At 67.7% G+C, this 51,553-nt stretch carries 35 protein-coding genes; 20 read left to right on the forward strand and 15 right to left on the reverse strand.

Features of this window, described 5'->3' with window-relative positions:
• Window positions 1-2,182, reverse strand: a 2,182-nt coding sequence (locus tag KJ554_08770) for a right-handed parallel beta-helix repeat-containing protein (protein ID MBU0742424.1), incomplete at its 3' end; no start/stop codon positions are given.
• Between the two features lie 196 nt (window positions 2,183-2,378).
• Between KJ554_08770 and KJ554_08775 the strand changes: the two genes are divergently transcribed.
• The 3 genes from KJ554_08775 to KJ554_08785 are packed head-to-tail and all read left to right on the forward strand — an operon-like array spanning window position 2,379 to window position 3,446.
• Window positions 2,379-2,942 carry a hypothetical protein gene (locus KJ554_08775; GenBank protein MBU0742425.1) on the forward strand — a complete coding sequence of 188 codons (564 nt, stop codon included), beginning with the start codon at window positions 2,379-2,381 and terminating at the stop codon, window positions 2,940-2,942.
• A 39-nt stretch (window positions 2,943-2,981) separates the two neighbouring features.
• Window positions 2,982-3,227, forward strand: a complete 246-nt coding sequence (locus KJ554_08780) for a hypothetical protein (GenBank protein MBU0742426.1) — start codon at window positions 2,982-2,984, stop codon at window positions 3,225-3,227.
• A gap of 39 nt (window positions 3,228-3,266) precedes the next feature.
• A complete protein-coding gene (locus tag KJ554_08785; GenBank protein ID MBU0742427.1) occupies window positions 3,267-3,446 on the forward strand; it encodes a hypothetical protein in 180 nt (59 codons plus the stop codon).
• Window positions 3,447-3,453: 7 nt separating this feature from the next.
• Here KJ554_08785 and KJ554_08790 read toward each other — a convergent pair whose 3' ends face one another.
• On the reverse strand, window positions 3,454-4,860 hold the full coding sequence (locus KJ554_08790; protein ID MBU0742428.1) for an MBL fold metallo-hydrolase: 1,407 nt from the start codon (window positions 4,858-4,860) through the stop codon (window positions 3,454-3,456).
• Between the two features lie 158 nt (window positions 4,861-5,018).
• On the opposite strand from KJ554_08790, the gene KJ554_08795 reads away from it, so the two are divergent.
• The 4 genes from KJ554_08795 to KJ554_08810 all read left to right on the forward strand — a co-directional run bounded on the left by KJ554_08795 (window position 5,019) and on the right by KJ554_08810 (window position 10,406).
• Window positions 5,019-6,035: a hypothetical protein gene (locus KJ554_08795; protein MBU0742429.1), complete on the forward strand. Its 1,017-nt coding sequence runs from the start codon at window positions 5,019-5,021 to the stop codon at window positions 6,033-6,035.
• A gap of 211 nt (window positions 6,036-6,246) precedes the next feature.
• Entirely contained in the window at window positions 6,247-7,173 is a 927-nt protein-coding gene (gene hflK / locus KJ554_08800; GenBank protein MBU0742430.1) for an FtsH protease activity modulator HflK, read from the forward strand.
• Window positions 7,173-8,108: a protease modulator HflC gene (gene hflC / locus KJ554_08805; GenBank protein MBU0742431.1), complete on the forward strand. Its 936-nt coding sequence runs from the start codon at window positions 7,173-7,175 to the stop codon at window positions 8,106-8,108. The genes hflK and hflC overlap by 1 nt, the downstream gene beginning before the upstream one ends.
• A 144-nt stretch (window positions 8,109-8,252) precedes the next feature.
• Complete coding sequence (locus tag KJ554_08810; protein ID MBU0742432.1) at window positions 8,253-10,406, forward strand: hypothetical protein; 2,154 nt, start codon at window positions 8,253-8,255, stop codon at window positions 10,404-10,406.
• On the opposite strand, the gene KJ554_08815 is transcribed toward KJ554_08810, so the two are convergent.
• Window positions 10,390-10,887, reverse strand: coding sequence for a GAF domain-containing protein (locus KJ554_08815; protein MBU0742433.1), 498 nt, complete (start codon window positions 10,885-10,887; stop codon window positions 10,390-10,392). The genes KJ554_08810 and KJ554_08815 overlap by 17 nt on opposite strands.
• A gap of 69 nt (window positions 10,888-10,956) precedes the next feature.
• The gene (locus KJ554_08820; protein MBU0742434.1) at window positions 10,957-11,895 is read right to left on the reverse strand and encodes a CPBP family intramembrane metalloprotease; all 939 of its coding nucleotides are present in this window, start codon (window positions 11,893-11,895) and stop codon (window positions 10,957-10,959) included.
• 261 nt (window positions 11,896-12,156) lie between these two features.
• Between KJ554_08820 and KJ554_08825 the strand changes: the two genes are divergently transcribed.
• The 3 genes from KJ554_08825 (at window position 12,157) to KJ554_08835 (ending at window position 18,927) form a co-directional block, all read left to right on the forward strand.
• Window positions 12,157-14,892 (forward strand): hypothetical protein, encoded by a 2,736-nt coding sequence (locus KJ554_08825; protein MBU0742435.1) that lies wholly within the window; start codon window positions 12,157-12,159, stop codon window positions 14,890-14,892.
• Window positions 14,893-15,200: 308 nt separating this feature from the next.
• Window positions 15,201-17,939: a hypothetical protein gene (locus tag KJ554_08830; protein MBU0742436.1), complete on the forward strand. Its 2,739-nt coding sequence runs from the start codon at window positions 15,201-15,203 to the stop codon at window positions 17,937-17,939.
• Window positions 17,940-18,117: 178 nt separating this feature from the next.
• A complete protein-coding gene (locus KJ554_08835; GenBank protein MBU0742437.1) occupies window positions 18,118-18,927 on the forward strand; it encodes a T9SS type A sorting domain-containing protein in 810 nt (269 codons plus the stop codon).
• Between the two features lie 7 nt (window positions 18,928-18,934).
• Here the strand turns inward: KJ554_08835 and KJ554_08840 are convergent, their stop codons facing one another.
• Together KJ554_08840 and KJ554_08845 are read right to left on the reverse strand one after the other, a co-directional pair.
• On the reverse strand, window positions 18,935-20,299 hold the full coding sequence (locus KJ554_08840; GenBank protein MBU0742438.1) for a GAF domain-containing protein: 1,365 nt from the start codon (window positions 20,297-20,299) through the stop codon (window positions 18,935-18,937).
• A gap of 45 nt (window positions 20,300-20,344) precedes the next feature.
• The gene (locus KJ554_08845) at window positions 20,345-21,823 is read right to left on the reverse strand and encodes a glycosyltransferase family 2 protein (GenBank protein ID MBU0742439.1); all 1,479 of its coding nucleotides are present in this window, start codon (window positions 21,821-21,823) and stop codon (window positions 20,345-20,347) included.
• A 257-nt stretch (window positions 21,824-22,080) separates the two neighbouring features.
• Here KJ554_08845 and KJ554_08850 point away from each other — a divergent pair, with 257 nt between their 5' ends.
• From KJ554_08850 to asnS, 5 genes are all read left to right on the forward strand, one after another.
• On the forward strand, window positions 22,081-23,313 hold the full coding sequence (locus KJ554_08850) for a DegT/DnrJ/EryC1/StrS family aminotransferase (protein ID MBU0742440.1): 1,233 nt from the start codon (window positions 22,081-22,083) through the stop codon (window positions 23,311-23,313).
• Window positions 23,306-25,201 (forward strand): glycosyltransferase, encoded by a 1,896-nt coding sequence (locus tag KJ554_08855; protein ID MBU0742441.1) that lies wholly within the window; start codon window positions 23,306-23,308, stop codon window positions 25,199-25,201. The genes KJ554_08850 and KJ554_08855 overlap by 8 nt, the downstream gene beginning before the upstream one ends.
• A gap of 125 nt (window positions 25,202-25,326) precedes the next feature.
• Entirely contained in the window at window positions 25,327-25,551 is a 225-nt protein-coding gene (locus KJ554_08860) for a ferrous iron transport protein A (protein ID MBU0742442.1), read from the forward strand.
• A gap of 17 nt (window positions 25,552-25,568) precedes the next feature.
• A complete protein-coding gene (gene feoB, locus KJ554_08865; protein MBU0742443.1) occupies window positions 25,569-27,716 on the forward strand; it encodes a ferrous iron transport protein B in 2,148 nt (715 codons plus the stop codon).
• A gap of 91 nt (window positions 27,717-27,807) precedes the next feature.
• A complete protein-coding gene (asnS, locus tag KJ554_08870; GenBank protein MBU0742444.1) occupies window positions 27,808-29,208 on the forward strand; it encodes an asparagine--tRNA ligase in 1,401 nt (466 codons plus the stop codon).
• A 57-nt stretch (window positions 29,209-29,265) separates the two neighbouring features.
• On the opposite strand, the gene KJ554_08875 is transcribed toward asnS, so the two are convergent.
• Complete coding sequence (locus KJ554_08875) at window positions 29,266-31,353, reverse strand: glycosyltransferase (GenBank protein MBU0742445.1); 2,088 nt, start codon at window positions 31,351-31,353, stop codon at window positions 29,266-29,268.
• 379 nt (window positions 31,354-31,732) lie between these two features.
• On the opposite strand from KJ554_08875, the gene KJ554_08880 reads away from it, so the two are divergent.
• Together KJ554_08880 and KJ554_08885 are read left to right on the forward strand one after the other, a co-directional pair.
• On the forward strand, window positions 31,733-32,083 hold the full coding sequence (locus tag KJ554_08880; protein ID MBU0742446.1) for a hypothetical protein: 351 nt from the start codon (window positions 31,733-31,735) through the stop codon (window positions 32,081-32,083).
• Window positions 32,084-32,093: 10 nt separating this feature from the next.
• Complete coding sequence (locus tag KJ554_08885; protein MBU0742447.1) at window positions 32,094-34,559, forward strand: sigma 54-interacting transcriptional regulator; 2,466 nt, start codon at window positions 32,094-32,096, stop codon at window positions 34,557-34,559.
• A 284-nt stretch (window positions 34,560-34,843) separates the two neighbouring features.
• Here the strand turns inward: KJ554_08885 and KJ554_08890 are convergent, their stop codons facing one another.
• The 5 genes from KJ554_08890 to KJ554_08910 form a co-directional block, all read right to left on the reverse strand.
• Window positions 34,844-35,893: a mechanosensitive ion channel gene (locus KJ554_08890; protein ID MBU0742448.1), complete on the reverse strand. Its 1,050-nt coding sequence runs from the start codon at window positions 35,891-35,893 to the stop codon at window positions 34,844-34,846.
• 37 nt (window positions 35,894-35,930) lie between these two features.
• Window positions 35,931-37,382, reverse strand: a complete 1,452-nt coding sequence (locus KJ554_08895; protein MBU0742449.1) for a sulfatase — start codon at window positions 37,380-37,382, stop codon at window positions 35,931-35,933.
• A gap of 103 nt (window positions 37,383-37,485) precedes the next feature.
• Window positions 37,486-38,937 (reverse strand): sulfatase, encoded by a 1,452-nt coding sequence (locus tag KJ554_08900; protein ID MBU0742450.1) that lies wholly within the window; start codon window positions 38,935-38,937, stop codon window positions 37,486-37,488.
• A gap of 103 nt (window positions 38,938-39,040) precedes the next feature.
• Window positions 39,041-42,307 (reverse strand): PDZ domain-containing protein, encoded by a 3,267-nt coding sequence (locus KJ554_08905; GenBank protein MBU0742451.1) that lies wholly within the window; start codon window positions 42,305-42,307, stop codon window positions 39,041-39,043.
• Window positions 42,308-42,410: 103 nt separating this feature from the next.
• On the reverse strand, window positions 42,411-43,580 hold the full coding sequence (locus KJ554_08910; GenBank protein ID MBU0742452.1) for a D-alanyl-D-alanine carboxypeptidase: 1,170 nt from the start codon (window positions 43,578-43,580) through the stop codon (window positions 42,411-42,413).
• A gap of 177 nt (window positions 43,581-43,757) precedes the next feature.
• On the opposite strand from KJ554_08910, the gene KJ554_08915 reads away from it, so the two are divergent.
• Complete coding sequence (locus KJ554_08915; protein MBU0742453.1) at window positions 43,758-45,311, forward strand: tetratricopeptide repeat protein; 1,554 nt, start codon at window positions 43,758-43,760, stop codon at window positions 45,309-45,311.
• Window positions 45,312-45,865: 554 nt separating this feature from the next.
• Here the strand turns inward: KJ554_08915 and rocD are convergent.
• On the reverse strand, window positions 45,866-47,062 hold the full coding sequence (rocD, locus tag KJ554_08920) for an ornithine--oxo-acid transaminase (protein ID MBU0742454.1): 1,197 nt from the start codon (window positions 47,060-47,062) through the stop codon (window positions 45,866-45,868).
• A 533-nt stretch (window positions 47,063-47,595) separates the two neighbouring features.
• On the opposite strand from rocD, the gene KJ554_08925 reads away from it, so the two are divergent.
• Complete coding sequence (locus KJ554_08925; GenBank protein ID MBU0742455.1) at window positions 47,596-47,925, forward strand: transcriptional regulator; 330 nt, start codon at window positions 47,596-47,598, stop codon at window positions 47,923-47,925.
• On the opposite strand, the gene glgP is transcribed toward KJ554_08925, so the two are convergent.
• Both glgP and KJ554_08935 read right to left on the reverse strand, forming a co-directional pair.
• Window positions 47,926-50,046, reverse strand: coding sequence for an alpha-glucan family phosphorylase (gene glgP / locus KJ554_08930; protein MBU0742456.1), 2,121 nt, complete (start codon window positions 50,044-50,046; stop codon window positions 47,926-47,928).
• A gap of 100 nt (window positions 50,047-50,146) precedes the next feature.
• Window positions 50,147-50,707 carry a methylated-DNA--[protein]-cysteine S-methyltransferase gene (locus KJ554_08935; GenBank protein ID MBU0742457.1) on the reverse strand — a complete coding sequence of 187 codons (561 nt, stop codon included), beginning with the start codon at window positions 50,705-50,707 and terminating at the stop codon, window positions 50,147-50,149.
• Window positions 50,708-50,774: 67 nt separating this feature from the next.
• Here KJ554_08935 and KJ554_08940 point away from each other — a divergent pair.
• Window positions 50,775-51,553: methyltransferase domain-containing protein (locus KJ554_08940; GenBank protein MBU0742458.1), on the forward strand; the 779-nt coding region annotated here is incomplete at its 3' end.

A 51,553-nucleotide genomic window follows, 5' to 3' on the forward strand; every position in this document is an offset into this window, starting at 1 on the left:
CGGCGACGCGGCGCCCGCGCGCGTCGTGGATGGACAGATGGACCGGCATCGTTTCCGCGGCGCCGAGCAGGGCCCGCGAGATCGTGAAGCCCACACGCACCGCCGCGCCGGCCGGGTTGGGGGAGACGGCGAGCGCGATGCCGGGGTCGCTGGCGATCGACCCGTCGTGCGCGGCCGTGCCGTGATCGCCGGCCGGGAGGCCGAAGCGCATGGGCGGAGCGCCGGCCTCGTGGGCGCCCATGTCGGGTCCCGCGCCGATGGTCGCCGGGCCGTCGTTGAAATTGGGGATCGGGTCGCCGTCTTCGCGTCCGGGTGCTCCGGGCGCGAGCTGGAAGACGCCGGCTTCGCCGCGGGCGGGCAGGTGCAGATCGCCCCACTCGGGCATGTGGTCCTGCTCGTGGCGGCTGTAGAAACCGTGCGGTTCGTAGAGGCCGTTGTCTGCGAGGGTCACCGACGAGGTGCACGAATCCGCGGCGCAGGTCATCACCCCGTTGAGCATGTCGTAGTCGATGTCGTTGGGTTCGAAGCCCATCTCGATCGCGGCATCCTCCCGGGGGAAGCCGAGGGAATACCATGTCTTGTCCACGACCTGCAGCAGGTTGTTGCGCACGACGAAATTCGACAGCCGGCAGGTGCTCAGGCCGAACTCCACGCCCTGGTCGATCTTTTCGTAGGGCCAGGGGTCCCAGGGGTTCCCGATCCAGCCGTCGTCCATGGGGTCGTTCTCCCGCTGCAGCACCGTGTTGTGCAGGAGGTAGACACGGCCGCTGCCCCAGTAGTTGTCCAGGGTGCCGTTTCCGTCGTGGTCCACGCCCTTGGTCGTCGTCTTGAGGAAGCGGCCGGCGTTCACCTCGGGACGCGGGTTTCCCCAGAAATCCTCCATGCAGCTGCAGGCGTCCGCGCCGGCGATGTCGTCCAGGGTCCCGACATCGTACTTGTCGCTGCGATCGATCACGTTGCGCCAGATGTAGAGCGGTCCCGTCGCCGTGGCGGCGCAGGCGATGCCGGTCAGCGTCCGGTCGGCGTAGTTGCCCCAGACGCGTACGTTGGCGTTGCCGCCTTCCGCCTCGATGGCGTCGTCCCAGACGTTGGCGATCCAGTTGCCGTGGATGTCGGAGTCACGGCCGGGGCAGCCGAAGTAGGAGTAGTTGTCGAGCCCGCCGATGCCGTCGGTGAAATAATTGCCGTTGTCGGAGTAGATCTCGTTGTAGCGGATGACGTTGTTGCCCCAGGGATTGATGATCTCGATGCCGAGCGGGCCCAGGGGATGACAGGGGTCCCAGGGATTGTCCTGGTTGTACTCGCACCAGTTGTTAGAATCGTAATGCGGATCGTGGATTCGGTTGCGCTGGATGACGATCTGTCTGATGCCGAGCGCATCGGGAATGCTGGCCGGCGAGACCCACCGGTCGAAGACGTAGATGCCGGCGCATTCGTCGCCCCAGCCCGTTTCGGAGCTGTGGGTCGTTTCTATGCCCCAGTCGGCGATGTCGCAGTCCTCGATCACCACGTGGTGCGCGTCGCCGGTCACCAGGATGCCGTTGTGGCCGCCGCGCAACGTCAAGCCGCGGATGATCACGTACGGCGCCCTGACCTCCACGCAATGCTGGCCATCCAGGTTGGCCGCCGTGATCTCCCGGACGAACCCCTGCATCGTGTAGACCTCGTAGGCCTCGGGCGTGCCGCCGGCGTTCACCTCGAACGGCGCGCCGACATAGTGGATCGCCGGAGCCTCGGGGAATTCCTCGCTCCAGGTGGTGTCGATGACCGTGGCCGTCGGACCGCCGTCGACGGCCAGTTCGATCTCGTAGCGTGTGCCGGGCGCCAGTCCCACGATGGACCCGCGATACTCGAGCTGGCGCCACGACGGTCCCACGTAGTCGGTCGTGTTGACGCCCACCCGGTCGTCGAACCAGAGATGCAGTCCCTCGCGCCAGGCTCGGGCCGGCCCGTGACCGGGATTCTCGCGGAAGCGCACGGAGCAGGGTCCCGGTGTCTGGCCGCCGGTCGGCCAGTAGATACCGATGGATGCGAAGGTGGGCACGGTTTCGGGATCACCCGGGAACAGGGCCGCGGCCCGGGGCGCGAGAACGACGCACAGGCAAGCCGCCAGCAGGACCGGCGCGACTGCAGGCCAGCGCGATCGAATAAGGGCGTGCAAGGAGTTTGGCCCGGAAGGCATGTCCGATCCCCTCGATTTGTCGCAATGTCAGATTCCTTCGTGAGTATACACCTCCGTGTGCGATGCGGACAAGCGGGCGGGCCGCGGCAACCATCCCTTGATTCGTGCCGGCGGCGTCGACTATCCTCGCCGCCGCGTCGGGAACCGAAACCGACGCGACCCCGCCCGCCTGGATTCGTTCGGAAGGAGCAGACCCATGGAATTCCTGACCGTCCTCTGGTTGCCGATCCTGCTGTCCGCGGTTCTCGTCTTCGTCGCCAGCTCGATCATCCACATGGTCCTGAAGTATCACAACAGCGACTACGGCCTGCTGCCCGGCGAGGACGCCGTTCTCGCCACCATGCGCGAACAGGGCGTCGGCCCCGGCATGTACGCCTTTCCCCGCGCGAGTTCCCTGAAGGAGATGGGCGAACCGGGGATGATCGCCAAGTACGAACAGGGTCCCGTCGGGTCCATGACGGTCGGCCCGAACGGTCCCCCGGCCATGGGCAAGAGTCTCTTCCTGTGGTTCCTTTACGCGGTGCTGATCGGTGTCTTCGCGGGTTACCTGGGCTTCGTGACCCGCGGCCCCGGCGCGGAGTATCTGGCCGTCTTCCGGATCACCGGCACGGTCGCCGTGCTGGGTCACGCCGTCGGTTACCTGGTCGACGGCATCTGGAAGGGCGTGTCCTGGGGCAGCGTCTTCAAGAACGTGTTCGACGGCCTTATCTACGGACTGCTCACCGCCGGGACCTTCGCCTGGCTGTGGCCGGAGATCTAGCCCGGGTTGATCGTGAATCGCCGGCTGCGGAGGCGCAGGATGAGATCCCTATTCCCGGTGCTGTTGATTTCCATCGCGGCCGGTTGCACCGCCAAGCCGCCGTCCCCGCCTCCGTCCGCCACGCCGCCCCTGGCCGGACCTCCGCCGGGGATCGTCCTGATCGCCGCCCACGAGGCCGCCGGCCCGGACGAGACCGTGCTGCTGTCGTTGAGCAACACCCTGGATCACTTCATCAGGATCGAACCCATCTGCGATATCGAGGTGCAGGTCCAGGTCGACGGCTAGTGGACCGATCTGTGGCGCCCCGACTGCACGCGCGTGCGCGTGCGCCCGCAGCCCCTGGCCGCCGGTCAGACGTGGACCGGTGAGATGCCGGTCGCCCCCTGGCGGGAGGCGGCGGCGGCGGCGGGCGGCCGCGTGCGGGTGGCGGTCAAGGCCTGGGGCGAGGGCATTCCCCTCGGCTACGTCGTTTCCGACGCCTTCCTCATTCCGTCGCGTCGCTGAGAGGGCGTCAAGCCAACGTCACCGATTCCAGGTACTCGGGGGCGGACGCCGCGTAACCCAGCCGCGAGCCGACGCGTTCGACGAAGGGTTGCGAGGCATCCGGTTCCCCGTGGGTCACGAAGACCCGGCGCGGGGGAGTCTGAAGGCCCGAAAGCCAGCGCAACAGGTCGCTCTGGCCCGCGTGGGCGGAGAAGCCGTGGATCTGCTCGATTCTCGCCCGGACGCGATGGCCACGGCCGAAGATGCGCACCTCCTCGTCGCCGTCGAGGATTTGGCGGCCCAGGGTGCCCGAGGCCTGGTAGCCGATGAACAGGATCGTGCTCTCGGGCCGACCGATGTTCTGCACCAGGTGATGCTTGATCCTCCCCGCCGTGCACATGCCCGACCCCGCGATCACGATCACCGGCTCCTCGATGTCGTTGATGGCCATCGATTCCTGGCGCGTGCGGCAGAGGGTCAGGCCGGGGAAATCGCACGGATGCTCGCCGCTCAGGATCACGGCCACGGTCTTCTCGTCGAACAGCTCGCGGTTGCGTCTGAAGACCTCGGTCACGGTGATGGCCATGGGGCTGTCCACGAAGACGGGTATGCGCGGGATCTCGTGGGCGTAGAGCAGCCCGCTCAGGTGGTACAGCAGATCCTGGGTGCGCCCGACCGCGAAGCTCGGGATGATCAGGTTGCCGCCGGCACGGTGCGTCTCCTTGACCACCCGCGCCAGCCTTTGCGGGATGTCGCCGGCGTCCTCGTGGTCCCTGTCGCCGTAGGTCGACTCCACCACCACGTAGTCGGCCTGTCGCGGCTCGACCGGATCGCGCAGGATGGGCATGCCCCAGGGACCCAGATCTCCCGAGAACACCAGCGTGCGCCGCTCGCCGCCGGCGCCGACGGTCAGGTGCACCGAACCGGCGCCCAGGATGTGCCCGGCCGGCACGAAGGTCGCATCTATCCCCTCGGCGATACGGACCGGAACATCGAAGCCGGTCGGTCGGAGCCTCTCGATGGCCCGCTCGGCGTCGGCTTCGGTGTAGAGCGGTCGTGCGGGCCGCACGTCCAGTCGCTTCTCCCGCGCGTGTCGCTTGCGCTTGTACGAGGCGTCCTCTTCCTGGATGCGCCCCGAATCGGCCATCACGATGCCGGCGATATCGGCGGTGGCCCGGGTGCAGTGCACCGGCCCCGCGAATCCCTCGCGCACCAGCCGCGGCAGCAGCCCGCAGTGGTCCAGGTGGCCGTGGGTGAGCAGCACGGCGTCGATTTCCGCCGCCGGCACGGCGAAGGGTTCCCAGTTGCGCGCCTTGAGGCCCCACTCCTGGAACAGCCCGCAGTCCACGTAGAAGCGGCGGCCGGCGGTTTCCACCAGGTAGCGCGAACCGGTGACGTTACCGGCGGCGCCGCAGAACGTAAGCTTGATCTCCACGACAACTCCTTCGGTGATGTCGGATACCCGTTTCACCCCGGCCGGGGTACTCGGGATCATGATGCTATTGCAAACACCAGGCTATGCTGATAAAATTGCACATTGGAGACAATTGGCGATGTCATGCAATTTGTCGGGCTGACTCGGGGGGGAATGCCATGCGTCGCGTTTCAATCGTCTTGATCGTATTGCTCGTCGGGTCGTATGCGGCCCGGGCCGCGGGACCTCTGAATCTGACCGGTTTCCACCTGGAGCCGATGGACGGGGTCAACACCTTCCCGGACGCGGGATATGTCACGGAATCCGCCCACTCGACGCCCTGCGGCTGTGGCGGGACCACCTCGGACCAGATCGACGAGAGCTCGGCCTATCACTACTTCTTCGACACCGAACCGTTCGTCGACACGCCGCTGGTCGGCGGCCAGTGCATGGACATCCGCCACCTGTGGCTCGCCTGGGATACGACCCACTTCTACGTGGGCGTGCAGGGGCCCAACGAGCTGTGGGAGCGCGGCGACCTCTTCGTCGCCATCGACACCGACAACGCCACCGGCGCGGTCACACTGGACGCGCCCTGGGCCAAGCGGGTGGATTTCTGCGGCTGGGATCCCGAATTCTTCATCGCCGTCGAAGCCCCCGTCGGCACCGGCGGCTACGCCGCCCTCACCGACGCCGCCGGCGGTCAGATCAAGCAGTTCACCGGCGGCGTGGATGCGGCCGACTCGGGCTGGATCGCCTGCGACCAGGGGGGCATGTACTACGAGTTCGCCGTGGCCTTCGCCGACGTGGGCCTTCCCACCCCCCCCGTGGGCGGACAGGTCAACTTCGCCCTGTACACCACCTACGAGGACGACGGTTTCGACACCTACGACACCGGCCCCGGCTGCGGCCAGGCCGCGGTCTGGGAGGAGCTGGGCGATTATCCCTACGACGCGGACCATTGCGGCGGCGAGGTCGATTGCGTCACCGGGCTGGCCGACCTCTGCGGCGCGGCCGAATCCGACGACGGGTTGCTGGCCGGCATCGCCACGGCCGACCGCTACCCCGGCTCCGACAACACGCCGCACGACATCGACACCATCCAGGAGTACTACGGAATCACCAACTTCGGCGCGGAATACCCCATCCCGACCGAACTGCGCAACTGGGGGGACGTGAAGGCCTTGTACCGCTAGCGGCCACAACCGGCCCCCTTCGGCGACCGTCCCGCGGGATGGCCGCCCTTTTTCCGTAAAAAACCGTCGTTCCCCTGAGGTCTCACATGCACTATGCTGCCCGCGTCGTCGGGAGACTATCCTCCCGCGGAGAGGAGTTGTCATGAACGGGCAAGGGGGGGATGGCCCCAGGGACATCCCCGAGATCAGGATTCCGCAGATCAAGGCAAGTATGATACAGCGCGGCGTGATCGTGCTGCTGGTGGTGGTGGCCGCGCTGACCAGTTTCTACACGGTCGGGCCCGAGGAGACGGGCCTGGTCCTGCGCTTCGGCAAGTACGTGCACGCCACCGAGCCAGGCCTGCATTTCAAGCTGCCCTACGGGATCGAACGCGTCATGAAGGTGCCCATCCAGCGCCAGCTCAAGGAGGAATTCGGTTTCCGCACGGTGCGCGCGGGCGTCCAGAGCCAGTATTCGACCCGTCCCTACGCCGACGAGTCGAATATCCTGACCGGCGACCTGAACGCCGCCGTGGTCGAGTGGGTGGTCCAGTACCGGGTGGTCGATCCCTACCGCTACCTCTTCCGCGTGCGCAACGTGGGCGACACCTTCCGCGACATGACCGAGGCCGTGATGCGCCAGGTCGTGGGCGACCGCACCGTCAACGAGGTGTTGACAATCGGCCGCGCCGAGGTGGCCCTGCGCGTGCAGAGCCACTTGCAGGAGCTCTGCGACCAGTACGAGACGGGGATCAAGGTCGAGCAGGTGGTCCTGCAGGACGTGAACCCGCCCGATCCCGTGAAGCCCTCCTTCAACGAGGTCAACGAGGCCCAGCAGGAGATGTCCCGCCTCATCAACCAGGCCCAGAGCGAGTACAACAAGGTGGTGCCGCGCGCCCGCGGCGAGGCCCAGCAGACCATCCAGGAGGCCGAGGGCTACCGGATGGAGCGCGTCAACCACGCCCGCGGCGACAGCGCCCGCTTCGTGGCGCTCTTCGAGGCCTACCGTCGCGCGCCCGAGGTCACGCGCAAGCGCATCTACCTCGAGACCATGAGCGAGGTTTTGCCCAAGGTGCGGAACAAGGTGATCGTCGACGGGGACCTGAAGTCGGTGCTGCCGCTGCTCGACCTGGGCAGGGCGAAGGGAGGTGAGCGGTGATGAAGATCGGCATGGGCATCATCATCGTCATCCTGTTGTTGGTCTTCGCCAACACGTTCTACGTGGTCAAGGAGACCGAGCAGATCATCATCACCCAGTTCGGCAAGCCGGTGGGGGACCCCGTCAACACGCCGGGCCTCAAGGTGAAGGTGCCGTTCATCCAGACGGCCCACCGCTTCGATCGGCGGTTCCTTGAGTGGGACGGCGATCCCAACCAGCTGCCGACCAAGGACAAGCGCTTCATCTGGGTCAATACCTACGCGCGCTGGCGCATAACCGACCCGTTGCTCTTCTTCCAGCGCCTGCGCGACGAGCGCGGCGCCCATTCGCGCCTGGACGACATCCTCGACGGCGAGACGCGCAACGCCATCGCCAATTACGAGGTGGTGGAGGTCGTGCGCTCGACCAACCGGGAGCCCGAGCGCAGCAACCTCGTCGCCGAGGAGCAGGTGGTCCTCGACGATATCCGCCACGGGCGCGAGAAGATCCGCATGGAGATCCTCACCAACGCGCAGAACCGCACCTCGGATCTGGGCATCGAGATCCTCGATATCCAGTTCAAGCGCATCAACTACGTGGACGAGGTGCAGCGCAAGGTCTACGAGCGGATGATCGCCGAGCGCCGGCGCATCGCCGACCGCTTCCGCAGCGAGGGGGAGGGCGAGGCGTCCCGCATCAGCGGCGAGAAGGACCGCGACCTGCTGAGGATCCAGTCCGAGGCCTACCGCACCGCCGAGGAGATCCGCGGCGACGCCGACGCCACGGCGACGGGCATCTACGCCGCCGCCTTCAACCGGTCGGCCGAATCGCGCAACTTCTACGAGTTCCTCAAGACCATGGAGAGCTACCCGGCCACGCTGGACGAGAACAGCACGCTGGTCCTGTCGACAGACGGGGAGTTCTACAAGTTCCTCACCGCGACGGACGGGAGGTAGGCATCGCTCCGAGCCAGAGACCGGCGGTCCTTTCCGGGGGGAAGGGACCGCCTCCTTATTATCGTCATCCGTCAACTGGTTGAAGCCGGCGCGATGCCGTATACTGAGGGTGCCCTTCTCACCGCCCTCGGGAGTGACATGGCCTTGGCTCGCATACGGCGCTTCGTGCATATCGTCCTGTCGGCCGCCGCGCTGGGAGGAGCGGTTCCCTGCGCCGCCTTCGAACTTCCCAACGAGGCCGTCAACTTCAAGGCGCTGGGACACTGGCCCAACGGCGCCTGCTACGCGGCCTGCGCCCTGGGCAACACCGTGGTGACCGGCAACGGCGCGGCCCTGGAGATCGTCTACTTCGGCGACGCCGGCGATCCCGTGCTCGTAGGCCGTACGGTGCTGCCCAGCGAGGTGTACGCGATCGCCGTCGTCGGCCACTACGCCTACGTGGGCGTCATCGACTACGGCCTGGTGATCGTCGACATCTCGCGCCCCGACAATCCGCAGCAGCTTTCGCTCCATCCGTTCCCCTCGCGGGTCTACGAGATCGAGGTGCGCGACGATTTCGCCTACCTGGCGGTCGGCTACGCCGGGTTGCGCATCCTGGATGTCAGCAACCGCGCCCTGCCGCTGGAAGTGGCGCGCTACACGACCGAGAATTCCGTCCTCGAGGTGGACCTGGACGGGGATACGGCCTACCTCTCCTACGGCGCGGGCGGCCTGCACGTGCTGGACATCGGCGATCCCCGCCATCCCCAGCTCATCTCGGCCACGATGCCCTGGCCTTTCATCACGGGCCTGAGCGTCTCCGGCGACCATCTGTTCTGCGCCTTGAGCAATGCCGGCCTGGGTGTCCTGGACATCAGCGACCCCGCGGCGCCGCAACCGGTGCTCACCGTACCCATCTCCGGCATCGTGTGGGATACGGTGCTGGACGGACACCTCCTCTACGTCACAGGCTTCAGCTGCGGGTTCAACGTGTTCGACGTGCTGGTGCCCACCGCTCCCGTCTATCGGGGCGGGTTGCTGTATGCCAGCAGCCTGAAGACGGCGGTCGGCCACGACATGCTCTACGTTCCCACCAGCCCCAACGGCCTGAGGGCAGTCAGGATCACGGGCGACGGCCCGCCCATCGAGTTCGGGAGGTACGACGAGGGCGGGCACAGCATGAAGATGGACCTGGTCGACGGCACGGCCTACATCGCGGCCCGCTACGACGGCCTGCGCATCCTGGACGTCAAGGATCCCGCCCGCATCCGCGAACTGGGGCACTGGTACACGAACCACGCCCGCGACGTGAAGGTCGACGGCGATCTCGCCTTCGTGGCCGCCGAGCAGGACGGACTGCGGGTGCTCGACGTGAGCGACCCGTCCGCGCCGGTCGAGATCGGCCATCTTTATTCCCCCTACGCCAGCGGCGTCGTGAAGCGCGGCAACACCCTGTTCCTCGCCGACCGCGTGATAGGCATGCTGTCCATCGACGTCTCGGATCCCACGCAGCCCGAGGTCATCGGCTCCTACCAGACGATAGGCGAGACCCTGCTGGACATCGCGGGCCGGGACTCCTACCTGTACCTGGCGTATGGGCACAACGGCCTGCGCATCCTGCGCGTCAACAACCCGGCCGCGCCCCTGTTTCTCGCCAACCTGGACACCGACGGCTTCAGCCAGGGCGTCGACGTGCAGGGCGATCTGGTGGCTGTCGCCGACGGCGCCACGGGAGTCCGCCTGGTCCACGTCGGCAACCCCTCGTCCCCCATCGAATTGGGCCGCTACGACACCAAGGGGAACGCGGCCGGCCTCGACATCCAGGGAGAGCACCTGTACGTGGCTTCGTATCCCTACGGTCTGATCGTCCTGGACATCAAGGATCCCACGGCGCCCGCGTGGGCAGGGAGCTTCGATACGGCGGGAACGGCGCAGAGCGTGGTGGCGCGGCAGGACCTGATCTACCTGGTGGACATGGAGGACGGCCTGTGGATCCTGGATCACGACGAGGCCACGGGCGTCGACGAAGGCGCCGCGCCGCGCCGGCCGCTGCTGCTGGCGGCCCATCCAAATCCGTTCAATCCGACGACCCGCTTCACGTTCATGTTGCACGCCCCGGGGCGCGCCGAGCTCGCCATCTACACGCCGGACGGCCGCCGGGTGGCCCGGCCGCACGACGCGACCCTGCCCGCCGGCGAACATGCCCTGACGTGGCAGGGGACGGCGGACGACGGTCGTCCCCTGCCCAGCGGCGTCTATCTGGCCAGGTTGATGTCCGGGGGCGTGAAGGACCTGCTCAAGATCACGCTGGTTCGTTAGCCTGCCAGTCGTCCGTGAGGATCATGGCGACGATGCGCTCGAGGCCGATCCTGTCCACCTCGCCGAAGGCGTCCGGCGATTCCGAGTCCACGTCGAGAACGCCGACCACCTCGCCCGCCGCGTCCAGCAGGGGCACCACGATCTCGCTCCGCGAGCGCGCATCGCAGTCCACGTGACCCGGGAAGGCGTGCACGTCGGGCACGATCAGCGTCTCGCCGCGTTCGACGCCGGCCCAGCAGACGCCCTCCTCACCCTCCAGCACGGCGCAGGCCAGGGAACCCTGATAGGGGCCGACCAGGAGCTCGTCGTCGTTCAGCAGGTAGAAGCCCGTCCAGAAGAAGTGGGGCATCTTGTGGTGCAGGACCGCGACCGCCGTGGCCATGCGCGCCAGGGGGTCGTCGGTCTTCAGGAACAGTTCGGCCAGCTGGCCGGCGATGCGCGCGTAGCGATCGGCGCGGGCCGTGCTCGATTCCCCGGTCATCCTTCGCCTCCTGCCTGAGGACGGGTCGGCTCACACGATATCATCGTCTGTGGTGGCTGCCCACGTCGATCAACGCCGGATGAGCTGCAGCAGGGCCGTCAGGTTCATCAAAAGGGCCACGCCCATGTGGATGGCGGTGCCACCCAGGATGCAGCGGCTCTCGTAGGCGATCACGCCCAGGATGTAGCCGCCGAACACCGATCCCAGCGCTTCGGGCATGGGTTTGCCGAAATGCCACACGGCGTAGAGGCAGACCATGGGCAATATCGCGCTGCGGCCCAGCCAGCGCACCAGCCCGAGGACCATGAAGCCGCGGAAGAACACCTCCACGCCCACGAAGCGCAGGGCGTAGCATGCCTCGTGCAGGCCGTAGGTGAGGGCGGTCGGCCAGCCCAGGGCCGTTTCGACCGGTCCGGGCCGGTAGATGGGGTAGGTCCGCAGGAACGCGGGCTGGAACGAGGCCCAGACGATCGGTGCCGTCATCATCAGGAGCATGGCCAGATACGGTTTCCAGTCGAAACGACGGCGCGAGAAGCCGTACAGGTCTTCCTGTTCGTGGTCCCAGAACCGTCGCAGGATCACCAACGGCAGGATGAAGGCCACCGCCCGCACCAGGTTGACCAGGCATTTCTCCAGGTACCGGACGGCGGATCGCGGCAGGTCCAATCCGTCCACCAGCGCCGGCGACAACGCGATGGCGGTGCGGTTCAGGGCCAGCAGGACCAGCGCCAGGGAGGAATAGATCCAGAAGCGCCGCGATCGGGGCAAGGGAACGCCCGTGAACGCCGCCTGCAGCAGCAGGGCGCCCCCGTAGGGCACCGCGTAGAAGGCTAGGTACATGGGGATCTCGATCCAGGTGCCGGGATGGGCGTTCATCACCGTGCGCTTGAAGTCCGTGCCGTAGTTGTAGATGAAGGCCGCGGCCAGCAGGACCGCGAGCAGCAGGTGCAGGCCGGGATGGGCGTGATGGCGCAGGTGCAGCCGCAGATATCCGACGATCTCGCGCAACGAGCCTCCTGTCACGGAGTTGAAGGAACGTACAGGAAAGCACATTCGTCGGATTTCGTGAAGAAAAGTCCGGTCCCCTTGTAACCGACCCCCGATTCGGGTTAGGATGGTCACAGTCGTGAAAGTGTCGCCAGGGAGGACGCGATGCTTTTTTCCGTAAGCCTACGGGCGCATGTCAAACAACGGGAAGGAGCGCCAATCTCTTCATGAATGCGGCCGGTGCTCATCGTGCCGCACCATTCCATCAAGGGGGGTCGAAAAATGTCCCGTTCTCGTGCACCTGCTCTCGCGCTGCTGCTTCTGCTGCTGGCGGCGCCCACTCTCGCGGACTGGCACCCGCAAATGCCCTTCAAGTGGGTCCAGTTCCCCGACCTCAGTCCCATGGGCATCGACATCAACGCATCGCGACAACCCATGGACTACATCCTCGCCGACGACTTCGAGTGCACCGAAACCGGTCGCATCACGGGCATCCACATCTGGGGCTCGTGGTACCAGGACCACTTTCCTTTCTACGAGTGGCCCGAAGGCGTCACCTTCACCCTGAGCATCCACGCCGATATTCCCGCCAATCCTCCGGAGCACAGCAGGCCGGGCGAGGTGCTCTGGTACAAGGAGTTCCTGCCCGGCGACTTCGTCGCTCAGATCTGGGAGGAAGGCATCCTGGAGGGCTGGATGAACCCGCCTGCGGACTACTACTTCCCGGGCGACACCGTGTGCTGGCAGTACAACTTCGCCATACCGTCCAGCGAGGCCTTCCTGCAGGAGGGCACGCCCGACCAGCCCATCGTCTACTGGCTGGACGTGAAGGCCGTCCCGGAGGATCAGGAGGCCTACTTCGGCTGGAAGACGTCCCTGGATCACTGGAACGACGACGCGGTCTTCGGCGTGGGCAGCGAGCCGTACCCCGGACCGTGGTCCGAGTTGATCTATCCGCAGGGGCATGAGATGGTCGGCCAGTCCATCGACCTGGCCTTCGTCATCGCGGGCGAGGATCAGATCGACGAGCTGGACCTCGGCGACGCGCCCGACGCGGCCGGCGCCCTCGGCTATCCGACGCTGCTGGCCAACAACGGCGCCCGCCACTTGATCGTGGCCAACATCTTCCTGGGCATGAGCATCGACGCCGAGCCCGACGGCCAGCCCGATCCCAACGCGCTGGGCGACGACAACGACGGCAACGACGACGAGGACGGCGTGGTGTTCACCACGGCGCTCGTTCCGGGACAGCCGGCCAACGTCGACGTGACGGCTTCGCAGCCCGGCTACCTGCACGCCTGGATCGACTTCAACAGCAACGGCAACTGGTCCGAGGCAGACGAGCACGTCTTCGCGGGCATGGCGCTGCTGGGCGGTCTGAACACCCTGACCTTCAACGTCCCGGCTGCGGCCGCGTCGGGCCAGACCTTCGCCCGCTTCCGTTTTTCCACCTCGACAGTCGTGTTGCCCTTCGATGGCAGCGCCTCCGATGGCGAGGTGGAGGACTACGAGGTCGCGATCGAGGACGTCCAGGACATGCTCGACTGGGGCGACGCGCCGGACGACCCCACGGGGATGCCCGGCTACCCGACCTATTCCTTCAACAACGGCGCCAATCACATGATCGTGCCCGGGTTTTTCCTGGGTAATCTGATCGACGCCGAAATCGACGGCCAGCCCGACGCCACGGCCACCGGCGACGACATCGCCATCCTGGACGACGAGGACGGCGTGACCTTCACGAGTCCGCTGTATCCCGGCTACCCGGCGACCGTCGACATCGTCGCCTCGGCGCCCGGATTCGTGGACGCCTGGGTCGACTTCGATCTCAACCTGAGCTGGCTCGAAGCCACGGACTACATCCTGGCCTCGGTGCCGGTCGTCACGGGCGTCAATACCTTCACCTTCAACGTGCCGGCGAGCGCGCCTCCCGGCATCAACACCTTCGCGAGGTTCCGCTTAAGCTCCATGGGCGGCCTGCCGTTCACCGGGCCGGCCCCGGACGGCGAGGTCGAGGACCATCTGATCTTCATCGACGACAAGTACGTCATGAAGTGGATCCAGCCGCCCGACCTGAGTCTCATGGGCATCGACGTGGCCGCGTGCACCGCTTTCTCCGGCGAGGATTACCTCCTGGCCGACGACTTCCTGTGCACGCAGACCGGTCCGGTGACCGACTTCCGCATCTGGGGCTCGTGGCTGGGCGACTACCTGCCGTTCGGACTGGATCCCAAGGGCGTGAGGTTCGTCCTCAGCATCCACCGGGACATCCCGGCGGGCGAGCTTGAACAGTGGAGCATGCCGGGCGAGATCCTGTGGTGGCACGAGTTCGGCCCCGCCGACTTCGGCGTGGAGATGTACGCCGGCGACATCGAAGAAGGCTTCATGTACCCGCCGGAGGACTACATCATGCCGGGCGACTGGACCTGCTGGCTCTACAAGTTCCACGTGGATCCGCACCTGGCCTTCCATCAGGAAGGCACGGAAGTCGATCCGGTCATCTACTGGCTCGACCTCAAGGCGTTCCCCCTCGATCCCGAGGCCCAGTTCGGCTGGAAGACCTCGCTGAACCACTGGAACGACGACGCGGTCTGGGGCATGGGCGCCGAGCCCTATCCCGGCCCGTGGTTCGAGCTCCGCTATCCGCCGAACCACGAGATGTGGGGCCAGTCCATCGACCTGGCCTTCGCCATCATGGAGGACGTGATCACGGCCGTGCCCGACCAGGACACGCCCGAGCGCGTCGGCCTGCACCAGAACGTGCCGAACCCCTTCAACCCGCGCACGGAGATCAAGTACGACCTGCCCGCCACCGGCGGTCAGGTGCGTCTGGACATCTTCGACGTGATGGGCCGCAGGGTACGCACGCTGGTGGACGGCTTCGTGGCCGGCGGGCCGCGGACGGCCGTCTGGGACGGCCTCGGCGACGACGGCCAGGCTCTGCCGACCGGCGTCTACTTCGCCAACCTCTATACGGACGGTACCCGCAAGACCGTCAAGATGGTCCTGCTGCGCTGACGGGAGGTCCGCGCACCCCGACCGGGCCCCGGAGGCGACTCCGGGGCCCGTCTTTTTCGCCGCCACGCCACTACGACCCATGAATGGTCCGGGTCGCGGCTGTGGGGTGTTCGAGTAAGGCCCGTCCCCTCGTTACCATCGTTTGTGTTAGTATACTCGTAGCTGAAAAAGGCTTTGCCAGCTTAGTTGCGGCGCATTCTTGCAGTCGGCCCATGGACTTCCGCCAAACAACAGGAAGGAAAGCCAATCTCTTCATGATCGTGGCCGGCATTCGTCGTGTCGCGCTATTTCACCAAGGGGGGTCGATCATGTCACGTACTGGTGCATCAGCCCTCGCGTTGCTGGTCTTGCTGCTGGCGGCGCCCGCCCCTGCGGACTGGAACCCGGAGATGTCCGCCAAGTGGGTCCAGTTCCCAGACCTCAACATCACCGCCCTCGACGTCAGCTGCTCACCGCCCATCCACTACTACATTCTCGCCGACGACTTCGAGTGCACCGAAACCGGTCGCATCACGAAAATCCACATCTGGGGGGCGTGGTACAATGATCATTATCCGTTCTTCGAATGGCCAGATAGCGTCACCTTCACCTTGAGCATCCATACCGACATCCCCGCTGATCAGAACCCGGACGGCTACAGCATTCCCGGCGAAGTGCTCTGGCACCACGAGTTCCAGCCCGGCGAATTCAGCTCCCGTGTCTGGCCGGCAGGTTTGCTGGCGGGTTGGATTTTCCCGTCCTTCATATACGATCCCGATGGCTCCAACGTGTGCTGGCAGTATAACTTCGACATCCCCCCCGACGAGGCCTTTCTGCAGGTAGGTACGCCAGGACAGCCCGTCATCTACTGGCTGGACATCAAGGCCGTCCCGGAGGACCCGGAAACCGCCTTCGGCTGGAGGGCATCGCTGGACCACTGGAACGACGACGCGGTGTGGGGCAGCGGCAGCGAGCCGTATCCGGGGCCGTGGAGCGAGCTGATCTATCCGGCGCAGCACGGGCTGGGCGGCCAGTCCGTCGACCTGGCCTTTGTCATCGTGGGCGAGGAACAGCCCGACCCGGACGACTTCGGCGACGCGCCCGACGCGGTCGGCGCCCACGGCTTTGCGACTCTGCTGGCCAACAACGGAGCCCGTCACGACATCGATGCCGACTGGTACCTGGGAGCCGGCGTCGATTCCGAACCCGACGGCCAGCCCGATCCCAACGCCTTGGGCGACGACAACGACGGCAACGACGACGAGGACGGGGTGGTTTTCAACTCCGCCCTCATCCCGGGATTGCCCACCACCATCGATGTGACTGCCCAAGGTGGGGGGTACTTCTATGGTTGGATCGACTACGACATCGACGGCGACTGGGCCGATGCCGATGATGAGGTCTTCTTAGGAGAGAATGTGGTCTCTGGCGTCAACACCCTGACCTTCATCGTGCCTTTGAGTGCCTCACTCGGCACTACTTTCGCGCGCTTCCGCTTAACCCCATTAGCCGCTGTAATCTCCTTCGACGGCCACGGCTACTCTGGCGAGGTGGAGGACTACCAGGTCGAGATCGTGGATGCCCAGGAAACGCTCGACTGGGGCGACGCGCCCGACGGACCCGGCGCCCTCGACTATCCGACCTTGCTGGTCAGCAACGGCGCCAACCACTTCGTCGTACCAGGTTTCTTCCTGGGCGGCCAGATTGACACCGAGAACGATGGACAGCCCGACGCTACGGCTACCGGCGACGACAACGCCGGTCTGGACGACGAGGACGGCGTGACCTTCACCAGTCCGTTGTATCCCGGCTACCCGGCGACCGTCGACATCGTCGCCTCGGCGCCCGGTCTCGTGGACGCCTGGGTCGATTTCGACCTCAACCAGAGCTGGCTCGAAGCCTCGGACCACATCCTGGCCTCGGTGCTGGTCGTACCCGGTGTCAACACCTTCATCTTCAATGTGCCGGCGAGCGCACCGCCGAACACTGATACCTTTGCGAGATTCCGCCTCAGTTCCCTGGGCGGCCTGCCGCCCGACGGTCCGGCCCAGGACGGCGAGGTCGAGGACTACCTGATCATGATCGACGACAAGTACGTGATGAAGTGGCTCCAGAGTCCCGACTTTGGTCTCTCGGGCATCGACGTGGCCGCGTGCATGGCGTTCTGGGGCGATGATTATCTCCTGGCCGATGATTTCCATTGCACTTGGGAGGGGCCGTTGACCGACTTCCACATCTGGGGCTCGTGGCGGGACGACCTCCTACCCTTCACCGAGGACCCGACGGCGGTGCGGTTCGTGCTCAGCATCCATGCGGACGTTCCCGACGGACAGATAGCAGAATACAGCATGCCTGGCGATGTCCTGTGGTGGTACGAGTTCGACCCCGGCGAGTTCGAGGTGGAGATGTACGCCGGCGACATCGAGGAGGGATGGATGTACCCGCCCGAGTTGTACGAAATGCCGGGTGATTGGACCTGCTGGCTCTACAAGTTCCATATCGATCCGCACCTGGCCTTCCAACAGGAAGGTTCTGGGCTCGAGCCGGTGGTATACTGGCTCGACCTCAAGGCGTTCCCCTTGGACGGCAATACCCAGTTCGGCTGGAAGACGTCTCTGGATCACTGGAACGATGATGCGGTCTGGGGCCTGGGCGAGGAGCCCTATCCCGGCCCGTGGTTCGAGCTGCGCTATCCGCCCGGGCACGTGCTGGGGGGGCAATCCATCGACCTGGCCTTCGCCATCATGGAGGACATGATCACGGCCGTGCCCGAGCAGGGTCGGCCCGAGCGTGTCGGTTTGCACCAGAACGTGCCCAACCCCTTCAACCCGCGCACGGAGATCAAGTACTACGTGCTCGCCGACGGCGGCCAAGTGCGTCTGGACATCTTCGACGTGATGGGTCGCCGGGTGCGCACGCTGGTAGACGGCTTCGTGTCAGGCGGTACGCAGACGGCCGTCTGGGACGGTCTCGACGACGACGGTCTGGCCCTGCCGACCGGCGTCTACTTCGCGAACCTGTATACGGATGGCGCCCACAAGACCGTCAAGATGGTCCTGCTGCGGTAACGGCCGATCCGTTCACCTCAACCGGGCCCCGGGGGTGACTCCGGGTCTCCCTTTCCACCGCCTCATCGCGTCGGATCCAGAAAACCGAGCTGGATGTCTGCATCACACCCCGCGTATGCTATGATGACGCGGAGGAGAAACCGCTGCGTTGATCGCGGCATGTCGCGGGGGAGAGGACATGAGTGCTTTCATCAGACGCCTGTTCGTCGTCGCCGTCTCGCTCGCCGCTCTGCCGGCTCTCGCCGCCAACGTGGTGACGGTGCAGACCGTGGACGCGGAACCGGGCGACACATCCGTCCGGGTGGACGTCCATGCCCACAACGAGGTCGAGCTGCTCGAGTACTTCAACCTGCTGATCTTCGACGAGACCAGGCTCGCCTACGTCGACCTGGTGGCCGACAGGGGAGGGTTCTGGTACGGCTACTACCCCACCCGCGTCGAGGGCGACCACGTCTACGTGCACGGTTGGGCCGTCGATTATCCCGACTGCATCGACCCGGTCGCCGGCGATCCCGGACCGCCCCTCTTCCATCTGCTCTTCGACGTTCTGCCGGACGCGCCGGAGGGACTGGCCGCGCTGCCCTTCGGCAGCGAGGGGGCGTTCGACGGCCACTGGAACGACTGCTCTGGCTACTCGGTGACGCCGGCGCCGACCTATCACGACGGCGGCGTGCAGGTCGAGCCGACCACCGGCGTGGACGACGGCCGGGCCGTCGCGGTCGCGCCCCGCGCCTACCCCAATCCGGCGGCGGGCAGCACGCGGATCAGCTTCGTCCTGCCGGCGTCGGGCCGCACGGAGATCGTGGTCTACGACCTGGCGGGCCGGCGCATCCGGACCCTGACCGCGGGCGTGATGGCCGCCGGTCCCCACGGCGTGCCATGGGACGGCGCCGACGAGACGGGCCGGCCGGCTCCCGCCGGCGTCTACTTCTGCCGGGTGCGCTCCGCGGCGGGCACGGCGGTCGATAAGATCATGCTGGTCCGTTAGACGATCATCACCGCGGCAGCGTGAAGTGGAAGGCGCTGCCGCGCCCCGGTTCGCTCTCGACGCCGATTTCCCCCCCGAGCAGCTCCACCAGGCGCTTGCTGATGGACAGGCCCAGCCCCGTCCCTGCGTAGCTGCGCGAGGCGATCGCGTCCAGTTGCGAGAAGGGTTTGAACAGGCTGCCCAGATCCTCCGGGGCGATGCCGATCCCCGGATCGATCACCTCGATGCGCGCCGACCGTTCGCCGCACCGGCAGCGGATGAGGATTTCCCCCGCGGACGAGAACTTCACGGCGTTGTCCGCAAGGTTCAACAGCACCTGGGCCACGCGCCGCCGGTCGCTGACGATAGTGCAACGCTCCTTGCCGCAGTCGGCGCGGACGGTCAGGCCCTTGTCGCAAGCCAGCGGCTCCACGGTGCTGATCGTCTGGTCGATCAGGGTGGACAGGTCGATCGGTTCCGGCACCGGCTCCATCCTGCCGGCTTCCATCTGCGAGAGGTCGAGCAGGTCGTTGATCACCGACAGCAGGTGATCGGCGCTGGCGCGCACGAAGCCCAGTTGCCGGGCCTGCTCCTCGTTGACGGGACCGGCCATCTCGCTCGACACCGTGGTCGTGAAGCCGAGGATGGAATTCAGCGGCGTGCGCAGCTCGTGGGAGATGGCGGCCAGGAACACCGACTTGAGGCGGTCCGACTCCTCGGCTCGGTCGCGGGCCCGGGCCAGCTCGGCGGTGCGGTCGGCCACCAGCTCCTCGAGATGGTCGTGGTGGCGTTGTAGCTCCGCCTCCGCCAGCCGCCGCTGGCGGATCTCCGTCTCGATCCGCGCCACGTAGAGGGCGTTCGCCACGGCCAGACCGACGGTCTGACCGATGGAGCGCAGGATGTCCCTTTCCGCCGCCGACACGTCGCGGGGACCGTGGAAGATCAGGTTGATGGCGCCCAGGGCGCGGTCCTCGAAGAGCAGGGGGATCGAGATGCCGCAGCCGACGCCCTCCCGCCGGGAGGCCTCGCGCAGGGACGGGGAGAGGGTCGGTTCGGTCTGCATGTTCCCGCACACGACAACCTCGCGCGTGCTCACCGCGCGGCCGCTGAGCGTGCCCCGCGTGGGGTGCATGCGGATGACCGCGGTGGTCTCCTCGGTGAACTTGCGCGCATGGAGCAGCTCCAGCTCGCCGGTGGTCCCGTGGTAGAGGAAGAAGCTCACCGAGGGGGATTCGCTGTACAGCATCAGGGACGTGACCGCGCGTCGCGCGAGCGTCTCGAGGTTCGGCGCGCGGTACAGCTCGTCGGTCAGGGCGTTGATCGTCCGCAGCGCCTCGTTGGTGGCGCGCAGACGACCCACGTCGCTCCTGTCGTCGTGTCGAGGATCGATCATGCGGTCGATTCTACCGCAATCGCGCGCCGAATGCGAGAAGCCGCCTCAGGCATGGGTCGGCGCCGCCGTCTGCGACTCGAGCCACGCTGGCAGCCAGGGGAAGGCGTCCGTCGCGGTGGAGGCGTTCTCCGCGAAGGCGCGCATCAGGTCCGTCCGGCGCGAGCGCCAGAGCGCCGTCAGCCACTGTTCGAGTGCCGCATCGGCCTCGGCCCGTCCGAGATCGACCGCCAGATCGCTGTCGCGACCGCCGATCAGGTCGCAGACCAGCACGCCCAGGCTCGCTGCCGGCCAACGTGCCGACAACCGGCACGCCATGTTGCGGGCCGTCTCGATCTCGCCGTAGACCAGCAGGGCCTGCGCCAGCTCGAGGCTCTCGCCGCGGCGCTGCCTGTGTCGCGCGATGAAGTCGGGCAGGACGCCGCCGGTGCCGGCGAAGGAGACGGCGGCGAGCAGCCCCTCCGGATCGCGCGCGTTGTGGTCGAGGGCCCGCTCCGCGAGACCGAGGGCGCCGGCGAGGTCGCCCGCCGCCGCCGCGAGGCGGCACAGCCCCAGCAGGGGCCGCACCGTGACGTTCTGCGCCAGGTGCGCCGAGGTCAGGTCCAGACAGGCGCCGAACTCGGATGCGGCCTCGTCGCCGCGTCCGCTGGCCTCCAGCAGCACGCCCCGTCTCAGACGGTATTCCGGCGAACGGCCGGCCAGTGCGCGCCAGCGTTCCAACCAGGCCAGCTCGCGTCGCGGATCGTCGTGCAGGCCCTGCGCCGTCAGGACGGTCAGGTCGCCCAGGAAGGGAAAGTCCGTGAGGGCCGCCGTCCCCGCGGCGTCGAAGGCCCGCACGGTCGCATCCGCCGCCGTCCGCCACGCCTCGCGATCGTTCCAGAAGCGCGCCTGCTCGAGGATCTTGTAGCGGCTGTACCAGTCCCGGGGGTTTTCCGCGACGCAGCGCTCCAGCAGACGGAGATCGCGGTGCCGCTTGTCGCGTGCGGCGGCCACGTCGCGCACGTAGCCCAGGTGTTCCAGCACGCCTTCGAGCCGGCGCAGCTCGCGACCGGTGCGCGCCAGGTACGCGCGGACCGAGGCGGTTGGATCCTCGTGGATGTCGTGGACGAAGCGGATGGAGGGGTCGCGCCGGAAGAGGCGCAGCAGACGCGACTCGCGCCTGTGCCCGTGGGGCAATTCGTCCCGCAGCAGGACTGTCGCGGCGCCTGCCGCGTCGTCGTCCAGCAGGCCGCGCACCGAGGCGGCCAGTTCCGGGGACACGCGTTCGTCCGCGTCCAGGAAGACGATCCAGTCGCCGCCGGCCATGTCCAGGCTGGCGTTGCGCGCGGCGGCGAAATCGTCGCGCCAGGCCATGCGTCTCGTGGCGGCCCCCGCCGCCGCCAGCAGCCCGATCGTGCCGTCGACCGACCCGGTGTCCACGACGCAGAGCTCGTCCCAGAGTCCGGCCACGCTTTTCAGCAGGCCGGGCAGCATCGACTCCTCGTCCCGGACGATCATGCAGATGGACAGGCGCGGCCGCTCGGACATCGAGATCTCCTTTGACCGGACGTGACGACCCGTCCGTTCCCCTCGCAACCGGCGTACCAGGCGCGGGGTCGCGCAACCGCTGGAGCGACCGCCGGCTCGTGCTTCCCGGGTGGCTGTTCCCGGCAGCCGACTGGTCGGTAACTGGCCACTTGTCGCCGCATACAGAGGCCGCGCGCCCCCGGAACGTATCTCCCGACTGGTCCATGCCTTGCAATCGTCACGGCGGACCAGATCCGGAGGAACTCTTGGCCACTGCGATGACTGCCCGCGCAAGGACCGGGCGACCGGCCCTTTTCGGCGGCGAGCCGGCCTTCTCGGCTCCCCGCCACGTCGGTGCGCCCAGCCCCGGCGACCGCGCTGCGCTCTTCAGGCGCATCGGCGAGGCTCTGGACCGCCGCTGGCTGACCAACCGCGGCCCCCTGGTGGAGGAGTTCGAGGGCCGGATCGCCGCGCGGCTCGGCGTCGGCCACTGCGTCGCCATGTGCAACGGCACTACGGCGCTGGAGATCGCCGTGCGGGCGCTGGGGCTCTCCGGCGAGGTCATCCTGCCCTCGTTCACCTTCGTGGCGACCGCGCACGCCCTGCAATGGCAGCGCATCACCCCCGTCTTCTGCGACATCGAGCCCGACGGCTACAATATCGATCCGGCCCGGATCGCCGCGCTCGTCACGCCGCGCACCACGGGCATCATCGGGGTCCATCTCTTCGGCCGGCCGGCGCAGGTCGAGGCCCTGCAGCGCGTGGCCGACCGTCACGGCCTGGCGCTGCTCTTCGATGCGGCGCACGCCTTCGGCTGCACTCGCCGCGGCAGGCCGGTCGGGGGCTTCGGACGCTGCGAGGTGCTGAGCTTCCACGCCACCAAGCTCGTCAATTCCGGCGAGGGCGGCGCCGTCGTCACCGACGACGCCGGGCTGGCGCGCAAGGTGAGGCTCATGCAGAACTTCGGCTTCGAGGGGCTCGATCGCGTCGTCCATATCGGCATCAACGGCAAGATGAACGAGATGGCCGCGGCGATGGGACTGACCTCCCTGGAGGCCGAGGCCGGGTTGGTGGAGACGAACCGCCGCCGTCACGAGACCTACCGCAGGCTCCTGCGGGAGATTCCGGGCCTGGACCTGATGGGTTACGACGCGCGGGAAGACAGCAACCGGCAGTATGCGATCGTGGAGATCGACCGGTGCGCGGCCGGACTCTCGCGGGACCAGCTGGTGGAGCTGCTGCACGCGGAGAACGTGCTGGCCAGACGGTACTTCCATCCAGGCTGCCATCGCATGGAGCCGTACCGCTCGCTGTATCCACACGCCGGACATCTCCTGCCGCGCACCGAACGGGTCTGCGGACGCGTGCTGGCGTTGCCGACCGGCGGCGCCGTGAGCGCGTCCGACGTGACCCGCATCTGCTCCCTGCTGGACGACTTCGTCGCCCACGCGCCGGAGATCCGAGCCGGCTGGGCGGCGAGGCCCGGGAAGGGAGGCGGCGCGCGTGGCTGACGTGCTGCTGAACGTGGGCTGCGGCGACGAGCCGCTGCCCGGTTTCGTGAATCTCGATCTCGGCCGCGACGCCGACCTCGCGCTGGACGTGCGGCGCGGTCTGCCCTGCGCCGACAACACGGTCGACGCGATCCACAGCGAACACTTCATCGAACACCTGACGCAGGCCGAACTGATGTCCTTCCTGCGCGAGTGCCGCCGCGTCCTGGTACCCGGCGGCGTCATGCGCGTCTCCACGCCGGACCTGGCGGAGATGGTCCGCTGCTACCTCGCCGACGACTGGCTCGCGCGTTGCGGCCTGAAGGCCCACGGCTACGACTGGCTGGCGAATCCCTGCGAGATGCTGAACGTCGGCATGCGCGACTGGGACCACAAATGGGTGGTCGACGAGCGGGAACTGACGCGCCTGGCCGACCTGGCCGGTCTCGCGTCCCTGGGCAGGCGCGAGTCCGGCGCCAGCGACCGGCCCCACCTGCGGGGGCTCGAAACGCGCGCGGGAGCGCACCTGATCATGGAATTCCGCAAGCCGCCCCCGGCGGACGGGTGCCCGGTGCCGCTGGTGAGCGTCCTGATCCCCGCCTACAACCCGCGCTTCTTCGCCGAGGCCCTGGACAGCGCCTGCCGCCAGACCTGGTCGAACCTGGAGATCCTGGTCGGCGACGACAGCGGCGGTCCCGAGATCGAACGGCTCGCGCTGGCGCGCATGTCCGCCGATCCGCGCATCTTCTACCACCGCAACCCCGGGAACCTGGGCGAGGCCGAGAACTATCGCGAGCTGCTCGCGCGCGCCCGGGGCGAATACGTCAAGTGCCTGGCCGACGACGACCTGCTGGAGCCGTCCTGCGTCGAGGTCATGGCGGACGTCCTGGCGCGCCACCACGACGTCAGCCTGGTGTCGGCCTACCGGAAGCTGATCGACGAGCGGGGAGAGGTCCTGCCGGACACCTTCAACAAGCCGCTGGCCGAGATCGACGTGCGGCTGACGGGGACCAACGCCGCCATCCTGCTGCTGGCCCGCAAGCAGAACCTGATCGGAGAGCCGACCAGCGCCATGTTCCGCAGACGCGACCTGGCGGCCGTGCGGCCGTCGCCCATGAGCTTCGCCGGCCGGCGCGCGCCGATGAACGGCGACGTCGCCATGTGGTTGAACCTGTTGAGCAAGGGCGATCTGGTCCTGCTCGCGACGTCCCTGAGCCGGTTCCGGCAACACGAGGGCCAGTCGTGCCGCATCGAGGAATTCGTGCGGAGGGCGGAAACGGCCTGGAGCTACGTGCGGGAGGACGCTAGGCGTCTGGGGCTCTGGAAGGGATACGCGCCACCCTGTGGACATGTGGACGCCGCGGAACTGGATCCGGCCGCCGGCGCGACCGCGCCGGAGGTCTCGCTGCTGGTGCGCGAAGCCGGTGGTCTGCCCGAGCTGCTGTCCGCGCTCTCGGCCCTGGCGCGGGAGGAACTCGCCTACCCGCACGAATATGTCTTCGGCGGGGCGGGTCCGGATCCTGCAACGCGGACATACCTGGCGCGGGCCGCAGCCGGCGCCGCCAACCTGGTGCTACCGCGCGACAGCACGGGCGATGCGGTGGCCGCTGCCGTCGGTACGGCGGGCGGTACGTACCTGGTGGTGCTGGAGCCGCGGGAATTGCCGCCGCGAGGCTGGCTCGACGCGACCCTCCGCGCTCTCGCCTCTCGCGACGATCTGGCGGCCCTTTCGCTCTCGCCGCGCGGGCCGCTGGCGCTGCGCGCCGCCGCCTGGCACTTGACCGGCCTGGAAGACAGCGTCTTCGGCGCTGCCGACTGGGCGGATGCCGTCGGCGCGCGGATCGAAGCCGCCGGCCTGGTCGCCGAACGCGCCGCATCCGGGGCGGGCGTCGGCGCGGGCGCCCCCTGATCCCTGCCCGTCGATTCCGAGATTATTCTCTTGTCACGCCGGGATTTCGCACTATCTTTGGTTTGCCAACAATTCTTGTACCCTCAAGAAGAGAATCAGGGTCGCTCGTACCCCAGGACGGTCCCATGACGCTCGATACCTTGCAGGCCGGCGCCTCCGCGAAATTGCTGGACATCGATCCCTGCAACGGCCTCCGCCTGCGCCTGATGGAAATGGGGCTCACGCCCGGCGCCGACGTCTCGGTGCTCCGGGTAGCTCCCTTCGGCGACCCCATCGAGATCCTGGTGCGCGGTACGCGGCTGTCCATCCGCAAGCGCGAAGCGGCGCTCATCCGCTGCCGGACGACCTGACCGGCCCGGAGGAATCCATGGCCCCGACTCCGGTCCATCGCGCCTCCGATTTCCTGGTCGCCGTGGCGGGCAATCCCAACTCGGGCAAGACCACCCTCTTCAATGCCCTGACCGGCGCCAACGCGCGCATCGGCAACTACCCGGGCATCACCGTCGAGATCCGCACCGGCCACATGCGCCTGCCGCATGCCGGACGCGTGCGCCTGATCGACGTGCCCGGCACCTACAGTCTCACGGCACGATCCCCGGACGAGGAGGTGGCAATCAACGCCCTGCTCGGCCGCAAGGGCCTGCGCCGTCCCGACGTCGTGCTGCTGGTGCTCGACGGCACCGCCCTGGAGCGCAACCTCTACCTGCTGATGCAGGTGCTCGAGTTCGAGATCCCCGTGGTCGCCGTCGTCAACATGCTCGACGCCGCGCGCGACGACGGGGTCGACATCAATTTCGACGCCTTGCGCAAGGTATTCGGCATTCCCATCGTGGGCACCATCGCGCGCCGGCGGCAGGGCGTGGGCCTGGTCCGCGAGACGCTCGACGAACTGCTCTGCAACCTGGACGATGCGCCGCGTCCGGGTTGGCAGTGGGAGCCGGCGGACGAGCTGACGGCGGATCTGGAGGGATTCGAGGAGCTGATCGCCGAGGAGGTCCGCTTCCGGCTGGACACACCCGGCAGCCGCCGCGCCTTCGCCCTCTGGCTGTTGACCAGCCTGCACCCGCGCAGCGAGCTCGAGGTGCGCCCCCGTCTCCGGGAGCACACCCTGGCGGTGCAGGAGCGTATCGCGGCCGCCGGCCGCGACCTGGCCCGCGAATCGGTAGCGGCCCGTTTCGAGGCCATCGACCGGATCACGCCCGGGATCGTGCGCCGCCAGCCGCGGCACCGTGATTCCACCGAGAAGATCGATTCGGTGCTCACCCATCCGCTGTGGGGGTCCGTGGTCTTCCTGGTGATCATGGGCCTGATCTTCCAGGCCCTGTTCTCGTGGTCGGATCCCATGATCGGCTTCATCGAGAACACCTTTGCCCGCCTCGCCGGCTTGGTCCGCACTTCGCTGCCCGCCGGTTTCCTGCGCGGGCTGCTCGCGGACGGCATCATCTCCGGCGTGGGGGCCGTTGTCGTGTTCCTGCCGCAGATCCTGTTCCTCTTCCTGTTCGTCTCCATCCTGGAAGGGACCGGTTACCTGTCCCGTGCGGCGTTTCTCGTCGACCGGCTCATGAACCGGCTCGGCCTGCACGGCCACGCCTTCGTGCCGATGCTCAGCGGCTACGCCTGCGCCATCCCCGCCATCATGGCCACGCGCACCATCGACAACACCCGCGACCGCCTGCTCACGATCCTGTCGATTCCGCTGATCAGCTGCTCGGCACGTCTGCCGGTGTACACCCTGATCATCGCCCTGGTGTTTCCCGCGGCCGACAAGATCGGTTTTTTGAGCACCGGCACCCTGGTCCTGTTCGTGATCTACACCCTCAGTTCGGGGATGGCGATGCTGGCGGCGAGCTTCCTGGGCCGCACGGTTCTCAGGGGCGAGCTGCGGCCGCTGCTGATGGAGCTGCCGCCCTATCGGCTGCCCGATCCCCGGTCGGTTCTGCAGGTACTCCTGGAGCGGACGGCGGCCTTCCTGACCACCGCCGGGTCGGTGATCCTGGTCGCGACGGTCGTGCTCTGGGCCATGCTCTCCTTCCCGCGTTCCTCCCTGATCGCCAGCGAGGCCGCGGGTACGCCGCGACAGCACGCCGCACAGCTGCAGGACAGCTTCGCGGGCCGGATCGGCAGCGTCCTCGAACCGGTGCTCGAGCCGCTGGGCTTCGACTGGAAGATCGGCGTCGGCCTGATCGGGGCCTTCGCGGCGCGCGAGGTCTTCGTGGGCACCATGGGCGTGATCTACGGCGTCGGCGAGGGCGCCGACGAGGAGAGCGTCGGCCTGCGCGAGGCCATGCGCCGCGACCGCCGGCCGGACGGGCGTCCCCTCTGGACGCCTTTGACGGGCGTCAGCCTGATCGCCTTCTTCATGATCGCCATGCAGTGCGTGAGCACGCTGGCCGTCACACGCCGGGAAACCGGCAGCTGGGGCTGGACCCTCTTCATGGTCGGTTACCTCAGCACCGCGGCCTACCTGGTCTCCCTCCTGGTCTACCAGGGCGGCCGCCTGCTCGGATACGCCTGACCGGCCTTCGACCGAGGCTTGCACCCCGGCCCGCAATCGCCCATCATGTCGTCCATCGTCCGGAACGCACTCGCGACATGGGGTGAACGACATGACTGCACAGAGCATTGCCGCGCTGCTGACAGGCCAGGTGCCGGTGGGCACCGAGGTCACCGTCAGGGGATGGGTCCGCTCGCGCCGCGACTCGAAGGCGGGCCTGAGCTTCGTCCAGGTGCACGACGGCTCCTGCTTCGACCCCATCCAGATCGTGGCCCCGGCTTCCCTCGCCAACTATGCAGGGGAGGTCCAGCGGCTGAGCGCCGGCTGCTCCGTGAGCGCCACCGGCGAACTGGTCGAGTCCCAGGGCAAGGGCCAGAGCGTGGAGATCCGGGCCGCGTCGCTCGCCGTCGTCGGCTGGGTCGAGGATCCCGAGACATATCCCATGCAGCCCAAGCGCCACAGCTTCGAGTACCTGCGCGAGCAGGCCCACCTGCGCCCGCGGACGAACACCTTCGGCGCGGTGACCCGCGTGCGGGACTGCCTGGCCCAGGCCACCCACCGCTACTTCCACGAGCACGGCTACTACTGGATCCACACGCCCATCATCACGGCCAGCGACGCGGAGGGCGCCGGGGAGCTTTTCCGCGTCTCGACCCTCGACCTGGCCAACCTGCCGCGCACGGCGGACGGCGGCGTGGATTTCGCGGAGGACTTCTTCGGCCGCGAAGCCTTCCTCACCGTCTCGGGGCAGCTCAACGTCGAGAACTTCTGCTGCGCCCTGTCGAAGGTCTACACCTTCGGGCCCACCTTCCGCGCCGAGAACTCCAACACCTCGCGCCACCTCTGCGAGTTCTGGATGATCGAGCCCGAGCTGGCCTTCGCCGACCTGAACGACGACGCCGACCTGGCCGAGGACTACCTGCACTACATCTACAGGTCGGTGCTCGACGAGCGCGCCGACGACATGGCCTTCTTCGACAAGCACGTGCAGAAGGGCGTCGCCGAGCGCCTGGAGCGTTTCGTGGAGAAGAGCTTCGCGCGCATGGAGTACGACGAGGCGGTCAAGGCCCTCGAAGGTGCCGACGCCAAGTTCGAGTTTCCGGTGCGCTGGGGGGCCGACCTGCAGTCCGAGCACGAGCGCTGGCTGACCGAGGAACACGTCGGCCGCCCGGTCGTGCTGATGAACTATCCGAAGGAGATCAAGGCCTTCTACATGCGCCTCAACGACGACGGCCGCACCGTCGCCGCCATGGACGTGCTGGCGCCGGGCATCGGCGAGATCGTCGGCGGCAGCCAGCGCGAGGAGCGTCTGGACGTCCTCGACGCGCGCATCGCCGAGATGGGCCTGCCCGTGGAGCCTTACTGGTGGTACCGCGACCTGCGTCGCTACGGCACCGTGCCCCACGCCGGCTTCGGGCTGGGCTTCGAGCGCGCGATCATGTACGCCACGGGCCTGCAGAACATCCGCGACGTGATCCCTTTCCCGCGGACGCCGAAGAGCGCGGAGTTCTGAAAAGGCCCCCGCACTACATGGTCCGGGGGCCCCTCTCTCGTCATTGATGCGACCCGCTTAGATCCCGACCGTCTCTTCCGGCTTCGGCGCCGCCTCGCCGCTGCGCGTCTCGACCCGCTCCGCCAGCTCCTTGCGGATCTCGTCGAGGTTGTAGCGGGCGTCCACGTTCCGGGGCTCGCGGACCAGCAGGTCCTCCAGCACCGCGCCGGCCTCCCGCGTCCGCTGCTGCTTCCAGAGCGCCACGGCCAGGTCGTTGGCCGCGCGGCTGTCGTCGGCGTTCCAATACAGGGCGTAGCGGAAGAGGGTCTCCGCGTCGGCGATGCGCCCGGCCCGGAAGAGGTCCTCGCCCTCGCCCAGCCGTTTGGCGAGCTCGGCCGGCGTCGGCTCGATGGGCATCATGCCGCGCGCGCGCGGCAGGGGATGGTAGTGGAGCACGGGGTTGTGCCCGTCCAGGATGATGCCCTCCAGGTCGAACTTCTCGCCGTAGGCCGTCTCGGCGGGAATGCCCCACTTCTCCTTGAAGATCTCCCAGTTGGTCTCCAGCGACTTGCGGTAGTCCACCCTGGCGGCTGCGAAGCTGCGGCTGCCGAAGTGGTGCACGAAGCAGTCCATCGCGATCAGCGTCTGGTAGCCGGCCAGGAAATTGCGCAGGCAGTAGTCGGTGTCCTCGAAGTTGCCGAGGCCGTAGCGCTCGTCCAGGCCGCCGATGCGCGTCATCACCTCGCGCTTGATCAGCATGCAGAAGCCGACCACCCACAGCGCCGGCTCGTCCTGACCGGCCACCGCGTCGCCGTGCATCTTGGCGAAGAGATCCAGGTCCTTCAGGGTCTCCGTGTCGTAGCCGACCTTGGGCAGCTTCTGCACCCCGGTGATGCTGTTGGTGACAGGCCCGACCACGCCCGCCTGGGGATGGGCCTCGGCGCAGGCGATCAGCTTGTCGAGCCACCCTGCGGTGACCACCACGTCGCTGTTGAGCAGCACCAGGTAGTCGCCGCCGGCGCGGGCGAGACCGATGTTGTTGCCGGCCGCGTAGCCGAGGTTCTCCTGGTTGTAGACGGCCCGGCAGCGGTCCTCGCGCGCGGCCAGCTCGCGCAGCCACGCGACGGTGCCGTCGCTGCTGGCGTTGTCCACGAAGACGATCTCGTGGCGGGGATCGGTGTGCTGCAGCAGCGCGTCGGTGCATTGCTTGGTGTATTCCAGGGCGTTGTGGGTCAGCACGATCACCGACGCCGTGGGCGGGTCCTGGGGACAGGGCGCGGCGTTCTCGAAGCGAACCCGCGGCGGCGCGTAGCTGCGGATCGAGAAATCCTCCGCGGGCCGCGCCTCCCCCTCGAGGCTCACGTAGTAGTCGGGCTTCGCGCGTCCCCGCCAGCGGCGGTCGAGCCGCTTCTGATTCTCGCTCAGACCGGTCCAGCGCTCCCGGCCGCTCTGCGACTCGTGGTGCACGACCACGCTCTCGGGCCGGTAGACCAGACGCCAGCCGGCCTCGCCCATCTTGAGGCACATGTCGACGTCCTCGTTGCCGTTCCAGTAGGCCTCGTCGAAGCCGACCACCTGGAAGTAGACGTCGCTGCGCACCATCAGGCAGGCGGCGGTCAGGGCGCGCATGATCTGGGGCTGGTTGGCGGCCTTGGTGTCGGCGGCCTTGCGGTACAGTACGTGCCGCGCACCGAAGACCTGGCCCTGCGGGCGGTCCTCGAGCACCAGCGCCACGCCCGCGTGCTGGATGGTCCCGTCGGGGAAGAGCAGCTTGCTGCCGACCGCCCCCACGTAGGGATCGTGATCCAGGGTCTGGACGAGCGGGGACAGCCAGCCGTCGGTCACCTCGGTATCGTTGTTCAGAAACAGCAGGTAACGGCCCCGGGCGGCGGCGGCGCCCCGGTTGCAGGCGCGCGCGAAGCCCTGGTTCTCCTCCTGGATCAGGGCCCTGACGAGCCCCTCGGTCTCCAGCTCGCGCAGGTACTCGGCGGTGCCGTCGGTGGACCCGTTATCCACGACGATGATCTCGTACCGGTCGCCCGGCGTGTGCTTCCAGAGCGCGGCCAGGCATTGCCTGGTCAGCTCCAGCTTGTCGAAGACGGGAATGATGATCGAGACGTTAAGGTCGTACCGTTTACGAGGTTCTGTCGGCTTGTGGCCGGTCATGGAATCCCTCCGGGAGTCGTGTTCATGAACGTCGTGACCAGCATCCTGGTGCAAGATCGCGGCCAGCGCCTTGATGGGGCCGGATGTCCCTGGCTGATGTTAACTGGCCGATTATCAGCGGGTTGAGCCGACATGTCGCCAGGATCGAGCGTGGAGCAGATTCTCGTTTGTGCGGGAAATGGACACGAGGTGGCCATGATCTGGACAACGCCCCGCTTGGCGGGCGATTGGCGCGGGGACGACGATTTCCGTAGACTCATTCAATTCGATCCGGACCGGCGACGCGCGGGAAGCCTCGTTTGCAAGCAGATCCCGCTTCTCGTTCCCGCAGAGTCGAGTCGCTGGAGTCCCGCCGCTCAGGCAAGCAAGGGAGAGGGTCATGAGCAGACCTGGCAAAATCACCGGCGCGTTCATCAGGACGATCCTGGGCCTAGCGATCCTGATGACACCGTCCCAACTGTTCGCGCTGACCTATGCCATCGACGGCCTCGACGACGATCGTGAGGAATGGCACGGGCCGGGCGACCCCGAAGGCGGGGACCGTTACCACGGCGACCTGAACATCCTGGACCCCGAAGGGCTGTTGCGGGGCGGAGCCGACGACACGGACCCGCGCGACCCGCGAGGATCGGTGCCGCTGATCAGGCTGATTCCGCTCGGAGACGGCTATCTGATGATCATCGGGTCCGGGGATGCGCCTGGGGCGTATCCGATCCTGCTCTCTCGCTGAGGAGACGGTGATGAAGGGATGCATGGACTACGACGCGCGGGCACGGCGCGGCCGCGAGGGCGCTCTCGATCAGGATCTGCTGGACAGGGCCCGTCTCCTCTACCGCCAGGAGCGTTTCGAGGAGTCGCTGGCGGTCTGCCGTCGCGCCGTCGGCGAGACGGAAGACGGTGCGATCGTCGTGGTCGGCGGCGCTCCCTGCGTGCTCAAGCGGGATGCGGTCGTACTCGCCGCGTGGTGCCTGTACGACCTGCGCCGCTTCGAGGCGTGTAGGTCCTGGCTGTTCAAGGCCCAGGACAGGGGTTGGCTGTCCAGCGGCGACGTGGAGGCCGCCGTCGTGACGATGTGGATCCACAACTGCGAGGGACGTTACGAAGCCGTCATCGACGAGGTGGGCCGACTGCTGGACAGGGCCGATCCGACGCTGGACCTGGTGGATCGCGGCTGGCTGTTCTATACGCGCGGCGCGGCCCTGCGCATGACCGGCGACATGGCCGGCGCCCTGGACGACCTGATGACCGCCCGCACGCTCTTCCGCCTGGTCGGCCGGCGCGACCTGCGCGCGGAGGTCGGCAACCTGGTGGGGCTCGTCAGGTTCCGACTGCGCCGCTTCGAGGAGGCCGAAGAGCTGTTCCTCGACGCCGTGGAGATGAACAAGTCCCTGGGACTGACCCGCCGCGTCGCGGACAACCTGCAGAACCTGGGCTTGACCTGCTACAAGACCGGCCGCTACGACAGGGCGCGCAAGCTCTTCCAGGAGATCATGGGCACCCGGCACCTCTCTGCCGACCGCATCTGCCGTGCCCGCATCGCCCTGGGCAAGCTGGATGTCCTGCAACGCAGGTTCGCGGACGCCCGCAGCAACCTCATGGCCGCCTACACCCTCGCCGTCGAGCAGCACAAGCCCCGCGAGGAATGCCTCGCCCTGGAATACCTGGGCGACGTCTTCCGCGAGGAGGGCAGACCCGCCGAGGCCCGGCGCTACTATGCCCGTGCCATGGTGATCGCCCGCAAGATCGCGCCCGAGGGGGACCTGATGCTGGAGCTGTTGCGCCGCGAGGGCGAATGCCTGAGCACGCTCGACCGGTTCCCCCAGGCCGAGGTCCTGCTGGGACAGGCCATGGCCCTGGCCCGCAGACAGCGCGATCCCTTCGAGCTGGGCGTGACGCAGCGCTGCCGCGCCGAACTGCTGGCGAGGCAAGGATGTCTCATCGAGGGGATCGCAGCCATGGAGGCGGCCGTCTCCGTCCTGTCCGGGATCAGGGCCGATCACGAACTGGCCCTGGCGCACCTGACGGCGGCCGCTCTCTACGTGGACGCGGCCGGGGATCCGGGCATCGCGGCCGAGATCGTCGACCGGGACACCTCTTCCGGGCCGTCCGCCGAACCGGCGGCGCCGGTCGTCCAGGTGATGGTCACGCGCGCCAGGCGTCACGCCGTGGCCGCGGAGTTCCTCTTCCAGCGCGTCGGCGAGCCGTACTGGGAGCGGCGGGCGGGACAACTGCTCGCGGTCGTGGACGGGCACGGCCGCCGGGGAGGCGGTCGCGAGCCGGGGCGCTCACCTGCGGACGTCGATCCGCGCGCGATGGTGGTCGTTTCCCGGGCCATGCGTCGCATCATGTCGCGCTGCGACATGTACGCCCCGTACACCGACCCCGTGCTGGTGACCGGCGAGACGGGAACCGGCAAGGAGCTGATATGCCGGCGCCTGCACGACGCCAGCCCACGCCGTGCGGGGCCCTTCGTGCCGGTCAACTGCGCCGCCATCCCGGCCGACCTCTTCGAGCGGGAGTTCTTCGGGCACGCGCGCGGCGCCTACACCGGCGCCGAGAGCGAGGCGCCGGGCTTCGTGGCGCAGGCCGAGGGTGGCACCCTGTTCCTGGACGAGATCGGCGACCTCCCGCTGCACCTGCAGGCCAAGCTGCTCCGTTTGATCGAGTACCGCGAGTACCGTCGCCTCGGCGATCCGCGTGAGCGCACGGCGGACGTGCGCCTGGTCGCGGCCACCAACACGTGCCTTACCGACCTGGTGGAGGAGGGACGCTTCCGCAAGGACCTCTACTACCGCCTGAGGATGATGACCATCGACGTGCCGCCGTTGCGCGAGCGCCGCGAGGACATCCAGCCCCTGCTCGACCTCTTCCTGACACGCATGACCGGCCGCGCGACCAGCGCCGCCGACATCTTCCTGCCCGCCCGTCTGGAAAGCATCGCGTCGTCCAGGCTCGAGGGCAACGTGCGCGAGCTGATGCAGATCGCCCGCGACGGACTGTTGCAGCACGGTCGGACCGACCGCGCCGCGGCGCCTCCTTCCCGCGGCGATCCCGATGCCGGCGCGCACGGCCGGCGCAACGGCCGACCGAGCAGCGACGAGCTGCACCGGCTGCTGGACTCCTGTGGCGGCAACAAGACCGCCCTGGCTAAGAGCCTGGCGGTTTCCCGCTCGACCCTCTATCGCTGGATGTCCGGCCTGTCCTGAGATTCCATCGTGCACCGCGGTGTCCCATCGTCCCGGCGCCGTGTTGCGCGATGGTACGGTGGGACGGCTTTTGGGACACTTCCGGCCGCGGGGTCCGGGGGCCGATGCCGCTGTTATACCGCCGATATGGAGTAGAATGGGGGATTCACGAGGGCTTCGTGGCACTATGGCCGGGTTCTTGCACTTTGCGGTTCAGACAGGACACTTCCCCCTTTCGTGTTCTGCGAGTGCAGGTAGGCGATCCGGCTGGTGGGGCGGCCGGATCGTCTCGTTGTAGGGTGCCATCAGGTCTTCGGCAACTCCTTGATGTACACGTCCTGCTTCGGATACGGAATCTCCACGCCCGCGGCCACCAGCGACTTGTAGACCCGATCGGTGATCCGGTCGACGACCCTGCCGCGGTAGACCGGCTCCGCCACCCAGGCCATCAGCTCTAACTCCAGCCCCGAATTGCCCAGCCGGCGGAAGCGCACGCGCGGCTGCGGGTCCGGGACCACGTGCGGTACGTCTGCGGCGCATTGCAGCAGCAGCTCGCGCACCCGGTCCACGTCGCTGCCGTAGGCGACCGAGACCGGCACGCGCACGCGCATCTTCTGGTAGGGCCCGCCGGTCTCGTTGATGATCTTGGCGTTGCCGATGATGGCGTTGGGCACGGTCACCTCCACGTCGTCGCGGGTCAGCATGCGCGAGGAGCGCAGGCCGATCTCGGTGACCTGGCCGCGGACCGTGTCGTCGATGACGATGTAGTCGCCGATCTTGAAGGGCGCGTCGGCCAGGATGAAGACGCCGGCGAAGAGGTTGGCGAGGGTGTCCTTGGCCGCGAAGCCCACGGCGATGCCGGCCACGCCGGCCGAGGCCAGCCAGGTCGTCACGTTGATGTGCCAGGCCGCCAGCAGGAAGTAGCAGGCGATCCCGTAGACCAGGACCTTCCAGATCATGACGAACAGGGGGAGGGTCTTGGTCTGGATCGCGCCCCGGCCATCCGCGCGGCGGCTCGCCGATTCCAGCAGCATGCCGCCGATGCCGCCCAGCACCACGGCCCAGACGACGATGCCCAGCGTCTTGAGCACGCCGACGGACACGAGGTGCAGCGGCGATCCGCCGTCCAGCCAGAGCAGCGACCAGGCGATGCCGGCCAGGACGATCGTCAGGATGGCGGGGCCGCGCAGGCGCGCCACGATGACGTCGTCGAGACGGGTGTTGCTGCGCCGGCTCAGCCGCACCAGCAACGGGAACGCCGCCAGCCGGACCACCAGCGCCACGCCCAGCGTGACGGCCAGCCTGAGTGCCGTTGTGACGATGCGTGAATCCAGATCCGCCAGCCAATCCGACATGAGGTTCACTTCTCCGGTTTGAAAGTCCAGCACACGATCAGAGGTAGCCCAGCGCCTGGAGCCTGCGGCGCAACCCCGGCGGGATCTGTATCTCCGAGGGCGCCGCGTCCCGCTCGCCGGGTCGACCGGCCAGGCGCGCCGCCGCCGCGCTCAACGCGGCGGCCGTCTTGCCCTCCAGCGGCAGCGGTTCGAGTTCCCAGGGATCTTGCGCGATGCGGTAGAGGGCGGGCCAGGCCCGCGTATCGATGCCTACCTGGTAGGGCACGGCCCCGCCCAGGGTGTCGATGTCTGCGGACGTGGGACCCGGCACGACGACCGACCACCCGCCGGCGCGCAGCGATACGTAGTTGCGCGACTCGCAGAGTCCCAGCAGCGTCTCGTCCCCGTCGATCTTGACGGTGCGGCGCTCGCGCGCCTCCGCGTCCGCGACGTTCACGGGACGCCCGATCAGCTCGGGCAGCAGCGAGAAGCCGTCGATGTCGCTACCCGGTTCCACCCCCACGGCGTCCAGCACCGTGGGCATGATGTCCAGGAAGCTGACCTCGTCCTCGACGATCTTGCCGGCGAAAGCGGGGAAGACCGTGCGGGGCAGCCGCACGATCAAGGGCACGTCCGTGAGCTGCGGACCCAGCAGGTCGCCGTTGTGACCCCACCGGCCGTGCTCCCAGAACGCCTCGCCGTGGTCGCTGGTGACGATCAGCAGCATGTTGTCGGCGAGCCCCGCAGCGTCGAGCCGGGCGATGAACCCGCCCAGCAGGTCGTCGGTGTAGAGGATGCCGGCGTCGTAGCGGCCCACGACCTCGACGGCGATCTCCGGCGGGGCGCCGGTGAGGTAGTTCTGGACCTCCCTCACGCCGCCCATGAACTTGGTGCGGTGGTAGCCCAGGATCTCGCGCAGGTACTTGATGGGCGGCTGGTACGGCATGTGGATTTCGTAGGTGTGCAGGAACAGGAACGCGTCCTCGTCGGCGTGGTCGGTGAGCCAGTCCTCGCCGCGCTCGAGGATCTCGGCCCACTGGAGGTAATCCTCCTCTGACGACCAGAAGGTGTCGAAACCGCGAGCGTGGCCGTACCTCCTCGCCATGTAGGCGCCGCCGGTGAAGGCGGCGGTCGCGAAACCGGCTTCCCGCAACGGTTCGACCAGGTTCGGGATCTCCGGGGAGACGGCCTGGTTCTCCTTGCGCACGCCGTGCCCCCGCGCATACAGCCCCGTGAACAGCGAGGTGTGCGAGGGCAACGTCCAGTTGTAGGGAGCGGTCGCCCGCGCGAAGCGGACGCTATCTTCGCACAGCGCGTCCAGGCGCGGACTGGTGGGCTGGGGGTATCCATAGCAGCCGAGGTGGTCGGCCCGCAGGCAGTCCAGGGAGACGACCACGACGCGCCTGGGCCCGGGGCCGAACACCGGGCCGAGGTACTCCGGTTCGGGCCGGGGTCTGGCGCATTGCAGGGTGGTCAGCGCGAGCAGGAAGACGATCGTGTATCTGCGCATGTCGTTCTCCGGTGGACGTCGGAAGCGGTAAAAAAAGGGGGGCGCCGAAGCACCCCCCGAATGGTAAACCCTGCCGTTCGATTTGTCATCTGCCTGCAGGCGATCAGAGGTAACCCAGCGCCTTGAGCTGCTGGCGGACCTTGGCCGGGATCTCCGATTCCGGGGGCGCCGCATCCTGTGCGCCGGGTCGACCGGCCAGGCGCGCCGCCGCCTCGCTCAACGCTGAGGCGGTCGCGCCCTCCAGCGGCAGCGGTTCGAGTTCCCCGGGATCGCGCGCGATGTGGTAGAGGGCGGGCCAGCACTCCAGGCTGTTGTCCACCTGAGAGGGCCTGGCCCTATCCAGCGTATCGCCTTCTGCGGATACGGGTCCCTGTACGACGATCGACCACCCGCCGGCGCGCAGCGACACGTAATGGCGCGACTCGCAGAGACCCAGCAGCGTCTCTTCGCCGTCGATCTCCACCGTGCGGCGGTCGCGCGCCTCCGCGTCCGTCGCGTTCACGGGACGCCCGATCAGCTCGGGCAGCAGCGAGAAGCCGTCGATGCAGCTACCTGGCTCCACGCCGGCGGCGTCCAGCACCGTGGGCATGATGTCCAGGAAGCTGACCTCGTCCTCGACGACCTTGCCGGCGAAAGCGGGAAAGACCGTGCGGGGCAGCCGTACGATCAAGGGCACGTCCGTGAGCGGGGCCCCGAGCAACTCGTTGCCGTGACCCCAGATTCCGTGCTCGTAGAACGCCTCGCCGTGGTCGCTGGCGACGATCAACAGCATGTTGTCGGCAAGCCCGGACGCGTCGAGCCGGTCGAGAAATCCGCCCAGCAGGTCGTCGGTGTAGAGGATGCCGGCGTCGTAGCGGCCCACGATCTCGGCGGCGATCTCCGGTGCGGCGTCGTCCCTGTATTTCACATAATCCTGGACGCTGCCCGCGACCTTGGTGTCGCGGTAACCCAGTATCTTCTCCACGTAGTCGTCGGGCGGCGAGAAGGGCATGTGGATCTCGTAGGTGTGCAGGAACAGGAACACATCCTCGTCGGCGTGGTCGGTGAGCCAGTCCTCGCCTCGCTCCAGGATCCCCGCCCACTGGTCGTAGATCTTCGGCGAGGTCCAGTAGGTGTCGAAACCGCGGTCTAGGGCGAACCGGCTCGCCATGTAGAAGCCGCCGGTGAAGGCGGCGGTGGCGAATCCGGCTTCTTGCAGGGACTCGGCCAGGAACGGGGTTCCCTGGGGGACGACCTGGCTTGCCTTGCGTACGCCGTGTCCTCGCGTATACAGCCCCGTGAACAGCGAGGCGTGCGAGGGCAGAGTCCAGTTGTGGGGAGCGGTCGCCCGCGCGAAGCGGACGCTCTCTTCGCACAACGCGTCCAGACGCGGACTGGTGGTCCTGTCGTACCCGTAGCAGCCGAGATGGTCCGCCCGCAGGCAGTCCAGGGAGACGACCACGACGCGCCTGGGCCCGGGGCCGAACACCGGGCCGAGGTACCCCGGTTCGGGCCGGGGTCTGGCGCATTGCAGGGTGGTCAGCGCGAGCAGGAAGACGATCGTGTATCTGCGCATGTCGTTCTCCGGTGGACGTCGGAAGCGGTAAAAAAAGGGGGGCGCCGAAGCACCCCCCGAATGGTAAGCCCTGCCGTTCGATTTGTCATCTGCCAGCCGCTCGCTAGCGGTCCCGCGGGTAACGCGGCGCGTCGGGCAGCTTCTCGCGCTGCTTCAGCTCCTGCAGGATCACGTCCACGGCTTTTTCCAGCTGCGGATCGCGCCCCTGGATCACTAGGTGGGGCAGGTTGTCCACCTCGATGTCCGGGTCCACGCCGTGGTTTTCCACGTCCCATTCGCCATCGAGGTCGTAGAGGCCGAACTCGGGAAAGGTCACGTGTCCGCCGCCCATCAGGCCGACGTAGGTGGCATATCCCACCAGTCCGCCCCAGGTGCGCATGCCGACCACCTTGCCGATCTCCCAGCGCTTGAAGTAGTAGGGCAGGGCGTCGCCGCCGGAGCCCGCGTGGGCGTTGCTGACCATGACCATCGGGCCGTTGAAGGCCGTGTCGGGCGTGCGCCAGTTCTGGCCGTGCCGGGGCTTCCACATGTTGAGGAACTTCTGGTTCAGGACGTTGAGGAAGAAGTCGGGGATGAAACCGCCCCCGTTGTAACGCTCGTCGATGACCAGGCCCTCCATGCGGGTCTGCGGGTAATAGGCCTGGGCGAAGGCCTGCGCGCCGTCGAAAGCCGTGTCGGGCAGGTGCAGGTAGCCGACCCGGTTGTCGGTCATCTCGGCGACGAGGCGGCGATTGCGTTCCACCCACCTCACGTAGCGCAGGGGAACGTCCGCATCGATGGGCCGGACGACGACCTCGCGTGTCTCGCCGTCGGGCGCCGCGGCCACGGTCAGGGCGACCTGTTTGTCGACCTTGCCCTCGAACAGGGCGTAGGGGTTCCCGGGCGGGGCCAGGTCCACGCCGTCGACCGCCAGCAGGTAGTCGCCCTCGTCGATGTCGAGACCGGGGCCGAAGAGCGGTGTGCGCTGGTTCTTGTTCCAGTCCCGCTCGGTGAGGATGCCGGTCAGCCGGTAGCGCCCGGCGGCGGCATCGAGCTCGAAGTCGCAGCCGAGCAGGCCGACCCCCACCCGCTCGGGCGTCGGACGGTCTCCGCCGGGGCGCACGTACGCGTGCCCGGCGCCCAGTTCGGCGATCAGCTCCCCGAGCACGTAGTCCAGGTCGCGCCGGTCGGTGATGTAGGGGACCAGCTGGCCGTAGCGGTCGCGCATGGCCTGCCAGTCGACGCCGTGCAGGCCCGGATCGTAGAAGAAGTCACCCTCGAGGCGCCAGGCGTCGACGAAGTTCTGCCGCCACTCGGCGCGCGGTTCGACTCTGGCGCGCATCTCCGCGATCCGCAGCGGCTTGTCCGAGGGCTTCTGATCCGCGGCGGCGTCGACGAGGCCGTAGGAATCTTTGCTGGCGTAGAGGATCTTCTGGCCGTCGGCGGACAGATCGAAACCGTCGGCGTTGTCCAGCACCGTCTTGGCCTCGCGCTCCTCCATGTCGAAGAGCATGATGGCGGAATCTTCGGCCCCGGCGCGGCGGGACATGTAGTACAGCTTGTCGGCGGCGCATTCCAGTCCCCAGTAGCGTCCGGGCTCCACGTCCAGGGCGACCAGGCGGGCGCCGAGGCCCTCCAGGTCGATCACGGTGGCCTTGTCCTGCGAGTCGTCCTCGCCTTCCTCCTCGTCCTCGTCATCGCCCTCCTCGGCGTCCTCCTTCTCTTCATCATCCTTCTCTTCATCATCCTGGTCGACGGAGACCTCGTCGCTCTCGAAGGGGAAGGGGCGCTCGGCGTCGGCCTGCAGCGTCACCAGGTAGAGGCCCTGGGTGTCCGTCCAGAAGGGCGTGCGGTCGAAACCGGCGAAGCGGGGATTGAAGATGCGCTGCGAGGTGAAGAACAGGTACTTGCCCTCGCGGTCGAAGGCCGGCGCGTCCTCGTCCGTGAAGGAGCTGGTCACGCGCGTGGTCTCGCCCTTTTCCGTGTCGTGCAGGAAGATCGAACGGAAACCGTTGGCCTCCTGCTCGGCGTAGGCCACCCAGCGGCTGTCGGGGCTCCAGGACGCGTCGAAGGTGCGTCGCGCGTTGCCCTGGCTGATGTGGTGCTGCTCGCCGCCCTCGGCATCGACCCAGCGCAGGTTCATCTCGGCGTCGTAGGTGAGGATCTTCTCGCTGTCGGGCGACCACAGCAGGCCGAAGTAGTAGGTCTCGTTGCCCTTGGTGAGCCGCTTCTCCTCGCCGGTGCCGTCGCCGGGCCTGACGTGGAGCTCGTATTCGCCGCCGCGGTCGCTGTAGTAGGCGACGAGCTTGCCGTCCGGCGACCAGGCCGGCCGGATCTCGTTGATCCCGGGCGTGGACGTGAGGTTGCGCACCTCGCCCTTCTCCGCCGGCACGGTGAAGATGTCGCCGTGCGCCGAGAAGACGACGCGCTTGGCGTCGGGCCCCGGTGCCGAGTCCGTGATGTGGTCGGAGACGCTCGCCCAGTGGGGCCGCGTGAGGAAGCGGTCGTCGTTGAGCTCGACCTTGACGCGACGGGATTTCTCGGTGGCCAGATCCAGCACCCACAGCCAGCCGCCGTTCTCGTAGACGATGCTGTCGGGCCCCAGGCTCGGGTTCTTGACGTCGTACTCCTTGTGCCTGGTGACCTGACGGAACGCGCCGGTGGGCACGTCGTAGGCCCAGATCTGCAGCTTGTCGGTCCGGTCGCTGGTGAAGTAGATGGTGTCGCCGTGCCACATGGGGAAGTTCTCGGTGCCGGGCCAGTCGGTGACCTGCAGCGTGTTGTCGGCCGCGAAGTCGTAGATCCAGATGTTCTGGGCCATGCCGCCCTTGTAGCGCTTCCAGGTACGCTGCTCGCGCGTGATGCGGTTGTAGGCCAGCCGCTTGCCGTCGGGCGACCAGCTGGACAGGCCGCCCGACGGCAGGATCATCTCGGTGGGCAGGCCGCCCTCGAGCGGCACCGTCCACAGCTGCTGCTCGCGCATGTGGAACGAGGAGCGCGAGGTCTGGAAGCGGACGGACTTCCCGTCGGGCTCCCAGTCGATCACGCGGTCATGGAGCGGGTGCCAGGTGAGGCGCCGAGGTTCGCCGCCCCCGGCGGGCACCACGTAGACATCGTTGTTGCCGTCGTAGTCGCCGGAGAAGGCGATCCACCGGCCGTCGGGCGAGAACTTGGGCTGCGACTCGAAACCGACGTGACTGGTGAGGCGCCGCGCGTTTCCGCCCGCCGCCGGCACGGTCCACAGGTCTCCGCCCTGGACGAAGACGACGGTGTCGCCGTGGATGTCGGGATTGCGCAGCAGGCGCATGTCGGTGGGATCGAAGTCGGAGGCTGCGGCCGATCCGGCGATGAGTAGGACCGTCATCAGCAATAGCCAGTTGCGAAGAACCATGACGTCTCCTCGGATGTGCGGTTGATGTGTAACGTGCCGGAAATACACGACGTACAGCGAAGCGGATTGTTTCATCCTCGCCCGGCGTCCGGAACGGCCTTCTTCACCGCTTGAAGAGCCTGTCCCAGAACCCGCCCTTCTCGACGTCTTCCGACACCATGAGATCGACGGCGCCGAGGTCGTGCCCGTCCAGCTCGGCGACGGCGCGTCCCACGACCTCGCCCGCGGGCAGCGGCGCCTCGATCCTGTCGGGCAGCTCGTAGCGGAACACGACCTCGTCGCTACGGTCCCTGGGCACGCCCACGACGAGCGGCTCCGCGAAGGCCAGGGGCGCACGCTGCCACCTGCCGCCCTTGACGGCGACGGTCTCGGCGCACACGCCGCCGGCCGCGGCCACCAGCGTGAGCTTGGTGTAGGTGTCGAAGCCGCGGGCCAACAGGCGCGTGGTCTCCAGGCCGCGGTTCTCGTCGGTGGAGGCGCCCATCACGACCGAGATCAGCCTCACGCCCTTCTGGGTGGCGGCGGCGGTCAGGCAGTAGCCGGCCTGGCTGTGGAAACCGGTCTTGATGCCCTCGAGGCCGCGGAAATTGCCTACCAGCGGATTGGGGTTGGTCAGGATGAATCGGCCGTCGCGGAAGGGCACCTGGTCGCTGACCGCCCAGGCCAGCGCCTCGGGATGCGTGCTGAGTTCGCGGCCGAGCAGCGCCATGTCGTAGGCCGAGGAGAGGTCCGCCTCCTGGCGCCATCCCGGAGGCAGGCCGTGCACGAAGTGGAATCTCGTATCGTGCATGCCCAGGGCCCGTGCGCGGCTGTTCATCAGATCGACGAACGCCTCCACGCTGCCGGCCACGTGCTCCGCCAGGGCGACCGCGGCGTCGTTGGCGGAGTGGATTGACAGCGCCAACAGCAGCTCGTGGACGGTGAATGACTCGCCCTGCTTGAGGTAGACCTGCGAGCCGCCCATCTTGCTGGCCTTGGCCGAGACGAGCACCTGATCGTCGCTGCCGATTTCACCCTCGGCCTCCAGCTCGAGCACGATCAGCTCGGTCATCATCTTCACCATCGACGCCGGCGGCAGCGGCTCGTGCTCGTTCTCGGCGAAGAGCACTTCGCCGGTGCGCGCGTCCATCAGCACGGCGGCCGCGTAGTCGCCCGTGACGGCTTCCGCGCCGGCGGCCGCCGGCGCGAGCAGGCCCGCGAGAACGAGGAACAGGATCGGCGCGAACATCGGCATGGTGCCGAACGTAAAGTCAGGGGCATCCGTGCGGAACATGAGGCATCCTTTGCGTTGCGGGATGGCGCGTCGGGCGGAAGCGGGCCGGTCAGCGGAACTTATCGCCGCCCCCGCCCGGCTGTCAAGGCGACCCTGCCGTCTGCGCGCGCCGGACGTCGGAGTTTCCTGCTTGTTCCGCGGCGCATGGCGAGTTTCAATGGCCGGGGAGACCGAGACATGCGACTTGCGATACTGCTGGCCGGACTGATCGCCGCCGCGGCGCTCCCGCTCGCCGCGGGCTGCGGCGGCCGGGCCGTTCCTCATGCCAGGTATACCGACGTCTGGGTCAGCGAATCGCCAGACGATTCGCTCGGCCTCGCCGCTTTCCTGAAGCTGCCGCCCACAGTGGCCGCGTCCCGCCGTGTGCGGGCCGGGCATTTCCTGGTCAGGGCCTCCCGCGCCCCCGACACGATCCGACGCCTCCGCTGCCTGTCCACCGCGGCCGGTCTGGCGCCGGACGATCCCGCCACCTGGATGGACCTGTCCGAGGAGACCTCGCGCCTCGGCAACAAGCTGCTGGCCCTGGATCAGCTGGACGCGGCCGAGGCCGCCATCATGTTGCTCGACGCGGAGGACCGGCGCGCCCTGCGCCTGCGTACGGCGGTGGCGCGGGCCTGGATCTCCCGCGACCGCGCCAAGTGGGTCGACGCCCACGCTTGGGCCGACAGCGCCGCACGCTATTCTCCCGCGGAGCGCGAGATCGTGATGCTGCTGGGGTTGACACGCGCCAGCCACGGCGATCTGCGCGGCGCTTTCAACATCTCCCGCGATATCGAACGCAAACACTTCTTCCACTTCGAGTGGCGCTGGATGCGTGGCATGGCGGAACTGGCCCGCGGCAACGCCGGCAACGCCTACCACTGGCTGCACGACGCGCGACCCGACGGCGACTACGCCGCCCGCTTCTACCGCGACCTGGCCATGGTCTGCGAGCGGATAGGCAAAATAGTCGAAGCCAGGCGCTTCCACGGCTACGGCTTCACGGCCCTGGGCCTGGAACCGGACGTCTGTCCGGAGCCGCGGGACGTGACGATCGGCTACGAGGTGGGCAAGGCATTGCGGGTGCCCGTCTGGACGAGCCTCGGCCGCTACTACGCGGCGGGCTCGCTCTACGGTGCCACTGTAGCCGCCGTCGACAGCTTCTACGCCGCCGCCGACGCGGCCGGCCGACATCTCTGGGCCGACCAGGCAGAGGACCTGTTGAGCATCTGCATCCGGCAGGATCTCGAGGAAGGGTATTGCCGCCGGCAGCGGGGACGGATCTTCGCCGCGATGGGTCTGGCGGAGCTGGCCCTGGAGGATATGCGCCGCGTGGTGGCCGCGCTCGAGGGCGAGGGGTGGATCGATCCGTCCGACCTCGCACTGTACGGGCATCTACTCAATACCCAGGGCGCCTATCAACAGGCGCTGCCCTACCTGCGCAAGGCCGTCGACGCTCAGCCCGACCTGGCGCAGGGCTGGAGCGCCCTGGGCTACGCCCTGTTGATGACGGCGCAGGGCGCGGCCGGGGAGCGGGCTCTCGACCGCGCGCTCGTCCTGGACCCGGATCTGCCCGAAGCCTGGTACAACCGCGGCCTCGCACACTTCCACGCCCACCGCTGGGGTGCGGCGGCGAGCGACTTCGAGCGCGCGCTGGACCTGGCGCCCGGCAATCGGGACGAGATCCTGCCGCTGCTGCAGCAGTCGCGGGGACGGGCGCGGCGGGCGGAGCGGGACGAAGGCTGGGAATGAAGCGAATGACAGTGACGAGAGATCGAGGTGGATATTTATAAGCACGCAATCGCGGCATGTCTGCTCATGGTCCACGCACCGTTGTTCACCTGCTTGGCCGATGATACGGCGCTGGTCGGCCCTGACGGTATGCATGGGCTTCCCCGAAGAGTCCTGGGGCACGAGCCGCGATGCGCCCTTTCTCACCTTCTGCTCGTACGTGGACGGTGTGGAGACCGTCGCCGTGAGGGAGCCGGGCGAACAGGTGGGTCCGGCGCCAGCTGGGCCGGCACTATCGGCGTCGCCGAGATCGTGGTCACCCTGGCGGGGGCGGAGGGTGTCGTCGAACAGACCTGTCCGCAGCCAGAGCCTCTGGAGGCGACAGGCGACGCTTATCGATGGCTCTTCAGGAATTTCACGCCCGGCCACGCGCGCAGTCCCCACGGAATCAGCATCTCATGGCTGCCCGAGGATAGATCGTCCGGGTCCACGCTCGCGATGACTCTGATCCGATCCGGGACGATAACCCGGACCGTCATCGGTCCGGGTTATCTCGTCAACGAGCGGTCCCCGGCTCAGCCCAGCGTCTTGAACACCTTCTCGATCCTCTTCATGGCCCAGTTGACGTCCTTGCGCTGCAGTGTCAACGGCGGGGCGATGCGGATCACGTTCTCGTGTGTCTCCTTGCAGAGCAGGCCCTCGGCCATGAGCGCCTCGCAGTAGGGGCGGGCCGGACGGTCCAGCACCAGCCCGATCCACAGGCCCACACCGCGCACCTTCTCGATGCTCTTGGCGTCGACGCCGCGCAGCTTCTCCATGAAGTACGCGCCCTGCTTCAGCGAGTTCTGCACCAGCCTGTCCTCGATCAGTACCTTCAGCGCCTCGCGGGCGACGGCACAGCCCAGGGGGTTGCCGCCGAAGGTCGAGCCGTGGTCGCCGGGCTTGAAGACGCCCATGAGCTCGTCGTCGGCCAGGAACGCGCTCACGGGGTAGAAGCCGCCGCTGAGCGCCTTGCCGATGATCACGCCGTCGGGGCGCACGCCCTCCCACTCGTAGGCGAACAGCTTGCCGGTGCGGCCCAGGCCGCTCTGGATCTCGTCGACGAGCAGCAGGACGTTGCGCTCCCTGCAGAGGGCCGCGGCCTTCCGGAGGAAGCCCCGCGGGGGCATGATGATGCCGGCTTCGCCCTGGATGGGCTCGACCAGGAAGGCGACGGTGTCGGGCGTGATGGCCTTCGCGAGGGCCTTGACGTCGCCGAAGGGGATGACCGTGAAGCCCGGTGTGAAGGGACCGAAGCCGTCCTTGTACTGGGCCTCGGTGCTGAAACCCACGATGGTCGTGGTGCGCCCGTGGAAGTTGCCGGCGCAGACGATGATCTCGGCCTTGTCCTTCCTGACGCCCTTGATCCGGTAACCCCACTTGCGCGCGGCCTTGATGGCCGTCTCGACCGCTTCGGCCCCGGTGTTCATGGGCAGCGCGCGGCTGTAGCCGGTCAGCTCGGTGAGCTCCCGGTAGAACAACGGCAGCTGATCGTTGCGGAAGGCCCGGCTGGTCAGGGTGCACCGGGCGGCTTGGCGTCGGAACGCGTTCAGCAGGCGGGGATGGCAATGCCCCTGATTCACGGCGCTGTAGGCGGCCAGGCAGTCCAGGTAGCGCTTGCCCTCGACGTCCTCCACCCAGATTCCTTCGGCCTTCCTGATGACGATGTCCAGGGGGCGGTAGTTGTGGGCCCCGTACCTGTCCTCCATCTCGATGAACTTCCGCGTCTTCATGTCGACCTCCGGAACGGTGAAAGTGTCGTTCAGCTCGCGAGAGCTCTTTCTATGGGAAGCGGCCGATTCCGCGATACCGCAAAGATAGGCCGCCTATTCGGCCATGAGAAAAAAAATGCGGGGGACGACGATTATTATACTTGAATAAACAAAGTACTTGGTTTATTAAAGTCATGGCGTCCGGGGATACCCAGGGAAGGGAGCCGCGGGCTGACCAGGTTTCATCGTTCCTTGAAGGTCTGTTCCGAGGGAGAATGCCGGGTCCGGATGGAGCACCGGTGAAGGCCGCGGACCCCGCCTAGCGGGACGGGGAAGGATCCCCGACCGGCTCCTCTCGGAGGCCCGCGCTGATCGGAGATCGGCGCGGCCTCCCAGCCGGGATCGTTCAGCCAGCAGGAGTCCTGCCGGCCACGCGCGATCCGACACCGGCTGCAGGACGGGCCATCCATGGGGGGCGGCGGCCGTTCCCGCCACCCCCCGCACGCTCACCAGGCCCGCAGCGTCGGGTCGCGGAGGCAAGGAGGCCTCGCCGCGTGAGCCAGTCCCCACCATCCACGGCTGCGGCCGGGGGTGGCGCGCCCCTGTCGCCTTTGATCCACGGCCGGGCGCGTCTGCTCATCCTGTCCCACCTGATCCGGGTCGGCCCGACCCCGTTCACCGAGTTGCGCGTACTGCTGAGCATGACCGACGGCACCTTGTCGGTCCATCTCGCCAAGCTCGCAGAGGGGGGGGTGGTGGAGATCGCCAAGGAGTTCGTGGGCAAGCGGCCGCGGACCCAGCTCAAGGTCACCCGCCGCGGACGCGCCATGTTCAACCGCTACGTGCAGGAATTGCGGGACATCGTCCCCGGCCTGGCGGATTGATCATCCGCCCGCCGGCAGCTTCACGTCCAGCGCGCAGGGCAGGTAGAACCGTTCTGTGTACTCGTCCACCATGCGGACCGTGCTGAACTGGGGGATCACCGCCTCGACGGCTTCGATCATGCGCTGCACCCATGCCTGGGGCAGGCCGCCTGCGGCGCGCGCGTAGAACAGGGGCACGATCTGCTCTTCGAGCAGGGTGTACAGCGACTCGGCGTCGTCGTCGTCCTGCCGCTCGGGATCGTCGTAGTTCTTGCCGTTGCCGATGGCCCAGCCGTTGTTTTCCTCGTAGCCCTCGCACCACCAGCCGTCGAGGACGGACAGGTTGAGTGCGCCGTTGGCGGCGGCCTTCATGCCCGAGGTGCCGCTGGCCTCCAGGGGGCGTCGCGGCGTGTTCAACCAGATATCGCAGCCCTGTACCAGATGGCGGGCCAGGTCGATGTCGTAGCCCTCCACCAGCACCAGTCGGCCGTGGAATTCGGGCCGGCGGGACATGCTCCACACCTTCTGCATCAGTTCCTTGCCGGGCTCGTTGCGGGGATGCGCCTTGCCGGCGATGATGATCTGCACGGGGCGCCCGGGAGCGCCGAGGATGCGGGCCAGGCGCGCGGGGTCGCGTAGCATCAGGGTGGCGCGCTTGTAGGGCGCGAAACGCCGCGCGAAGCCGATGGTCAGGGCGCGGGGGTCCAGCGACCGGGAGACGGTCTCCATGTACTCCGGCGGCGCGTGTTCGCGCCGTCCCTGCCAGATCAGGCGCTCGCGGACCATCTGAACCAGGTGCCCGCGCCGCCGCTCGTGCTCGGCCCAGAAGACGTCATGGGGCAGCGTCGGCGGGTCGTCGGCGAGATGCCGCCGGTACAGCGGATCCATCTCGTCGGCGATCCAGGTCGGCATGTGCACGCCGTTGGTGACGTGCTTGATGGGCACGTTGTTCAGGTCGCTGCCGGGCCAGAGGAAATGCCACATCTCGCGCGCGACGGCGCCGTGCAGCTCGCTCACGCCGTTCGCGAAGCGGGACAGCCGCAGCGCCAGCACGGTCATGCCGAACTTCTCCCGGCCGTCCGCGGGATCCATGAGCCCCAGGTTTACCAGCGCATCGACGTCGATCCCCATCTCCTCCGCATGGGGGCGCAGGTATTCGCGCACGTGGTCGCGGTCGAAGGCATCGTTGCCGGCGGGCACGGGTGTGTGGGTGGTGAAGATGTTGCGGGCGCGCGCGGCCGTGCAGGCGTTCGCCAGGTCGAGCCCCTGGCCGGTCATCAGACGCCTGATCTGCTCGATGGTAAGGAAGGCGGAATGTCCCTCGTTGAGGTGGCAGACGTCGGGTTCGATGCCGACCGCCGTCAGGGCGCGCAGGCCGCCCACGCCGAGCAGGATCTCCTGGCGGACCCGCGTGTCCTCGTCGCCGCCGTAGAGGTGGTTGGATATGGCGCGGTCTTCCTCGTCGTTGCCGTTGACGTCCGTGTCGAGGAGGTAGAGGGGAATCCTGCCGACGTCGATCTTCCAGATCTGCGCCCGCACCGTGCGGCCCGGATACGGCAGCGACACCACGAGTGGCTCGCCGTCGTCACCGCATTGCAACGCCATGGGCATCAGCGAGAAGTTGTTGGGGCGGTAGTCCTCGTGCTGGCGTCCGTCGAGATCGATCTGCTGGTGGAAGTAACCGAAGCGGTAGGCCAGTCCCACGCCGACCAGCGGCAGGCCGAGGTCGCTGGCCGCCTTGAGGTGGTCGCCGGACAGGATCCCCAGGCCGCCGGAATAGAGGGAGAGGCTCTCGTGTATGCCGAACTCGGCGGAGAAGTAGGCCACGCGGCGGCCTTCGAAATCGTGAACGCTCGCGTCCGCTCCTGTATCCATGTAAGCGCGGAAGCGCGCGTGGATCTTGCGGAGGGCTTCGCAGAATTTCTCGTTGGCGGCCAGGGCGCAGAGCCTGTGCTCGTTGACGGCCGCGAGCAGGGCCAGCGGATTGTGGTACACCTCGTCCCAGCGGGCGGGATCGACGTCGCGGAAGATGTACCCGGCCTGCGCGTCCCAGATCCACCAGAGATTGCGGGCCAAATCCAGCAGGGGACGCAGGGATCTCGGTAGGGCGAGCTCGGTGCCGAAGCGATCGGTGGCTGACATCGTGACTCCTGGTCTGTGCTCTTCCGGCGACTTGCCGGGAGGGTGGAAGATAATAACGACCCGACCGGATGCGCCAGTAGAGGTCTGAATCGGCTGAGTTTCAGAAGAGTTGAGCGGCTTCGAGATGATGCGTGCCCCCGAGCGTGTGGCCCTCGAGGCGAAGCAGCTGGGCCTTGACCGACAGCCCCCCGGCGAATCCCACCAGGGTTCGCTTGGTGCCGATGAGGCGGTGGCAGGGCACCAGGATGGGCACAGGATTGTGCCCGGCAGCCTGGCCGACGGCGCGCATGGCGGCCGGGCGCTTGATGGCCTGGGCGATCTCCTTGTACGTCTTCAACTTGCCGTAGGGAATCGTCCTCAGGCGCTGCCAGACGTTCAGTTGGAAGGGGGTGCCGCGCAGGTCAAGCGGCACGTCGAAGGTCTCGCGCTGGCCGATGAAGTACTCGGCGAGCTGCGAGCGCAGGTCCTCGAAGGCCGACGGATCCTCGATCAGATCGCCGGCGCACGCGTCGTCCCCGCGCGCGATGCTTTTCGCGAACGCGTTGGCGTGTGTATGATACTTGTACCCGCGCGGCAGGAATTCCAGCCGCATGAGCCCCTGGTCTCCCGCGATGGCGAGCAGGGGGTTGAGGACGGTCCGCAAGAGCGTGTAACGCAGCATCCGTTGACCTTCCCGCGTGACGGTCGGACAGGAAACGACCCGCGGATGATAGCAGAACGCCGATCCCATGAAAAGGGTCCTGACGTTGAAACTCCTGAGTTGGCACGAGCTTGACCATCATCCCGCCGTCCTGTCCGGAAACATCCTCGACATCCGGGACCGGGCGTCCTTCGCACAGGGGCACCTGCGCGGCGCGGCGTCGTTGCCCGTTCCCCCCACAGCGGAGGGCCCCGCGGCGCTCTCCGGCGCCCTGCCGGCCGTTCTTCTGCCGCCCCGGCACGAACCGCTGCTGGTCTACGGCGAGATCCCGGCGCTCGTCACGAGCGTCGTCACGTTCCTGCAGCGGCGCGGGCGCAGGCACGTCTACGGCGCCGTGCTGTCCGCCGCCGATGCGCCGGCGCGGGAATGGGTGGCCGGCGGTCGCGAAGGCGCCCTCTGGCGGCCCCCGGCCTTCCTCGCGCAGAACTTCCCCCTCCTGCCGCCCGGCGACGCCGGTCCGGTCGTGGACCTCGGCTGCGGCGGCGGCCGCGCCGCCGTGTGGCTGGCCCAGCGCAACTACGACGTGACGGCGGTGGACCACCTGGACGACGCGCTGGCCGTCGCCCGCCGGCTGGCCGATCTGCACGGCGTCGAGCTCGGGCTGCTGTGCCGCGACCTGTCGGAGCCGGCGCAGGTGCCGGTCGGGCCCTGGGCCCTGGCGATGTCCTTCCGCTTCCTCCTGCGCGGCCTGCTGCGGCGCTTGCCGGACCTGCTGCTGCCGGACGGGGTGGCGGTGGTGCGCACCTTCCGCTGGGTCGACGGCGATGCGCGTCTGCCGCGCCGGAAATACTGCCTCGACGACGGCGA

It is taken from the genome of bacterium (genome assembly GCA_018814885.1).
Classification (GTDB): domain Bacteria; phylum Krumholzibacteriota; class Krumholzibacteriia; order LZORAL124-64-63; family LZORAL124-64-63; genus JAHIYU01.

What these genes read in the sequence shown, in the direction of transcription:
- KJ554_08840 (MBU0742438.1), bottom strand. Translation starts at nt 20,299, where the DNA reads ATGATCGATCCTCGACACGACGACAGGAGCGACGTGGGTCGTCTGCGC.
- KJ554_08850 (MBU0742440.1), top strand. Translation starts at nt 22,081, where the DNA reads ATGACTGCCCGCGCAAGGACCGGGCGACCGGCCCTTTTCGGCGGCGAG.
- KJ554_08900 (MBU0742450.1), bottom strand. Translation starts at nt 38,937, where the DNA reads ATGCGCAGATACACGATCGTCTTCCTGCTCGCGCTGACCACCCTGCAA.
- hflK (MBU0742430.1), top strand. Translation starts at nt 6,247, where the DNA reads ATGATACAGCGCGGCGTGATCGTGCTGCTGGTGGTGGTGGCCGCGCTG.
- KJ554_08880 (MBU0742446.1), top strand. Translation starts at nt 31,733, where the DNA reads ATGAGCAGACCTGGCAAAATCACCGGCGCGTTCATCAGGACGATCCTG.
- KJ554_08795 (MBU0742429.1), top strand. Translation starts at nt 5,019, where the DNA reads ATGCGTCGCGTTTCAATCGTCTTGATCGTATTGCTCGTCGGGTCGTAT.
- KJ554_08780 (MBU0742426.1), top strand. Translation starts at nt 2,982, where the DNA reads ATGAGATCCCTATTCCCGGTGCTGTTGATTTCCATCGCGGCCGGTTGC.
- hflC (MBU0742431.1), top strand. Translation starts at nt 7,173, where the DNA reads ATGAAGATCGGCATGGGCATCATCATCGTCATCCTGTTGTTGGTCTTC.
- KJ554_08875 (MBU0742445.1), bottom strand. Translation starts at nt 31,353, where the DNA reads ATGACCGGCCACAAGCCGACAGAACCTCGTAAACGGTACGACCTTAAC.
- rocD (MBU0742454.1), bottom strand. Translation starts at nt 47,062, where the DNA reads ATGAAGACGCGGAAGTTCATCGAGATGGAGGACAGGTACGGGGCCCAC.
- KJ554_08915 (MBU0742453.1), top strand. Translation starts at nt 43,758, where the DNA reads ATGCGACTTGCGATACTGCTGGCCGGACTGATCGCCGCCGCGGCGCTC.
- KJ554_08905 (MBU0742451.1), bottom strand. Translation starts at nt 42,307, where the DNA reads ATGGTTCTTCGCAACTGGCTATTGCTGATGACGGTCCTACTCATCGCC.
- KJ554_08890 (MBU0742448.1), bottom strand. Translation starts at nt 35,893, where the DNA reads ATGTCGGATTGGCTGGCGGATCTGGATTCACGCATCGTCACAACGGCA.
- glgP (MBU0742456.1), bottom strand. Translation starts at nt 50,046, where the DNA reads ATGTCAGCCACCGATCGCTTCGGCACCGAGCTCGCCCTACCGAGATCC.
- KJ554_08830 (MBU0742436.1), top strand. Translation starts at nt 15,201, where the DNA reads ATGTCACGTACTGGTGCATCAGCCCTCGCGTTGCTGGTCTTGCTGCTG.
- asnS (MBU0742444.1), top strand. Translation starts at nt 27,808, where the DNA reads ATGACTGCACAGAGCATTGCCGCGCTGCTGACAGGCCAGGTGCCGGTG.
- KJ554_08910 (MBU0742452.1), bottom strand. Translation starts at nt 43,580, where the DNA reads ATGTTCCGCACGGATGCCCCTGACTTTACGTTCGGCACCATGCCGATG.
- KJ554_08825 (MBU0742435.1), top strand. Translation starts at nt 12,157, where the DNA reads ATGTCCCGTTCTCGTGCACCTGCTCTCGCGCTGCTGCTTCTGCTGCTG.
- feoB (MBU0742443.1), top strand. Translation starts at nt 25,569, where the DNA reads ATGGCCCCGACTCCGGTCCATCGCGCCTCCGATTTCCTGGTCGCCGTG.
- KJ554_08935 (MBU0742457.1), bottom strand. Translation starts at nt 50,707, where the DNA reads ATGCTGCGTTACACGCTCTTGCGGACCGTCCTCAACCCCCTGCTCGCC.
- KJ554_08895 (MBU0742449.1), bottom strand. Translation starts at nt 37,382, where the DNA reads ATGCGCAGATACACGATCGTCTTCCTGCTCGCGCTGACCACCCTGCAA.
- KJ554_08845 (MBU0742439.1), bottom strand. Translation starts at nt 21,823, where the DNA reads ATGTCCGAGCGGCCGCGCCTGTCCATCTGCATGATCGTCCGGGACGAG.
- KJ554_08885 (MBU0742447.1), top strand. Translation starts at nt 32,094, where the DNA reads ATGAAGGGATGCATGGACTACGACGCGCGGGCACGGCGCGGCCGCGAG.
- KJ554_08775 (MBU0742425.1), top strand. Translation starts at nt 2,379, where the DNA reads ATGGAATTCCTGACCGTCCTCTGGTTGCCGATCCTGCTGTCCGCGGTT.
- KJ554_08835 (MBU0742437.1), top strand. Translation starts at nt 18,118, where the DNA reads ATGAGTGCTTTCATCAGACGCCTGTTCGTCGTCGCCGTCTCGCTCGCC.
- KJ554_08860 (MBU0742442.1), top strand. Translation starts at nt 25,327, where the DNA reads ATGACGCTCGATACCTTGCAGGCCGGCGCCTCCGCGAAATTGCTGGAC.
- KJ554_08815 (MBU0742433.1), bottom strand. Translation starts at nt 10,887, where the DNA reads ATGACCGGGGAATCGAGCACGGCCCGCGCCGATCGCTACGCGCGCATC.